Origin of the sequence: Planomonospora parontospora, assembly GCA_014647935.1 — a bacterium.
GTDB lineage: Bacteria > Actinomycetota > Actinomycetes > Streptosporangiales > Streptosporangiaceae > Planomonospora > Planomonospora parontospora.
The window spans coordinates 1-55692 of sequence record BMQD01000017.1; the positions used below are offsets into that span (position 1 = coordinate 1).

Here is a 55692-nt window from a genome sequence, read left to right on the forward strand (position 1 = left end):
AAGACAGTGATCTTCAACGAAAGATCACTCTCTTGGTGGACGTTTCGCAACAGTCACTGAGCCTTCTGGAGTTGCCTGTGTATCCCGGGCGAGGCTGGCGGATCGGTCTGGTTCCGGGTAGCCGAGCGTTGACGGCCGAATGCGGAAAGACTGTGGCGGCGATGGCTCGATTGGGTAAAGATCGGTACGTCTCGGTGTCGATCAACCCGGAGGGTCGCATGCGCGTCGCTCGGTTTCTGGCCGTCGGCCTGGCGGCGGTGATGGTGACGTCGGGATGCACCTCGGAATCCGAACCTGAGCTTTCGCTGGAGAAAGCGGTGGCGGAGCTGCAGAAGGACACGCAACGCCTGGAGACCGATGACCTATTCAAGAACCCGCTCATGAAGCTTCATGTATTGCAGCGCCCAGACAAGGATATTCCTTGTGGTAAGGAAAAGTTCAAGCGGGTACTGCAAGCGACAGCTGACAATGAGCGTGCAAAGGAAGAGGATCTGGACTCCCACCTGGACAAGTCCGAACAGGTTATGGAGAACACCCTTTCCCAGGTGTTGGATTATGAGGTGGAGGAGGACGGTACGCAGTCCGATGCCCTAGAGGGGCGATTCCTCCTTGGTAGGAAGAAGGTAGGAATCATGATGAATGTGCAGGTGATGCCGGAAGCCCCAACCTGGAGACTGCGCGCGGAGACCGATTGTCTGTCGCGCTGAGAGAATCGAGATGTCATTTCCCTGTCTTCAGCAGCTCCTTGGCTAGATCGCTGCTCTGAGCTCGTGCGGACAGTTCGATCTTTTTGTCGAGCTTGTCATTGCTGTCCGTCCATGCGTCGTGGACGGACAACTTCTCCTGTAGTGCCTGCTCCCATTTCTTGTCTCTGGTGGCCTCGTTCTTGGCCTCGGCCACGAGTTCGTCATATGTCTTGAGAGCACCGGTGGCCGGGTTGACGAGCTCCTTGGGTGGGTCGGTCGCCGGATAACCACCACTGTGAAGAAGGTGCGTCATGTCGTATTTCAGGCGCTTGGCGAGATCGGATCGTTCCTTCGTCGCTGTTTCGACCTGGGTTTCGAAGCTGTCAGCCCAGATGTCTCCGGCGGCGCTGACGACGTATGCCTGAAAGAGACTCCACCCGGCTTCGGCGACCTGGCCCGCGATGGGAACTCCGTCGAGGAGGAAGCCGGTGGTGTTCTTGGTGAAGTCTCGGGCCATGTCGGCGACGGCATCCTCTTCACCGAGTACGTCGACCGCCGCTTTGAACGCGAGGCTGCCGAAGTCACCGAACATCATCGAGCTGTCACCGAAATGATCAGAGCTGCGTTTCCCGTCCAGACGGGCGGCGGAGATCAGGGTGTCATGGCGGAACCGGGCCACCGCAGAGTCGAACTGGTCGGCGGTCCCGTCCTCGCCGACGAAGGTCTTCAGGAATCCGGAAGTGTCACCTGGGCTGAGATAGAAGGCGGGAGTCACTCCCGGGAGGGGTTTCCAGTGCTTGGGCGGCTCCATGCCGGAGGCGCGGCCCTCGGCCTTGTCGAAGCGGGCGCCCGAGACCAGTTCGTGGACGTAGGAAGCTGCGATCACGCCCATGGAGTCCTTGGCCGAGGCCGGCAGGTCGGCGCCGAAGGAGCCGGCGGCCTTGATCAGGTCCAGGGTGAAGGCGGCGGCTTCGGGGCTGTGCTTTCCGGGCTGCTCGGTCCCAGCCTCGGTGCCCGCCTCCATCGCCCGGCCGAAGGCGTCGGCCACGTCCTCTTCGTCGGCCGACCGCTCGGCGTGGTCGAGGAAGAGTTTCATCTTCTCGGTCCGGGTCAGCTTCACCTCGGATCCGCCCAGCTTCGAGAACGCGTCCCGTACCGCCGCGCCGTCCCCGGCGAGCACCTCCAGGCCCAGCGCGACCAAGTCGGACGGGAGGCCGTAGGCCTTGGATTCGGTGGATCCGGCGCGCCAGTCCTGGCGGGGCTTCTTCGTGAAGTCGTCCAGGACCAGGGTGCGGGCCGCGGCGCTGCGGATGTTCGACGGGGCGTTCGCGCCGGCGAGCAGGGCGAGCCGATTCCAGGCGGCGGCCTTGCTCCCGGCCGGTCGGGTCAGGTCGCTTCTGACCTTGGCGAACGCCGGGACGAGGGCGGGGGCGCGCAGAGCGGCGCCGAGGGCCTTGCTGAAAGCGGCCAGGTCCTGCTTGGCGGTCTTACTGCCAGTGCTGGCGATGAGGTTGGGCAGGGCGTCGCGGACCTTCGGGGAGAGCAGGGCGTAGAAGGCGGCGGCGGCCTGGGGGTCGTCGGCGAGTTCCGCGACTTCGTCGGCGTGGTCATGGACGAGTTTCGCCTGCCGTTCCGCGTCTTTTTCGGTGAAGACGCCGTCGCCGTACACCCGGGCGAGCTTCTGGGCGAGCTCAAAGTCCTCCAGTTCGCCGGGGAGGCGGATGAGTCCTTGGGCTCCACCGCCCGGGGACGCCAGGTCGCCGCCCTCGTTGAGCTTCCGGATCAGCTCCGCCCGCCCGCGGAGCTTGGAGACCTCGGTTCTGCCCCAGTCGGCAATGCGGATGATCTCCCGTGGCGCGATGGTGTCGATGCCGTACTTGCCGAGCTTCGCGCCGAACTCCTCGCCGAGCGCGGTCAACCGGTCCGCTCCGGTGCGCAGGGCGGCGGCGGCCTGGTCCAGCTGCTCGGGGTCGATCCCGTGGAACCCGCCGGACATCACGATCCCGCTCCGGTCACGGCCACGATCCTCGTCCTCTCTGGTAGAAGGGTGAGTGCTCGTCCACCCTGCTAGCGCTGATGGCGTGTGCCTCGGCCTCGGTTACCATCGCCGGGTGGCGATGCAGCTCCGCCTCGATCGCGCTCACCAGCTGCCGGGCCAGCGATGTCAGCCGGTGGTGCCGCTCCTCCAGCCCGTCGATCCACTTGTCGGCGGTCGGGCCCGTCCAGACCTTTCCCGTCCGCATCGTGCCCACCGGGCGCTCGTAGGCCCGCCGGATCTCCTGGCCGCGCTCCTCGGCGTCCGCGAGGAGCTCCCTTAACCTGATGTGCAACGGGTTCGGCACCATGCGGTCCGCCACACCGCCCCGTCCTCTCCTGAACCCCGAGCCGCAAGAAAAGATCAGTCTCAGCCTAGAGGCCGCTGATTCAGACCGACAAGACTTCGTTCCACCTGGAATGGAGCTGGTCACGTTGCGAGAGCATCCCCGGTTGTTGCGGGTTCTCGGGCGTCCCGACCAACGACCGAGGATGGACATCCCGCACGTTGAACCCCTGGGAATCGGTCGAAACCGGACGCGATGCAGTGGCGCCTCTTCCGGCCTCTTTTGTTGGGCCGGGGCGCCATGACTGACCGGGTGCCTCGGCGTTCACCCTGCTCCCGGCCGAGTCGAGCCAACCGGAGCGGCACTGAGCCCATCCTGCGCACGCTTCCCCATGGTCGCAATGTGCGGTATCTCCCTGTATCTCCCCTAGTCGGGCTAAGGTGCCGAGATGAGAATGTTTATCCCCAGTGTGAGCGAGGATCGCACGCTCGACATCGCCGAAGGCCGCGACAAGCTCGGGTTCGTCGTCTCGCGTGCCGTCCACTCCGGTAAACCGACCGTGATCACCCGTTCGGCGGAGGAACGCGCCGTCCTGATCTCCGAGTCTGACTTCGAAGACTTCGTGCGGCTGCTCAATGACGAACAGACGCGCTACATCAAAGATCAGATCGCCGCCCAGCAACGCGACGGCATCGAGATGCACCACTACGCCACCCCAGAAGAGCTGTACGCCGGTTTCGGGATGAACCCCGACGGCACCCCCCTCCCGCCGGACGCGCCACGGCCCGCGTCCCTCGTGGTCTCCCTCATGGTGATCCTCGACCCGGCCGACTCCGCCGACATCGACCAATGGCTAGGAGGAGTGCGCCAGGAGCTGGACGGAATCGAGATCGACAAGGCCGAAGCGGTGCGGGCACTACTCCGCCTGGCCCGCAGCCGAACCGATGTGCGGCAGGCACTGGTAGAGGAGCTGAAGCGCGTCAGCTGATCACAGCCGGCGCCCCTCTCGGCCCCTTTTTCGGGGCCGGGGGCGCCCGAAAATCGCAAGCTGCGCCCACCCCGGGCACGACCTCTGCAAGATCTCTTTTCTTCTCCTGCTCAGGATCCGCGTTTGCGCCCCCATGCCTCCGGCGGGGCTCCGTGCGCTCCGCACCGGATCGGGGGAACTGGTCAGCTTCAGGCTCGACCTCGACCGCGGGTACCCAATCGTCGAGCGCGCGTCCATCGGGCTCGGATCCCGCACCCAGTAACTCCCCGACGCGGTCCAGGCGCTCCGCGTGCCTCAGCGATGCGGCAAGCAGCTCGGCTCTGGAGTCGTCTCTCAGGATCACCCGGTCAGACAGCGCCGGAAGGCTCGAACAGACGTGGTTTGGGGAGCCTAACCAGGCATTTGGGGAGCCTAACGGGGAGCCGACCCCGCCGGACGCCCTCAGGCCCCATCAGACCTCTTCAGGGCGTTTCTCCAGGTCAGGGCGTTTCAGGAGAGCTTCCGGAGCCTGGTCACGGCCTCGTCGATGACCTCGTCGCGTTTGCAGAAGGCGAAGCGGACGAAGTGCCGGCCGCGTTCGGGGCGGGCGTAGAAGACCTGGGTGGGGACGGCGACCACCCCGGCCAGGGACGGGAGCTCGCGGGCCAGGGCCAGGCCGTCGGCGAAGCCCAGGGGGCGGATGTCGGCCTGGACGAAGTAGGTCCCGTCGGGGCGGTAGACCTCGAAACCGGCGGCTGAGAGTCCCTCGGCGAGGCGGTCCCGCTTGGCCTGCAGGTCGGTGCGGAGGTCGGCCACCCAGTCGAGCTCGTGGCGCAGCGCATAGGCCACGGCGAGCTGCCAGGGGGCGGAGGCGGTGAAGGTGAGGAACTGCTTGACCGTCTGCACGGCCCGGACGAACGGCGCCGGAGCGCAGATCCAGCCCGTCTTCCAGCCGGTCACCGAGAAGGTCTTGCCCGCCGAGGAGATCATCACGGTGCGCTCGCGCATGCCCGGGAGGGTGGCGAGCGGAATGTGCGGGACGCCGTCGAAGGTCAGGTGCTCGTAGACCTCGTCGGTGATCGCGACCAGGTCGCGTTCGGCGCAGAGCCCGGCGATGGCCTCCAGCTCCGCCCGGGTGAACACGGTCCCGGTCGGGTTGTGCGGGGAGTTGACCAGGATCGCCCGGGTCCGGGGCCCGGCGGCCGCCCGCAGCTCGGCCGGGTCGAAGGTGAAGCGGCCCCCGGCGGGACGGAGCGTGACCGGGCGCAGCACGGCCCCGGCCAGCGCGACGGAGGCGGCGTAGGAGTCGTAGTAGGGCTCGAAGACGATCACCTCGTCGCCGGCCTCGCAGAGCGCCAGGACCGCCGCCGCGATCGCCTCGGTCGCCCCGACCGTGACGAGGACCTCCCCGTCGGGGTCGTAGGCCAGGTCGTAGTGGTCCTCGCGGTGCTCGGAGACGGCCTGGCGCAGCTCCGGGACGCCGGGGCCGGGAGGGTACTGGTTGAGGCCGTCGCGGACCGCCTCGACCGCCCGTTCCAGCATCGCGGGCGGCCCGTCGGTGTCGGGGAAGCCCTGCCCCAGGTTGACCGAGCCCGTCCGCAGGGCGAGCGCCGTCATCTCGGCGAAGATCGTCGTACCGAACTCGCGCATCCGCGCCACCAGGGGATCACTCACGGACGCCAGCGTAACGGGCGCGGCGCGGGAGATCTCAGCCGAGCGGAGCCGAACTCGCCGTCCGCCGGCACGCCCCGCCGCCGGCCGGTGGCGGCGTCACGACGTCCCCGGAAACTGTACGGTTTCCGGGGACACGGGGAGGATTCGACGGTGTTGGTGATCCACGGGATCTGGGCCGGCGACCGGCTGGCGCTCTGGGCGGAGGATCCGTCCCGCCCCGCTCCAGGCGTCTCCCGGGCGAAGGTCCGCCCGCATCCGTTCGCGGCTCCGGCGGCGGACGTCTCCGCCTGCCTGCGGCACTGGGGGGAAGCCGCGGCGGCGGCCGCGGGCAGGGCCGTCGCGGACGAGCTCGTCCTGCTCCTGCCGGGCTCGGCCCGGGCTCCGCTGCCCTCCCCCGAGTCCGGGATGGAGGCCGTCGCCCGGCAGCCGAGGATCACCGCCTGGCGTGCGCCCGCCCTGCTCGTCGAACCCGGGGCGGCGCTGGACCTGCTCGGCCGCCTCGATGAGATGACACGGCACCCCGCAGAGGAGCGCGAGCCGGGCGAGTCCCCGGACGGGGCCGACGACCCGCCGGTGCCGGGAGCGTCCCTGCGCTATCTCTCCGTCGTCGCGGAGTACGCACGCGAGCTGGTCCGCCGCGGCCAGGTGCTGCCCCAGCTCGTCACCGAGGAGGAGGGCCACGCGGCGCGGTGGCGGCCGGTGCTGACCGGTCCCTACGCCGACCGCTTCCGTGAGCTCGCCGCCGCGATGCCTCCTGTCTGCCGGGCCGCCGGAGAGGAGCGGCCCTCGGCCCACGTACTGCTCGAGGCCCTGGCCGGCCTCAGTGACGCGGCGGTACGGCGGGCGCTCTCCGACCGGTTGCTCGGCGGCCACCGGCCGGGGCGCCGCAGCCCGGTCGCGGACCGCTGGACGGTGGCGCTCACCGGAGAGGACGCCACGCTCGGCGTGCTGACCCGGGTCGAGGCGGACAGCCTGGTCCGGCCGCTGCAGGAGTGGTTCAGGTCGGCGCACCGGCTCGACACGGCGGTCAGGGTCTGCTTCCGCCTGACCGAACCCGAACCCGAACCCGACTCCGGGCTCGAACCGGTGTCCGGACCGGGCCTCCGGGCCGATCTCGTCGCGGAGTACGGCGGGTCCGGCGGGTCCGGCGGGTCCGGCGGGTCCGGCGGGTCCGGCGGGTCCGGCGAACACCGTGAACGCGGACCGTCCGGCGGCCGGTCCGCGCAGCCGCCGGACGGTCCGTCCTGGCGGGTGGAGTTCGCCGTCCAGTCGTCGCAGGATCCGAGCCTCTACCTGCCGGCCCCGCTCGTCTGGGCGGGCGAGACCGCCCCCGGCCTCCCCTCCCGGCCCGACGAGGCGCTGCTGGCCGGGCTGGGCCGGGCGGCGCGGCTCTACCCCGCGCTGGAGGAGGTGCTGCGCACCCCCTCACCCTCGGAGCTCGTCCTGGACACCGCGGGCGCGTTCCTGTTCCTGCGCCGGACCGCCCCGCTCCTGGCGGCCGCCGGGTTCGGCGTGCAGTTGCCCGCCTGGGCGGGCCGGACGAAGCTGGGGCTCAAACTCACGGCCCGTTCCCAGGAGACCGGTCCCGGAGCGGCCTCCGGCCGGGGGCTGGGGCTGGACCGGCTGGTGGACTTCCGCATGGACCTGGCCATCGGTGACGAGGCGATCGACGAGGCGGAGCTGGCCGAGCTGGCCAGACTCAAGGTGCCGCTGGTCCGTGTGCGGGGCCGCTGGGTCGAGCTGGACGACCGGCAGCTCGACGCCGCACTGAAGGCCGTCGAGAACCGCAGGGCGGGCGTGATGACGGTCGCCGAGGTGGTCCGGGAGGTCGTCCGGGGCGGTGACGACGGGGTGCCGCTGGTCGGGGTGGACGCCGACGGTCTCCTGGGAGATCTGCTCTCCGGCGAGGCGGACCGCCGGCTGGAGCCGATCGCGACCCCGGCCGCGTTCCACGGCGTGCTCCGGCCGTACCAGGAGCGCGGGCTGTCTTGGCTCGGCTTCATGTCGGGCCTCGGGCTCGGCGGCGTCCTCGCCGACGACATGGGCCTGGGCAAGACCGCGCAGACCCTGGCCCTGCTCCTGGACGAGCGTGCCGGCGGCGCCCGGCCGGGTCCGACCCTGCTGGTGTGCCCGATGTCCCTGCTCGGCAACTGGCAGAAGGAAGCGGCCAGGTTCGCCCCCTCGCTCGACGTCTACCTGCACCACGGCACCGCCCGGCTGCGCGGCGACGAGCTGGCCGCACGGGTGGAGCGGGCCGATCTCGTGCTCACCACGTACGGCACCGCCCTGCGGGACCGGGAGGTCCTGGCGGCCTTCACCTGGGCGCGGGTCGTCTGCGACGAGGCCCAGGCCATCAAGAACAGCGCCGCCCGGCAGGCGCAGGCCGTACGGTCCCTCCCGGCGGGGAGCAGGCTCGCGCTGACCGGCACGCCGGTGGAGAACCACCTGGCGGAGCTCTGGTCGATCATGGAGTTCTGCAACCCCGGGCTGCTCGGCCCGGCCAAGGTGTTCCGGGAGCGCTACCAGGAGCCGATCGAGCGGCACGGCGACGAGCGGGCGGCGGCCGCGCTCCGGCGCGCCACCGGGCCGTTCGTGCTGCGGCGCCTCAAGACCGACAAGACGATCATCTCCGATTTGCCGGACAAGCTGGAGATGAAGGTCTGGTGCAACCTCACGCCCGAGCAGGCGACCCTGTACCAGGCCGTGGTCGAGGACATGATGTCGAAGATCGCCGACAGCGAGGGCATCGAGCGGCGCGGCAACGTGCTCGCCGCCATGACGAAGCTCAAGCAGGTCTGCAACCACCCGGCCCACCTGCTCAAGGACGGGTCGCGGCTGCCCGGCCGGTCGGGGAAGCTGGCCCGGCTGGAGGAGCTGGCCGAGGAGATCGTCAGCGAGGGGGACAAGGCCCTGGTGTTCACCCAGTACACCGAGTTCGGCGCGCTGCTCCAGCCGTACCTCGCGGCGCACCTGGACCGGCCGGTGCTCTGGCTGCACGGCGGGCTGCCGAAGAGTCGGCGGGAAGCGCTGGTCGAGCGGTTCCAGAACGACGACGAGCCGATGCTGTTCCTGCTCTCGCTCAAGGCGGCGGGCACCGGGCTCAACCTGACCGCCGCCGGCCACGTGGTCCACGTGGACCGGTGGTGGAACCCCGCCGTGGAGGACCAGGCGACCGACCGGGCCTTCCGGATCGGCCAGACCCGGAACGTCCAGGTCAGGAAGTTCATCTGCGTGGGCACCCTGGAGGAGCGGATCGACGAGATGATCGAACGGAAGAAGGCGCTCGCCGAGAGCGTCGTCGGCACCGGCGAGGACTGGATCACCGGTCTGTCCACCGACCGGCTGCGCGAGCTGTTCCGGCTCGGACCCGAGGCCGTCGCGTGAGGGGGCGCAAGCCGTCCGGACCGGCCCGGCCGGTCCGGATCGAGGGCGGCCTCCGGGCGCGTACCCGCCGAGGCTCGATCGGCGAGCAGTGGTGGTCGCGCCGGTTCGTCGACGTCCTCGAGCGGATCTGCGACTCCGGCAGGCTCAGCCGAGGCCGCTCGTACGCGCGATCCGGTCAGATCCTCGACCTGGAGCTCGCCCCCGGGCTGGTCACGGCCCGGGTGCAGGGCTCCAGGCGCACGCCCTACCGGGTCGGGATCGGGATCACGGCCTACCGCGCGGACGAGTGGCGGGATCTCACCGGGGCGCTCGCCGCGCAGGCGCTCTACCGGGCGAAGCTGCTCGCCGGGGAGATGCCGCCGGAGATCGAGGGCGTCTTCGACGAGCACGGCCTGCCGCTCTTCCCCGGCGAGCAGGGCCTGGAGATGAACTGCTCGTGCCCCGACTGGGGCTTCCCCTGCAAGCACGTGTCGGCCGTGCTGTACGTGCTGGCCGAGGCGTTCGACGACGACCCGTTCCTGGTGCTGGCCTGGCGCGGGATGGAGCGGGACGCCCTGCTCCGGTCCCTCCGCGAGGCGGGCGGCGGGGGCCCCGCGGCCCCGCCGGGGTTGTTCGACGTGGCCGACGCGCCGTTCGCCGAGCGGCTGGCGGACTTCTACCAGCCGGGTGTCTCCCCGGCCCGCCTGCGCGAGCACACGCAGCTGCCCGACACCCCGCCCGACCTGCTGCTGCGCATCCTCGACGCGCCGCCGGTCAAGGCCCGGCACATCCCGATCCTGGACCTCCTGCGGCCCGCCTACCGCAGGCTCGCAGGAGACGACGACTCCTGAGTCCCCTCACCCCCGCACCGGCTCCGGGCGGGGGCGAGGGGTTCACATCTGCTCGGCGATGGCCTCGCGGTACCAGTGGTAGCTGGCCTTGGGCGTGCGCACCTGGGTGGCGTAGTCGACGTGGACGAGGCCGAAGCGGGCGGCGTAGCCCCGGGCCCACTCGAAGTTGTCCAGCAGCGACCAGCAGAAGTAGCCGCGCACGTCCACCCCCGCGCCGATGGCCGCCGCGGTCGCGGCCAGGTGGTCGCGCAGGTAGGCGACACGGCCGGTGTCGTCGAGCTCGCCGGCGTCGCCGTAGCCGTTCTCGGTGATGAAGACCGGCGGCAGGCCGGGGTAGCGGGCGGCCAGGCCGGTGAGGGTGTCGTGCAGGCCGCGCGGCTCGATGCGCCAGCCGAGCCCGCTGACCGGCGGCCCGTCGGGCGCCACCGTGCGCACGCCGATGTCGAAGGCCGAGCGCAGCGCCGGGTCGGGCTGCTCGTACGGCGCGTCCGCGGCGTGGATCGGGTAGTAGTAGTTCACCCCGAGGAAGTCCAGCGGCGCCGAGATGAGCGCCAGGTCGCCGTCGCGGCGGAACGAGAAGTCGCTGATCTCCCCGTAGACCTTCGCCATGTCGCCGGGGTAGGCGGCGCCCAGCAGCGGCTCGGTGAACTGCCGGTTGACCATCAGGTCCATGCGGCGCGCGGCGGCGGCGTCCTCGGCCGCCGGGCTCGCGGGCACGGCCGGGGACATGTTGAGGGTCACGCCGATCTGCTCGCCGGCGCGGGCGTTCGCCCGCATCCGGGCGACCGCCAGGCCGTGCCCGACCAGCAGGTGGTGCGCGGCGGCCAGCGCGCCGTGCCCCTCCCGGGCGCCGGGCGCGTGGCGACCCTCGGCGTACCCGGTGATCGAGGAGCAGTAGGGCTCGTTCAGCGTGATCCAGTACGGCACGCCGTCGAGCGCCCCGTGCACGGTCTCCGCGTACTCGGCGAAGTGCTCGGCGGTCTCGCGGACCCGCCAGCCGCCGCGCTCCTCCAGCGCCTGCGGCAGGTCCCAGTGGTAGAGGGTGACGAACGGGGTGATGCCGCGCTCGTTCAGCCCGTCGACCAGGCGGCGGTAGAAGTCCAGTCCCCGCTGGTTGACCCGGCCGTCCCCGTCGGGGAAGACGCGCGGCCAGGCCACCGAGAGCCGGTAGGCGCCGACGCCGAGGCCGGCCATCAGCTCCACGTCCTCCGGCCAGCGGTGGTAGTGGTCGCAGGCGGGGTCGCCCGACTCCCCCGCCGCGACCGCGCCCGGCACCCGGGAGAAGGCGTCCCAGATCGACGGGCCGCGCCCGTCGGCGTCGACCGCCCCCTCGATCTGGTACGACGAGGTGGCGACCCCCCAGACGAACCCCGGGGGGAAGAGCCGGGTCTGCCGGGCTCGTTCTTCGATGGCCGTCATCCCTTGATCGCTCCAGACATGATTCCTCCGATGATCTGTCTGCCGAGCAGCGCGAACACGACCACCATGGGGACGGTCGCGATCACGGTGCCGGTCAGCACGAGTGCGAAGTCGGTCGTGTAGCCGCTGGCCAGGGTGGAGAGCGCGACCTGGACGGTCGGATTCTCCGGGGTGAGCACGACCAGCGGCCAGAAGAAGTCGTTCCAGGCCTGCATGAAGGTGAACAGGCCGAGCACGGCCGCGGCGGGCCGGGCCGCGGGCAGCACCACGTGCCAGAACAGCCGGATCGTGGTGCAGCCGTCCATCCGTCCTGCCTCCAGCAGCTCGTCGGGGACGGCGCTGGAGAGGTACTGCGTCATGAAGAAGACGCCGAACGCCGTCACCAGGCCGGGGACGATCACCGCTTCGATGCGCCCGGTCCAGCCCAGCTCCCCCATCATGATGTACAGCGGGATGATGCCGAGCTGGTGGGGGACGGTCGTGGTGGCGATCGCCGCCACCAGCAGGCCCTTGCGCCCCCGGAAGCGGAGCTTGGCGAAGGCGAACCCGGCCAGGGTCGAGAAGAGCACCACCGAGACGGTGACCGTGCTCGACACCAGGAACGAGTTGAACAGGGCCTGCCCGAAGGCGGTGGTGTCGAAGACGCGGGCGATGTTCTCGAACAGGTGGCCGCCGGGGGTCAGCACCGGCGGCACCTTGCCGATCGCGTCGTTGTCGTGCGAGGCGACGACGAGCGACCAGTAGACCGGGAACAGCGAGCCGAGCAGGAACGCGATGAGCGCCGCGTAGGTCCAGAAGCCCGCCGTACGCGGCGCCCGGACCTTGCGCCGCCTCGGCTCGCGCGGGGCGTCGGGCTTCTTCGCGGGTGCGGGGGTGAGTGTGGTCGCCATGGTTCAGCCGCTCTTGATCCGTCGGGTGATGGAGAAGTTGACCAGCGCCATGACCACGATGATCAGGCAGAGGGTCCAGGCGATCGCCGAGGCGTAGCCGAACTCGTACAGGCCGAAGCCCTGCTCGTACAGGTAGAGCCCGACCGTCTGGAACTGCCGGTCGGAACCGCCCGTCGGGTTGCCGGTGCCGGACTGGAAGAGCAGCGGCTCGGCGATGATCTGGAAGCCGCCGATGGTCGAGACGACGGCGGTGAAGATGATCGTCGGCCGGAGCATCGGGATGGTGATCTTCCAGAACTGGGTCCACTGGCCGGCCCCGTCGATGGTGGCGGCCTCGTACAGGTGGTCCGGTACGGCCTGCATGGCCGCCAGGTAGATCAGCGCGTTGTACCCGGTCCACCGCCAGATCACGATCATCGAGATGGCGATGTGGGAGCTGAGCGTGCCGGCCTGCCAGTCGATCGGGTCCAGGCCGACCAGCTGAATCGCCCAGTTGACCATGCCGAAGTCGCGGCCGAAGAGCTGGGCGAAGATGATCGTTACCGCGACGATCGAGGTGATGTTGGGCAGCAGCACGCCCATCCGGAAGAAGGTCCGGGCGCGCAGGCTCCGGTTGAGCATGTGCGCCACCACCAGGGCGACCAGCAGCTGCGGGATCGTCGACAGCAGCCAGATGCTGACCGTGTTGAACAGCGCGTTCCAGAAGTAGTCGTCGGTGAGCAGCTCGGCGTAGTTCTCGAACCCCACCCACTGGCGGGTCGTCTCCAGCAGGTTCCAGTCCGTCATGGAGACGTAGGCGGTGTAGAGCAGCGGGAACAGGCCGAGCGCGCCGAACAGCAGGAAGAAGGGGGCGATGTAGATGTACGGCGAGCCCTTCACGTCGAGCGTGTAGGCGAGGCGGCGGCGCGGCCGCGTGGTCACGGAGGTCATCGGTGTCTCATCCCTGGTACGGGTCCCCCGTACGGGCCGGCGGAGGCCTCGTGGAGGCGGCCGGGTCCCGTGGAGGCGGGCGGGTCCTCGCGGGAAGGGGAGCCGGCGGGCCCTGACCGCCCGCCGGCTCCCGGCTCTTCTCCCGGGTTCACTTGTCGATGCGGTCGATGTCCTTGAGGATCTGCGCCCACGCCTCGTCGGCGCTCTGCTTGCCCTCCTCGACCCGGTTCATCCCGTCGCGGATGGCGGTCTGGATGTCGCCGGCCCTCGGCCCCTGGTACTGCGGCTTGAGGTTGAGCGCCGCGGTGGTGAAGATCTCGCCGATGGGGGCGTCGTTGAAGAACTCGTGGGTCAGCTTCTTGACCTCGGGCTTGTCGTAGGTCGCCACGGTCGACGGCAGGATGCCGTGCTTGGTGAACACCTTGATCTGCTGCTCGGGGGCGGTCAGCCAGGAGATCAGCTCGACGGCCTCCTTGGGGTGCTTGCTCTGGGCGGGCACGGTCAGGTAGGCCCCGCCCCAGTTGCCGCCGCCGCCGGGGATGGCGGCCACGTCCCACTGCCCGGCGAACTCCTTGCCCTGGTCCTGGATCTTGGCGAGCATCCAGGCGGGGCAGGCGATGGTGGCGAACTGGCTCTTGGCGAAGCCGGTGTTCCACGCGGGCGAGCTGCCGACGAGCTTGGCGGACTGGCCGCCGGCGACGGCCTCCAGGACCTGGTCGTAGGCCTTGCGGAGCTCCGGGTTGGACGCGACGATGACCTGGTCGGAGGTGTCGTAGTAGCCGACGGGCATCTGGCCGACCATCGCATTGAAGACCTGCGGGGCCCCGTCGAAGAAGGCGGCGCCCTCGGGCTTGTTGGCGGTGTACTTCTTGCCGGCCTCGAAGTACGACGTCCAGTCGGGCCAGAGCTTGGAGACCTCGTCGCGGTCGGTCGGCAGGCCCGCCTTCTCGAACAGGTCGCGGCGGTAGCACATGGCCAGGCCGCCGACGTCGGTGCCGTAGCCGATCTGGGCGCCGGTCTTGGCCAGGGACGCCTCCCACTTCCACGGCAGCCAGCGGTCCTTCAGGGCCGCGGCCCCGTGCTGGTTGAGGTCGGTGAAGTGCTGGGGCTGGCCGCGGAACTGGGCGATGAAGCCGGTGTCGATCCCCTCGATGTCGGCGGCGCCCTGCTTGGTCGCCAGGTGGGCGGCGAGGTTGCGGTGGTGGTCGTTGTAGGCGGAGGTCCGCTCCACGATCTTGATGTTCGGGTGCGCGGCCTCGTACTCGGCGTAGAGCTCCTTGAAGCCCATGTTGCCGAAGAGGTTCAGGCTCAGGGTGATCTTCTCGCCGCCGGAGGCGCCGGCTCCGGCGTCGCCTCCCTGCGATCCGCAGCCGGCGGCGAGCACTCCCAGCACGGCCGTTCCGGCCAGCACGCGCAGCATTCTCGAGGACATGGGGACTCCTTTTTCACGGCAGGAGAGATGTGTCCCAGAGATGCGGAGGATGTGCGACCGCGGGCAACACGCGGTGGACGGAATTTCACCGAGAAAACGTCTTCCTGTCAAGCGGCGAATTCACAATGCGAGGTCCGGACCGTTCAGCGGCACGGAAATCCGGAGTTCTTCCCGCGGGGGCGGAAGGTTGGGCCTTGACGCGCCGGGGACGGAGGGCTACGGTCCCGTGTAACCGGTTACATGAAACCGGTTACACGCAGAGATGCGATAGTGTGCGGTCGTGGCAACGATCAGAGAGCTGGCACGTCAGTGCGGCGTGTCGGTGGCGACAGTCTCCCGAGTCTTCAACAACCCCGAGGTGGTGAACCCCGACACCCGCCAGAACGTCCTCCGCGTCGCGGCGCGCATCGGCTACCTGCCGAACGAGTCCGCCCGGACCCTTGCCACAAAGAAGTCCTACATGATCGGCCTCGTCTGGGACACGCACCACCGGCGGCCCGGATGGCGGCACCCTTTTCTCCAGGAAATCCTCATCGGCCTGAAAACAGCGCTGAGCGAACGGGGATATCACCTTCTCATGCTCGCCACGAGCGACGGTGAGGGAAGCCACGACCGTGCCGTGAGAAGACACAATCTCGACGGCGTGGTCTTCATCGACAACGGCACGCAGGACCCCGCCCTGCTCCGGCTCGCGGAGAGCGGCGTGCCCTGCGTCTCACTGGACCGCCCGATCACGGGGCCCCGGGCGACCCACGTCATCTCCGACAACGCCGGCGGCGCCCGCACCGCCGTGGAGCACCTGTACGAACGGGGCAGGCGGGCGATCGCCACGATCGCCGGGCCGGGCCGTACGGTGCCGGGCGCCGAGCGGCTGGCCGGCTATCGCGCCGCGCTCGCCGGCCTCGGCCTGCCCGCGCGCGACGGCCTCGTGGTCGAGGGCGACTTCTACCTGTCCGGGGGCTACGCCGCGATGCGGCGCCTGCTGGAGGCCGACGAGCGTCCCGACGCCGTCTTCGCGGCCGGCGACGAGATGGCGATCGGCGCGATGCGCGCGATCGCCGAGGCCGGCCTGAAGGTCCCCGAGGACATCGCGGTGGTCGGCTTCGACGACATCGAGCTCGCCGCGCTGGTGCAGCCGGGCCTGACCACCGTCGCCCAGGACAAGGCCGGCTTCGGCACGGCCGCCGCCGCCACCCTCGTCGCCATGATCGACGGCACCGCCGCCGTGCCGCCCCCGCCCAGCGTCCTGCCCACCGCACTGATCGTCCGCGGCACCGCGTAGCATCGGCGGACCCACCGCAGAAGCCCGAGGCCGATGGAGGCGATCGATGACCGCCGGGTCCGAGAACGAGCAGCAGAAGCCCTCACGCAGGGGCGGCGTCCGCGAAAGCCTGTTCCTGCTGGGCTGCGGCGTCGTGGCGGCGGCGCTGCTGCAGGTGTTCACCTTCCGGGTGTTCTAGATCCCGTCGGATTCCATGGAGAACACCCTGCATGTGGACGACGGCGTGGTCGTCAACAAGCTGCACGGCGCGGCCGAGCGCGGCGACGTGGTCGTCTTCAAGGGCTGGGACGGCGCGGACACCATCAAACGGGTCATAGCGGTCGGCGGCGACACCGTCAAATGCTGCGACGCCCAGAGGCGGATCACCGTGAACGGGGTCCCGCTCGACGAGAGGGACTACCTCCACCCCGACGACTTCCCCGCCAAGGACGAGTTCGAGAAGGTCGTCCCCCCGGGCCGCCTGTGGGTCATGGGCGACCACCGCTCGGCCTCCCAGGACTCCCGTGACCACGAGGAGCACGGAGGCGAGGGGACCATCGCGGAGGACGAGGTGACCGGCCGCGCCGTGGCGGTCTTCTGGCCCCTCTCCCGGATCGCCGTCCTCTCGACCCCGGACACGTTCACTCAGGCGTTCGCCGAAAACAGGTAGCCGAACCGCAGCCGGCCGAGAGCACCCGCTCGCGAGCCCCCGGGCGGTCCTCTCAGCGGTGATGCCCCGATCCCTGACGGCGGCGTTCTCCACCGGGACGGCCAAGGGCCGCCCCACCGGCGAGCAGCGTGGCCGTGGCCGGGCGAATAAGGTGATCCGGGTGACACGCAGGCTTCACGAGCTGGACGCGCTCCGCGGTTTCGCCATCTGCGGGATCATGGTGGTCAACACCTGGCAGCACACCCGCGGCCACCTGGAGGACCCGGGGCGGACCCCCGTCGACTGGGCGGTGGAGAACCTGCTCCAGGGCCGGTTCTACCCGATCTTCTCGTTCCTGTTCGGCCTGAGCTTCGTGCTGTTCCTTCGCTCCGCCGCCGGACGGACCCCGCGCCCCCGCCTGGCGCTGCTGCGCCGCCTGGCCGTACTGGCCTGCCTCGGCGCCGTGCACTGGGCGGTCAACCCCGGCGAGGTGCTGCTGCCGTACGCGCTCTTCGGGATGCTGGTGCTGCTGCCCGCCTCGTTCCTGCCACGCTGGGCGGTGCTGCTGGCGGGGGTCGCCGTGACGGCGTGGGCGACCTACCTCGGCGGCGGGTTCGTCGCCGGCGGGGTGTTCGTGGTCACCCTCATCCCGGGGCTGTTCCTGATCGGGGCGGCCCTGATGGAGTACCGCCCGCCCGAGCGCCTGCTGCTCCCCGTCTTCCTGGTGAGCGCGGCGGCGGGCGGGGGGCTCGTCCTGCTGTGGAACGGCACGTACCTGCCGGGCCTCTACACCGCCGCCGGGCTGGCCTGCGCGACGGCCTACTGCACCGGGCTGCTGCTGCTCCTGCGCACCCGGCTGCGCGGTCCCCTCACGGCCGTCCTCAACCCGCTCGGCCGGATGGCGCTGACGAACTACCTGATGAGCACCCCGGTCATCCTGCTGGCGCTGCCGCCGCTGACCGCCGACCCGACCCGGCTGTCGGGAGTGGCGCTGGCGGCGGCCGTGCTGGCCGCCCAGACCGCCTTCAGCCGCTGGTGGCTGGCCCGGTTCCGGTACGGCCCGCTGGAGTGGGGGTGGCGGTGCCTGACGTGGATGGAACGGGTCCCTAACCGCCGGATAGGGTCGGAGCCTTGACGTCCTCCCCCTCCTGAAGGGAGGGGGATTCCAACCCTTTCCCCTACGCAGAGCGGAGGAGTTCAGGTTGAGGTTCGCGGTTCGCAGGCCCCGGCAACCCGGAGCCTCCCCGCGCAGCCACCCCACGCCCTGGGGCGGTATCTCGGATGTTGCAGGCCGCGTTCACATCGGCGTTGGCCTGGTGCCCGCAGGCGACGCAGCGGAATCGAGATTGGCTCTCTCTCGATTCGGCGGCGCGGCGCCCGCAGGCGTTGCAGGTCTGCGACGTGTACGCGGGGTCGACCTTGACGACCCGGCCGGGAGCCTTGTGCTCCAGACGGGCCACGAGCCGTCCCCACCCGTTGGCGAGGATGCCCCGGTTCAGCCCGGCCTTGGCCCGGACGTTGACGCCGGGCGCGTCGATGGTGCCGGACGCCGACCGGGTCATGTCGCGGACCTTCAGGTCCTCGACGGCGATGACGTCGAAGCGGCGGGCCAGCTCGGTGGAGGTCTTCTCCACCCAGTCCTTGCGCCGGTCGGTCTGGCGGGCCTTCAGCCGGGCGAGGGCGGCCTTCACCTTCGCTCGCCGGTTGGAGCCGCGCCGGGCGCGGGCCAGCCTGCGCTGGAGCCGCACCAGCCGCTTCTCCTCAGACTCGCGCAGGCCGGGCACGTTCAGCAGCTCCCCGGTGGAGACGGCCGCCGAGACGGCCACGCCCCGGTCCACGCCGACGATCTCACCGGTGCCCGGTGCGGAGATCGGCGCGGGGATCGCAGCGAACGCGACATGCCAGCGGCCCGCGCGGTCGCACGTCACCCGGAACGACTTCACCCCGCCGGGGACGGCCCGCGACCAGCGGAACCGCACCCACCCGACCTTCGGGATCCTCACCTCGCCGACGTTGCGCGACAGGCGGCGTACGTCACCGGGTCCGACGGCGACGATGCGGAACCCTTCGGCGCGGCCCCGTTTGCGCCAGGCCGGGCGCCGGTGGGTGCCGCCGAAGAAGTTCGCCATGGCCTGGGCGAAGTCTTTGAGGGCCTGCTGCTGCACGATGATCGATCCGGCACGCAGCCAGTCGAAGGCGGCGCGGGCTTCGGTGAGCTGTCGGCACTGCTCGGCGAATCCCGGTGCGCTCTTGCGGCCCGGTTTCCAGTGCGCGTGCTGCTCGACGGCGAGGTTCCACACGAGCCTGGCGTGCGCGCAGTGCTCCGACAGTGCCGCCTCCTGGGCGGGTGTCGGGGAGAGCCGGTACCGGGACATGACGGCATCCTACCATTAGAATGCCGTCATGATTCGTTTTACGTTGCGCATTCCCGACGACCTGTACTCCCGCCTCACCGCAGCGGCGGAAGCCGACCACCGGTCCGCCAACGCGCAGATGCTGCATCTCATTGAGAAAGGACTGAACGATGACGGACGCTCCGCGCCCGAGGCTGTCCCGCCTCCGGCGGGCCACCCCTGACGGGGTCCGGATTCCTCCCGGCCCTAAAGGACCGGGCTTCCTCCGGAGGTTCCGGTGACCCGCATCGCCCTGTGCCAGATCCCGGTCTCCACCGACCCCTCCGCCAACCTCGACCAGGTCCGCCGCTCCATGGAGCGGGCCGCCGCCGACGGCGCGGAGCTGGCGATCCTCCCCGAGGCCACGCTCACCCGGTACGGCCGGCGCATCACGGAGCTGGCCGAGCCGCTGGACGGGCCGTTCGTCACCGGGCTGGCCGAGTCCGCCCGCGCCTGCGGCCTGTCCGTGATCGCCGGGGTGTTCGAGTCAGGCGCGGATCCGGGCGCGGATTCAGGCACAGAGCCGGGCACAGAGCCGGGTGCCGGGCCCATCGCCGGGGACGGGCGCGCGCGCCGGGTGCGCAACACCGCGGTGGCCGTCGGCCCCGACGGGGAGCTGAAGGCCGCCTACCGCAAGATCCACCTGTTCGACTCCTTCGGCGCGCGCGAGTCCGAGCTGGTCGAGCCGGGCGACGAGCCGGTGGTCGTGGAGCTGGCCGGGCTCCGGGTCGGCCTGGTCACCTGCTACGACCTTCGCTTCCCCGAGCTGACCCGGGCGCTGGCGGACCTCGGGGCCGACCTGTTCGCGGTGATCGCCGCGTGGGGGTCGGGGCCGATGAAGGAGGAGCACTGGACGACCCTGGTGCGGGCCCGCGCGATCGAGAACACCACCTGGACCGCGGCCGTGGGCCAGGCGCCGAACCCGGAGGCCGCCGACGGCTTTGGCATCGGCCGGAGCCTGCTGGTCGACCCGATGGGCGTGGTCCGCGCCGACCTGGGCCCGACCCCCGCCGTGCAGACGTGCGTTCTGGACCCTCAGGTCACGATTGTCACCCGCAATGCCCTCCCGTGCCTCGAACACCGGCGGCTCCCCGTCAAGAGATCGTAAAATGCCATCCGTGAGTGAGCCACCTGGACGCAGAACGCAGATGCAGAAGGTCATCCCGCCCCGGTTGCTCGTGCCCTACCTGGCCGGTCAGCGGACCGTGATCTCGGGGTACGTCTACCGGGTGCAGGACTGCGTCCGGCTGACCACCCCCGCGCAGCTCTTCATGGGCCTCGACCTGGGCTTCGACGGCTCGGAGCTGGCCGTCACCGTGCCCGAGCTGTACATCCTGCGGTGGTTCGCCCGGGACGTGGACACCTACGTCGTGCCGTACGGCCCGCACATGGGCGGTGACTGGAACGATTCACCGCCGTTCGCCGGGAACGGCTTCACCACCTCGCGCGAGCACGTCGTGCCGCAGTTCCACACCATGCCGATGCCGATCCCCCCGGGGGCAGAGATCATCCACGTGACCATCGACCGGGAGGAGCGGCCCTTCGCCCTCTACGACGGCCTCACCTGGCGGCCCGCCCCATGAGCGCGGAGATCGAGCCGGTGGCGTCGGGCTTCGTCGCCCGCTACCGGGAACGCACCTACGCGGCGGCCCTGGGCCCGGACGCGGGCGAGGTCGTGCTGTTCAGCGAGGAGGCCGCCGACGGCTTCGAGCCCGCCCGGGGCTACTGGCGGGCCGCGGTCGCCCGCGAGGACCTCGAGTGGCTGGTGCTGGTCCGCACGGTGGGCGCGTTCGGCGGCGAGCCGTGCCTGGTCCTGGACGCCACGGAGGAGAACGGCGAGGAGAGCCTGCACATCGCCTACACCGGGCACAGCGGGCTGAAGGCCGAGGCGCTGGGCTACTGGATGGTCGACCACGGCGCCTACGAGGTGGTGGTCCCCCGCGACGAGGTCGTCTCGGTCCGGATCGAACGCGTCCCGGTCCCGCTCACCCCGGCCAAGTCCGAACCGTAGTCCCCGCCCGACCGGCCCGCTACAGCCCGAGTCGGCGGCGGTGAGCACGCGGGCCGGGGCACGGAGAGGGGGCCGTCGGCCGGCGTCTCACCTCGCGACCCCGTGCCCTACTACAGCCCGAGCCGGCGGTAGCGGGCGAGCCGGGCGGTGAGCCGGTCGGCCGGGTCCCCGCCCAGCAGGCGGGCGATCTCGTACTCCAGCACGGCGCCCACCCGGCGGCAGAACTCCTCCGGCTCGTAGGCGGCGTCGGGCGACTCCGGGACGATCCGGTCCACGATGCCGTCCCGGCGCAGGTCGGTGGATCTCACGCCCTGGGCGGCGGCGATCTCCGGGGCGAAGTCCACGCTCCGGTAGAGGATCGCCGAGGCCCCCTCCGGAGGAAGCGGGGAGAGCCAGGCGTGCTGGGCGGCCAGCACGCGGTCCGCCGGCAGCAGCGCGAGGGCCGCGCCGCCCGCGCCCTCGCCGAGCAGCAGGCAGACCGTCGGGGCGTCGAGCATCACCAGGTCGGCCAGGCAGCGGGCGATCTCGGCGGCCAGACCGCCCTCCTCGGCCGCCTTCGACAGCGCGGCGCCGGCCGTGTCGATCACGGTGACCAGCGGCAGGCCCAGGTCCGAGGCCAGGCGCATGCCGCGCCGCGCCACCCGGAGCCCGGCCGGGCCGAGCGGCGCCACGGACCGCTGGCGGTACCGGTCCTGGCCGAGCACGACCGCGGGGGCCGCGCCGAACCGGGCCAGGGCCAGCAGCAGGCCGGGGTCGTTCTCGCCGGTGCCGGTGCCGTTGAGCGGGGTGACGTCGCGGGCGCCGGACCGCAGCAGTTCCCGCACGCCGGGCCGGTCGTCCCGCCGGGAGCGGGTGATGGCCTCCCACGCCCCGACCGCCGGGACGCTCCCGTCCGGTTCGGGCCCGGGGTCCAGGCCCTCGCGCGGGGCGCAGAGCACGGCCAGCGCCCGGATCGCGATCTGGCGGGCGTCCTCGGCGGAGACGACGGCGTCGACCAGTCCGTGCGCGAAGAGGTTCTCGGCGACCTGCACCCCCTCGGGGAAGGGGTAGCCGTGCAGCGACTCGAAGACCCTCGGCCCCAGGAAGCCGATCAGCGCGCCCGGCTCGGCCGCGGTGACGTGCCCGAGGGAGCCCCAGGAGGCGAACACCCCGCCGGTGGTGGGGTGGCGCAGGTAGACGACGTACGGCAGGCCCGCGGCGCGGTGCGCGGCCACCGCGGCGGTGATCTTCACCATCTGGGTGAAGGCCAGTGCGCCCTCCTGCATCCGGGTCCCCCCGGAGGCCGGTGCGGCCAGCAGCGGGAGCCGCTCGGCGGTGGCGCGCTCGACCGCGGCGGTGAGCCGCTCGGCCGCGGCCAGCCCGATCGACCCGGCCAGGAAGGAGAACTCGCACGCGACGACCGCGACCCTGCGCCCGTCGAGCAGGCCCTCCCCGGTGATGACGGACTCGTCGTACCCCGAGCGGGCCCGCGCCGCCGCCAGCTCCGCCGCGTAGTCGGACCCCGGCTCCGCGGGGTCGGCGGGCGGGGAGTCCCACGACCGCCACGTGCCGGGGTCGAGGACGGCCGCGATCAGGGCCCGCGCGTCCGGCCGGCCCGGTCTCACCGCGGCGCTCCGTTCTCGTACGCCGCGCCGCGGGCACCCGCTCCCCGCGCGTGCCCCACGCCGTGGACGCCCGCTCCCCGCGCGTGCCCCACGCCGTGGACGCCCGCTCCCCGCATCCGGCCGCGCGCCGTACGGCGGGCCCTCAACGCTCCCGCTCCTCGAGCCAGGCCAGCACCTCGTCACCGTGCTGGCCGAGGGCGGGCGGGGCGGTGTGCTCTCGGGGCGGCTCGCCGTCGAAGCGGAGCGGGGGGCCGGGCAGCTCGACGGGGCCGAGCACCGGGTGGTCCACCGTCACGACGAGCCCCTGCGAGCGCGTCTGCTCCCAGGCGTAGACCTCGTCGATGGAGCGGATCGCCCCGGCGGGCACGCCGAGCCCGCCGAGCGCGGCCAGCCAGTGGCCGCGGTCGCGGGCGGCGAGCGCCTTCTCCATGTCGGCGATGAGCTCGTCGCGGTGCGTGAACCGCTCCCGGTTCGCGGCGTACCGCGGGTCCTCCGGATCGATGCCCAGCAGGGCGGCGACCTTCCGCCACTGCCCCTCGTTGGCCACCGCGATCTGGATCATGCCGTCGGCGCAACGGAACGCGCCGTAGGGAGCGATCGAGGCGTGGTGGTTGCCGCCCGCTCCGGGCACCCGGCCGCCGACCGTCCAGGCGGTGCCGTGGTAGGAGTGCACGCCGGTCACCGCGGCCAGCAGCGAGGTCCGCACGACCTTCCCCCGGCCGGTGCGCGTCCGCTCGTACAGGGCGGCGGCCACGCCGTAGGCGCCGTGGATGCCCGCGAGCAGGTCGGCGATCGAGGCGCCCACCCGGTACGGCTCGGCGGACGACGGGCCGGTGAGGCTCATCAGCCCGGCCTCGCCCTGGGCGATCTGGTCGTAGCCGGGCCGGCCGCCCTCGGGGCCGTCGTGGCCGAACCCGGTGATCGACAGGACGACCAGGCGGGGGTTGAGCTCGTGCAGCCGCTCGACGGAGAAGCCCAGCCGGTCCAGGACACCGGTCCGGAAGTTCTCGACCAGCACGTCGCTCTGCCGTACCAGGCGCTCGACCAGGTCCCGGCCCTCGGCGGACTTGAGGTCGAGCGCGATCGAGAGCTTGTTGCGGTTGGCGGCCAGGAAGTAGGTGGAGATGTCACCCTCGGGGCCGACGAAGGGCGGGCCCCAGCCCCGTGACTCGTCGCCCCCGTCGGGGTGCTCCACCTTGATCACTCTGGCGCCGAGGTCGCCGAGCATCTGCGCGGCGTGCGGCCCGGCCAGCGCGCGGGACAGGTCCAGGACGACGATGTCGCCAAAGGCTCCCTGCAAGATCGACCTCCGGGTGAGAGTCGCCGATCCTAGCCGAACAGGGCCCGGAAAGGCACGGGGGCGCACGGCGGGCGCGCGAGGTCCCCGTGCGGAACGATACCCGCGGGTAACCTCCATGTCTCCTCCCCCGCCGCCCCGGCCCCGCCGTCCGCACCCGGCCCTGCGGCACGCTCCCCGCCGCTCCCCGCCCCGCCTTCCTCACCCGGCCGGGCCGCACTCTCCCCGCGGGTCCCGCGCGGCCGGGTGGCACCATGGGGGAATGGCGGTGACGATCTCCTTCCCGGACCTGGCCGCGGCGGTCAGGGTGCTGCCGCCGTCGTGCGGGCCGGTGCGGATCGTCGCGGTGGACGGGCCCGGCGGCTCGGGGAAGACCACCTTCGCCGGGCGGCTCGCCCGCGCGCTGGGCGCCCAGGTGGTGCACAGCGACGACTTCCCGGTGCCGTGGGACGAGCCGCCGGCCGCCTGGTTCGAGCACGTCGAGGAGCAGGTGCTCAGACCGCTGGCGGCGGGCCGGGCCGGCGGCTACCGGCGCTACGACTGGACGCGGGGCGCGTTCGCCGAGCGGGTGGACGTGCCGGTCGCGCCCGTCCTGGTGCTGGAGGGCGTGAGCACGGCCCGCCGCATGGCCCCGGTCGCCTACGCGGTGTGGGTGGAGGCACCGCGGGAGCTGCGGCTGGCCCGCGCCCTGGCCCGGGACGGCGCGCACCTGGAGCCGCAGTGGCGGACCTGGATGCGTGCCGAGGACGAGTGGTTCGCCGCCGACCGCACCCGCGAGCGCGCCGACCTGCTGGTCGACGGCGCGGCGGTCCCGGGGGAGTTCGCCGCGGTCACCGCACCCGCCGAAGCCCCGGTGGAGAGGCCCCGCCGGGGACCCGGATGACCCCGCGTCCGGTCGCGGCCCGCGAGGCGCGCAGCGGTGCCCGGAAGGCCGGGGACGTCGACGGACGCCCGGACGGCGGCCTCGCCCGTTCAGGTGAGGCGGTGGCCGCCGTCGACGTGCAGCACCGTCCCGGTGATGAACCCGTTGCGCATCACCGACACGAATGCCTGGGCGATGTCGTCGGGAGTGCCGATGCGCCGCGCGGGGAGCCGCCCGGCCAGCTCGGCGAACGCCGCCTGCTTGTCCATGCCGAGCTGGTCCCAGATGGGGGTGTCCACCCACCCGGGGGAGACCACGTTCACCCGCACGGGCGCCAGCTCGACCGCCAGCCCGTACGCCAGTGAGGCGAGCGCCCCGTTGACCGCGGCCACGATCGTGTTCGACCCGTTCGGCCGGTAGGCGTTGATGCCCGAGGTGTACGTGATCGACCCGGTGACCCGCCCGGCCCCGTGCTTGCCGACCAGCCAGGCACCGAGCAGCTTGGTGTCCACGATGGTCCTGGCGGCCGCCGTGGCCACACCGGTGGTCCGGCCGTACACCCCCGTCGCGTCCGCCGCCGTGACGGCCACGTGCTCCACCCGCTTCACCCGGGCGAACAGGCCGGCCACGTCCTCCTCCCGGCCGATGTCCGCCGGCACCGTGTCCACCCGCCCCCGCCCGGTCCGCTCCAGCTCCGTCCGGGCTACCGCGAGCCGGTCCGCGGACCGGCCGACGATCGTCACGTCCATCCCGTCGGCGAGCACGGTCCGGGCCAGGGCCAGGCCCATCCCGGAGCCGCCACCGATGATCATTACGTTGGTCATGCCCCGAGTCTCCGCCGCTCCCCGGGAGCCGGGAAGGCCGCGCGGTACCTGGGTGCGGCACGGCCACCCAGGAGCGGACCGCCCGGTGGCACACTCGGAGACATGAACGCGATGGCGGAGTTCCTCCGGATCCGGCGCGGGCGGATCGGCCCGGCCGACGTCGGGCTGCCCGCGGGGCCGCGCGCCCGCCGCACCCCCGGCCTGCGCCGGGAGGAACTGGCGGCGCTGGCCGGGGTGAGCGTGGACTACTACACCCGGATCGAGCAGGGCCGCGAGACCGCGCCCAGCGACTCGGTGCTGGACGCGCTGGCCAGGGTCCTGCGGCTCACCGACGATGAGCACGCCCACCTGCTCGCCCTCGCCGACCGCGCCGCCGGGCGGACGCCGCGCCGCCGCGCCGCCGACCCGCAGCCGGTCCGCCCCGGCCTGCGGCTGCTGCTGGAGTCGGTCCGGCCCAGCCCGGCGTACGTGCTCAGCGAGGTCAACGACGTGCTGGCCGCCAACCCGGAGGGCCTGGCGCTGATGTCCGGGCTCGGCGACTGGCCGCCCGGACGGCGCAACGCGATCCGGTACACCTTCCTGCACCCGGCCGCGAAGAGGGTTTTCGCCGACTGGGACCGGGTGGCCCGCAACGGCGTCGCGCATCTGCACACGGCCGAGCTGACCACCCCGGAGCCGGCCGCCGCGCTGGTCGCCGAGCTGTCCTCGGCCAGCGGCGAGTTCGCCGAGCTGTGGCGCCGGCACGAGGTCGCGGTCAAGCGCGGCGGCGAGACCGCGTTCCGGCACCCGGTGATCGGCTCGCTCACCTTGTCCAACGAGGTGCTGGCCGCCGCCGGCGGCGACCAGCGGATGCTGGTCTACCAGGCGGCACCCGGCACCGCCGAGCATGACGCACTGGTGCTGCTGGCCATGGCCGCCGGAGACACGGGCGCTCACAGGCACCGCTGACCGCCGGGACGACCGTCTGGTCGAAACTCTCCGCGAGTACGACGGCGACCGCTCGACGGACGCCCCCGGGTGAGCCGCTACGGGGCGTGCAGGACCGGCGCGTCCAGCGCCCGCACCGTCGGATCGTCCGCGCTCGCGTCGGTGACCACTCCGGCGACCTCGGCCAGGGGCAGCACCGCGAACCGGGAGGCCGCACCGATCTTCTCCGAGCTCGCCAGCACGTAGGTGTCGGCGGCCCGGCGCGCCAGGGCGCGTTTCATCGCGGCCTCGTCGGCGTCGCCGGTGGTCAGCCCCGCCTCGGGGTGGACGCCGGTCACGCCGAGCAGGAAGAGGTCGGCGTTCAGTCCCCGCGCGGCCTCCATCGCGGCGGCCCCGCAGGCGACCATCGAGTGCTTGAACAGCCGCCCGCCGATCAGGTAGACCTCCACGTCCCGGTGGTCGGCCAGCGCGCTCGCCACGGTCGGGCTGTGCGTCACGACGGTGGCCCGCAGGTCGGGGGGGAGCGCGTGCACGACGGCCAGGGCGGTCGTGCCGCCGTCGATGATCACTGTGCTGCCCGGCCCGACGAGCGCGGCCGCGGCGGCCGCCACCCGCTGCTTGCCGGACACCTGGACATCCCGGCGTGCGGCGTAGTCGGCCGTCGCAGGCGACGCGGGCAGTGCGCCGCCGTACACCCGCTGGCACAGACCCGCCGCGGCGAGGTCGCGCAGGTCACGGCGGATGCTGTCCTCGGACATGCCGAGTTCGGCGGCGAGGTCCTTGGCGACGATCCGGCCGTCCGTACGCAGGCGTTCGAGCAGCAGGTCACGGCGTTGAGCGGCAAGCATGCACGTTTCTCCTTGTTTTTTCCGATTATTGCACGATATGGTCGGCACCATGCTCATTCTGATCGCAGGCCCCTACCGCTCGGGCACCGACGACGACCCCGAACTGATGGCACGCAACCTGGCCCGGCTGGAGGAGGCGGCGTGGCCGATCTTCCGCAGCGGCCACGTCCCCATGATCGGCGAGTGGGTCGCGCTCCCCGTGCTGCGCGGCGCCGGCGGCACCGGACCGGCCGACCCGGTGGCCGAGCAGATCATGTACCCCACCGCGGAACGCCTGCTGCGGCACTGCGACGCGGTGCTGCGGCTGCCCGGCGAGTCCACCGGGGCCGACCAGGACGTCCGGATCGCCCGGGAACGCGGCCTGCCCGTCTACCACCGGCTCGAGGACGTCCCCGGCTACCGGTCCACCGAGGAGGGCGACTGACCGCTCTCCGGCCATTGACCCGGTGTGATGGATTCACCACTCGAGGTCCGCACCGGTGTGCGACAAGCGGGTGATCAGCGGATCTGCACCGAATCTCCACCTCGGCGGCCATCCGACCCCATTGCCATCCCTATCGATTATCGATAGATTTACATCGTTGATCGATCGAGGGAGAGACGATGGGAAAGCTGACAGTGCACGCGCTGCGCGCCGTGCTCGCGGCGCTGCTCGCGGGTTCGGTGTTCGTGCAGGCGGTGATGGTGCCGCTGCTCGCCTCCGACCTGGAAGGGCTGCGCCCGGAGTTCGCCTACCTGCGCCCCCCGCTGCTCGCGATCTTCTTCCTGGGCGTCGTGGCCGCCCAGGTCGTCCTGGTCTGCGTGTGGCGGCTGGTGACGATGGTGCGGCGCGGGACGGTGTTCTCGCATGCCGCCTTCCGCTACGTGGACATCGTGATCGGCGCGTTCACGGCGGCCTCCCTCCTGGTGTTCGCGCTCGGGGTCGTCCTGGCGCCGGGCGACCCCGTCCCCCCGGGCGTCGTCCTGCTGATCGGCGGGATCGGCCTGGCGGTCCTGGGGGTCGCGCTCGTCGTGCTCGTGCTGCGGATGCTGCTCGCCCAGGCCGTCGCGCGCGACGTCGAGGCGACGCGGATGCAGGCCGAGCTGGAAGAGGTGATCTGATGCCGATCACCGTCGACATCGACGTGATGCTGGCCAGGCGGAAGATGTCCGTGGGCGAGCTCGCGGACCGCGTCGGGATCACGCCCGCCAACCTGGCGGTGCTCAAGAACGGCCGCGCCAAGGCGGTGCGCTTCACGACGCTCGAGGCGCTCTGCGAGGCGCTGGACTGCCAGCCGGGAGACCTGCTGCGCTGGGAGGCCGGGGACGCGGGGAACGCAGGGGACGCCCTGCACGAGCAGGCGGCGGCCGGCGGTCCCGGGGCCGCGACCTCCGGCGACCGCCCCTGACGGCGCGACCACCGACCCCGAGGCCGCGGCCGCCGGAGGAGACTTCCTACGGCGGCCGCGTCCCGCTTCTGACCGTCAAGGGCTACCGTCTTTACGGTGTAGATCAACAGATTGCCCGGCGCGGTCCGCCGGGCGGGTCTCACAGGAGGTCCACCTCCGCGTACGGCAGGCCACCGGACAGCGTGGGGAAGCCCGGCCCCCGGTCGAAGAACGGCCCCTTCTCCGGGAGCAGGGCGCGCAGCCCGGCGCGGCGGATTTCGGTGGCCCCGGCGTCCACGCGCGGGTCGCCGGGCGGGCCGTGCAGCACCACGCCGTAGTCGTCGCGGGCGCCCTCGACCGAGACCTTGCCGTCGCGGACGTCGGCGGCCACCGCCTCGGCCGGGCGGTCCAGCGGGCAGCCCCAGCCCCCTCCCCCGGTGGTGCGGATCCGGATCACCTCGCCCGCGCGCACCGGTGCGTCGTCGACCAGGCCCTCCATCGGCCGCCCCTCGATCTCCACCGTGAACGGCCGGCCGGCCCGGCCGCCGTTCACCCCCCAGCAGGACAGGATCGAGCGGTCGGCGACGGACATGAACGAGGCGTCGCGGAGCATCCGGACGTGCTTGTCGTAGCCGAGACCGCCCCGGTGCAGCCCCGGGCCGCCGGAGTCGACGGCCAGGCCCAGGCGCTCGACCCGCAGCGGCCAGCGGGACTCGGCGAACTCGACCGGGATGTTGCGCGAGTCGGGCACGACGTGGATCGTGTCCTCCCCGTCGGCGTACCAGCGCCCGCCCGAGCCGCCGCCCAGGACCTCCCGCATCAGGTACGGCGCGCCGTCGGCGCCGGTGCCGTGCACGCCGGTGTAGCGGATCGTCTCCTGGTCGGCGGGCATGCGCCCGCCGGTGGCCTTGGCCAGCACCCCGGCCAGCACGCCCAGCAGCCGCAGGATCACGAACGTGCGGGCGTTGGTCGGCGCGGGGAAGACCGGGGTGAGCAGCGTGCCCTTGGCCGGGAAGCGCATCTCGATCAGCGGGACGACGCCCTCGTTGACGTCGAGCTCGGCCATCCGCTCGGGCGTCTCGGCGAGGTTGCGCAGGATCGGGGCGAGCCACTTCTTCAGGAACACCCCGTCGGCGTAGTCGCCCGCGTGGTTGATCGGCCCCCTGGCCTGCGGAGAGGTCCCGGTGAAGTCGAGGACGAGGGGGCGGTCGGCGGAGTGGTCGACGGTGAGGGTGATGCGCTGGGCGTGCAGCCGGGGCGCGTCCACCCCGTCGTGCTCGGCGTAGTCCTCCCACACGTGCACGCCCTCGGGGATCCTCGCCAGCAGCTCCCGCCGGAACGTCTCGGTGGTCTTGGCCAGGATCGCCTCGAAGCAGTCCTCGACGGCCTCGCGCCCGTAGCGGTCGAACAGCTCCTCCAGCCGCCGCGCGCCCATCAGGCAGGCGGAGCACTCGGCGTCCAGGTCGCCGGCGAGCGAGTCGGGCGTCCGGGAGTTGCGCGTCATGATGGTCAGGGCGGCCCGGTTGGGCACGCCCCGGTCCCAGAGCCTGATCGGCGGGACCATCAGCCCCTCCTCGAACACGCTCCGCGCCCCGGACGGCATCGACCCCGGGCAGGCGCCGCCGATGTCGTCGTGGTGCCCGAAGGCCTGCACGAACGCGACGACCTCGCCGCCGTGGAAGACCGGGACGGTGACGCACAGGTCCGGCAGGTGGCCGATGCCGCCCTCCGACAGGTAGACGTCGTTGTGGAAGAACACGTCGCCTGGGTTCATCTCCGCCACCGGGAAGTCGCGGACGACCGGCTGGACCAGCGCCGAGTAGGACCGGCCGGTCAGCTTGCGCAGCCGTACGTCGTGGATGCCCGCGCGGAAGTCGTGCGCGTCGCGGATCATCGGGGAGCGGGCGGTGCGCGCGATCGCGGTCTCGACCTCCCGCTCCACCGAGGCGAGCGTGCCCTCGACGATCTCCACCAGCACCGGGTCGGCGGCCGTCATGCCCCTGCCCTCTCGCTCGGCTCGCGGCGGACCACGAGGTTGCCGCGGCCGTCGGCCGTGGCGGTGAAACCCGGGTGCACCGGGAGCGTGGAACCGTACTCCTCGACCACCGCGGGGCCGCGGACCACGTCGCCGGGGCGCAGGTCGGCGCGGCGGAAGATCGGGGTGTCCCTGCCGCCGTGCTCCCCGGGGGCCCGGTCGTCGTCGAAGTGCACGGGGCGGGTGCCGGCCGGGGCGAGCGGCGGGTCGTGCGGGCCGCGCGGAGGGCGTTCGGCGATCACCGGGCGGGCGATGGGACCGATCCCGGAGACGCGGAGGTTGACCCATTCGACGCCGTGCCGGGGATCGTCGCGGTAGCCGTACCCGTAGAGCGCGCGGTGCGCCTCGTGGAAGCGGTCCAGCACCTCGGCGCGCCAGGCCTCGTCCGGCGGCCCGGCCGGGGCGGGCACGCGGACCTCGTAGGCCTGGCCGTAGTAGCGCAGGTCGGCGCTGCGCGCGAAGACGGGCTCGGTGAAGCCCTCGCGCGCCAGCGCCTCGGCCGCCCGGCCCTCCAGCTCCCCGAAGATCTCCGCGGCGGCCTCCAGGGGGAGGTCGCGGGTGACGAAGGTGCGCACGTAGTCGTTCTTGACGTCCACGGTGAGCAGGCCGAACGCCGAGACGTTGCCGGGGTCGGGCGGGACGATCACCGACGGCAGGCCGAGGATGTCGATCAGGCGGCAGACCAGCAGCGGTCCGGAGCCGCCGAAGGCCACCATCGGGAAGTCGCGCACGTCCAGGCCGCGTTCGACGGTCAGCCGCCGGATGGCGTTCGCCTGGTTGAAGGCGCTGATCTCCAGGACACCGGTCGCCGTGCGTTCCGGGGGCAGCCCGAGCTTCGCCGCCAGCGTCTCCACCGCCCGCCGGGCGGCCCCGGCGTCGAGCGGGACCTCCCCGCCGAGCAGGTGCGCGGGGACCCGGCCGAGGAAGACGTGCGCGTCGGTGACGGTGACCTCGGTGCCGCCCCGGCCGTAGCAGACGGGTCCCGGATCGGCGCCGGCGGAGGCCGGGCCAACCTTGAGCGCGCCCTCGGGGGAGGTCCGGGCGACCGACCCGCCGCCCGCGCCCACCGTCACGACGTCGATCATCGGGATCCGGCACGGGTAGCGGCCGACGCCGCCCTCGGTGGTGAGCGACGGCTCCCCGTCGAGCACGACGGCGACGTCGGTGGAGGTGCCGCCGCCGTCCAGCGTGATCACCGACGGGTGCCCGGCGGCGGAGGCGACCAGCGCGGCGCCGAGCGCGCCCGCGGCCGGTCCGGAGAGCACGGTGGTGATCGGCTGGTGCACGACCTCCGCGGCCGAGAGCACGCCGCCGTTGCTCTTCATCACCGAGAACGGCATGCCGAGGCGCTCGGACAGGCGGGCCAGGTAGCGGCGCATGGTCGGTTTGACCGCGGCGTCCACGAGCGTGGTGACCGACCGCTCGTACTCGCGGTACTCGCGCAGCACGTCGCTGGAGATCGAGACGACCGCCTCGGGGTGCTCGCGCTCCAGGACCTCGCGCATGCGCAGCTCGTGGACGGGGTCGGCGTAGGAGTGCAGGAAGCACACGCCGATCGCGGTGATCCCCCGCTCCCGGAACCAGCGGGCGGCGGCGACGGCGCCCTCGGTGTCGAACGGCCGGACCTCGGCGCCGGTGTGGTCCAGCCGCCCGCCGACGGTCCTGACCCGGTGCGCCGGGACGATCCGGGGCGGCTTGACCCAGAAGTAGGAGTTGCCGTAACCGTCGGGGACGCTCTGCCGGGCGATCTCCAGGACGGACTCGAAGCCCTCGGTGGTGACGAAGCCGAGGTCGGCGATGCGGTCCTCGAGGAGCTGGTTGGTGGCGACCGTGGTGCCGTGCACCACCGCCGAGACGGCCGCCCCCTCGGCCCGGCCGAGCACCTTGCGGATGCCCGCCATGAAGCCCTCCGCCGGATCGGCCGGGGTGGAGGGGGTCTTGGTGGTGGTGATCTCACCGGTCTGCTCGTCCACCATGACCACGTCGGTGAACGTGCCCCCGGTGTCGACGCCGATACGGACGCTGCGCATGCCCCCGTGTCTACCCAGTCGCGCCGAGCCCGCAAATCGGCGCACACTGCCGAAACCCGTCCCGGTCCTTGGGCAACTCGCCGCCGCGCCCGTACCGGGAACTCTCCGGCCGCCCCGATCGCTGAAAGGGTGACGATCCCCTACGAAACGGAAGAGGCTCCCTTCTTGCGCAGCTCGTTCTTCGGCAACCTGGACCAGGGCCAGGTCCCCGGCCACTTCACCCTGCAGAACCCCAAGATGCTGCGCGTGCAGCTGAACGGGGAGGACGTGCTGGCCCGGCAGGGCTCGATGGTCGCCTTCCAGGGGCAGATGGACTTCGACTACGAGGGCGGCGGCGTCGGGAAGTTCCTGAAGAAGATGGTCACCGGCGAGGGCGCGCCGCTGATGCGGGTGCGCGGGCAGGGTGTGCTCTTCCTCGCCGACGACGCCCAGGACGTGCACCTGTTCTACCTGGAGAACGAGGCGGTCACCGTCAACGGCAGGAACCTGCTGGCCTTCGACCCGCACCTGTCCTGGGACATCAACCGGGTGCAGGGCGCGGGCATCGCCGCCGGCGGCCTGTTCAACACCACGGTCTCGGGCACCGGCTGGGTGGCGGTCACCGCGCACGGCACGCCGGCGATGCTCGACGCCGCCTGGGGGCCGACCTACGCCGACGGCCAGTCGGCGGTCTGCTGGAGCACCTCGCTGCAGGTGGGGGTCAACCGCACCTTCAAGGCGGGGGCGCTCATCGGGCGCGGCAGCGGCGAGGCCGTGCAGCTCGCCTTCCAGGGGCAGGGCTTCGTCCTGGTCCAGGCCAGCGAGGGCCCGGTCGTCCCGCAGGCGCGGGGCTGACCTCGGCCCGCTCTCCCGGCGACGCCCCGGCGGCCGATCCGCGGACGCGGGCCGCCTGCCCTGGCCGCCCGCCGGGGCCGCGGGCTCCTTGGAACGGGGCCGCCGCCGACCGGATCCCGTCGGATGAGACCGGTCGGTGGCGGTCCGGCGGGGCGGGTCAGCGGCGGCGGCTGCCCATGATGGAGCCGATCACCGCGTCGGCGTCGTGCGCGTGCACCTTGGCGGCCAGCCGGATCGCCATCTCGTTCGTACGGCGCAGCTCGGCCTCGACCCGGTCCTTGCCGGACTGCCCGACCTGGACGCCGAAGTAGGCTCCGATGATCGCTCCGGAGACCCCGACGAGACCGGCGAACGGCGCGCCGCCGCCACCGTCGCGCATCGCGACGACGACGAACCCGACCAGGATGACGATCAGGCCCGTCAGGACCACGTAGAACCCGTACCTCCAGCGGGCCGCCTCGGCCTTGGCCGCGACGGCCTCGTCCTCGGTCATCATCGCCGCGAGCGCGGGCGGCATCTCGCCGCGGTCCGGCGCCGCGGAGATCTTGGCCAGCGGCGCCGTGGGCGCCGCCGCCGGGGGAAGGGGTGGGGTCTTGGCGGTCGTCACAGGTGTGCTCCCATGTTTCTGTCGGCCAAAAGAATCTCCCACGCTTTGTCGGAGGCAAGCCGAGTCGGGCTTGACCTACGCGGGACCTGGCATTCCTACCAGTTGTATCCCTGCTCAAACACCATGGGCAAACCCGCTAAGCTGGCCCGTCGTGACCGAATCGTCCGCGCTCTCCCCCGTCCCCGTCCCCGTCGCGAACCGGGACGGGGTCCTGCGCTTCTATTTCGGCCCCATGGACTGCGGCAAGTCCACGCTGGCCCTGCAGATGAACTACAACCACGGCCGCCAGGGCAGGCGCGGGATGGTCCTGACCAAGCACGACCGCTCCGGCGGGCCGCGGATCACCAGCCGGATCGGCCTGGGCAGCGAGGCCGTCGAGGTCGACGACGACCTGGACCTGGTCGCCCTGGTCACCGACCGCAAGCCGATCGACTACGTGATCTGCGACGAGGCCTGCTTCTACACCGTCGCCCAGATCGAGCAGCTCGCCGACCTGACCGACGACTTCGGCATCGACGTCTACGCCTTCGGCCTGGCCTCCGACTTCCGCTCGCGGATGTTCCCCGCCGCCCAGCGCCTGTTCGAGCTCGCCGACGAGATCAGCCGGCTGCAAGTCGAGGTGCTGTGCTGGTGCGGCCGTCCCGGCCTGCTGAACGCCCGCGTGGTCGACGGCGAGCTGGTCCGCACCGGCGAGCAGGTCGTCATCGGCGACACCGGCGTCGACCCGGTCCGCTACCAGGTGCTCTGCCGTCGCCACTACCGCTCCGGCGACCTCGGCGTGAGCTGAGCGGCCGATCCCGGGCCGGGCCGTACCGCCGCGCCCTCGCGGGCGGCCCACAGGCCCAGGGCGACCAGCGCCGCGACCTCGGTCACCGCCATCCCGCGCTCGACCAGGCCCGAGGGGTCAGCTCCTCAGTCTCCGGAACCGGCGTACGGAGAGCGGGAGGAAGACGGCGGTGAGCAGCACCGGCCACGCGACCGCCAGGAGCTCCGCGTGCTGCGCCGCCCAGGTCTCCCCCGCGAAACCCGGGTTGCCGAAGAGGTCCCGGACGGCCGCGGCCGTCGCCGAGAGCGGGTTCCACGCGGCGGCGGCGCCGAGCCAGGCGGGCATCGTGGCCGGATCGACGAAGACGGCGGACAGGAACCCCACGGGCCAGACCAGGATCTGGACGGCGGTCACCGCCTCCGGCCCGCTCGCGGCCAGGCCGATGAAGATCCCGACCCACAGCAGAGCGAAGCGGAGCAGGAGCAGCAGGCCGAGGGCGGTGAGAGCGGAACCGCGGCCCCCGTGCCAGCTCCATCCCAGCAGCAGCCCGGTGCCTGCCAGGACGACCAGGCCGACGACCGAGTTGAGCATGTCGGCGGCGCACCGGCCCAGCACGACGGCCGAGGAGCTCATCGGCAGCGAGCGGAACCGGTCGGTCACCCCCTTGGCGGCGTCCGTGGTCACCGCCATCATGGTGGTCTCCAGGCCGAAGAGCATGGCCAGGGCGAACATGCCGGGCATCAGGAACTCGAAGTAGCCGCCGGGGCCGGGAGTCGTGATCGCGCCGCCGAACAGGCCGCCGAACATCAGCACGGTCATCACGGGGAAGAGCCATCCGACGACGACCGCTCCCGGGCGCAGGGCCCAGTGGTTCAGATCGCGCAGAGTGATGGTCCAGGCGTCCGCCAGCGCCCGGCCGATCCGGGACGGCGCCGGAGGGGGAGCCGGGACGGGCGGGCGGGAGGCGTCCGCGGGGACGGTGTCCATCAGCGTTCCTTCTTCCTTCCGAGGGGTCGGCGGATCGTGCGTCATGCTCGTCCGGACGCTCCCGGCGGGGCGGCTCGCCGGGGCGCCGTGCTCATCCGCCGTGTTCACCCGGAGGCCTCCTGCGGCGCGGCCGCGGCCACGGCGTCCGCCGGGTCCGCGCGGCCGGCGGCCGTACCGGTGGCCGGAGTACCTCCCGTCAGGTGGAGGAAGACCTCGTCGAGCGTCGGGCGGCGGAGCGCGAGGTCCTCCGGTTCGATCCCCGCCTCGTTCAGCTCGGTGGCCAGCCGGATCAGCGCCCGGACGCGCCCGGCGACGGGGATGCCGATCCGGTGGGCGGTCCGGTCGACGTCCGGCTCCCCGGAGGCGATCCGGGCGGCGACGGCCCGGGCCGCCTCGGTGTCCTCCGGGCCGGAGAGCACCAGGTCGATCCGGTCGCCGCCGAGGGCGGACTTGAGCTCGTCGGGGGTGCCCTCCGCGACGACCCGGCCCGCCGCGAGCACGCAGACGCGGTCGGCCAGCCGGTCGGCCTCCTCCAGGTACTGCGTGGTCAGCAGCACGGTGGTCCCGGCGTCCACCAGCTCGCGGACCGCGGTCCAGACCTCCTGCCGGGCGGCGGGGTCGAGGCCCGTCGTCGGCTCGTCGACGAACAGCACCGGAGGCGACACGATGAGGCTCGCCGCGAGGTCGAGCCGGCGGCGCATGCCCCCGGAGTAACCGCTCGCCGGTCTTCGCGCGGCCCCGGCCAGGGAGAACCGCTCCAGCAGCTCGTCGGCCCGCCGCGCGGCCGCCGCGGCGGGCAGGCGGTTGAGCCTGCCGAACATCACGAGGTTCTGCCGTCCCGTCAGGACCTCGTCGACCGCGGCGTACTGGCCCACCAGCCCGATGCGCTCGCGGACCTGCCGGCCCTGCCTGCGGACGTCGAACCCGGCCACGCTCGCCCGGCCCGCGTCCATGTCCAGCAGCGTGGAAAGGATCCGGACCGCCGTCGTCTTCCCGGCTCCGTTGGGGCCCAGCAGCCCGCAGACGGACCCCTTCCCCACCTGCAGGTCGAACCCGTTCAGGCCCGCGCCGCCCGCCGGTCCCCCGTAGTTCTTGCGCACGTCGTGCGCGGTGATCGCGCTTCCGGCGTCCGTCACTTCCGCCCTCCTCGCTCCGCGGCCGCCGGACGGCTCTCCGCCGGTGGCCCGAATGGTTTGGTACGTCGTACCGTACAGCGTACGGAACAGTTAGGATAGGGCCGGTGACGAGGATTCGGAGTTCGTTCCCATGAGCGCGAAAAGGGCCCCCGACGCCGATCCGGCCCGCAGCCTGGCCCTGCTGTGGAGCTCGCACAGCAGACCGGGACGGTCGGGGCTGACCGTGCGCGCGATCATCGAGGCCGCCATCGGGATCGCCGACACCGAAGGGCTCGACGCCGTCTCCATGCGCCAGGTCGCCGAGCGCCTGGGGGTCGGCACCATGTCGCTCTACACGCACGTCCCCGGCAAGGCCGAGCTGACCGACCTGATGGTCGACACCGCCTACGGGCGGCTCTACGACGACGTGGACGCGCCGGCGGCGCAGCCCGGCGGCTGGCGCGGCGGGATGGAGTTCGTCGCCGCGCGCAACTGGGACCTCTACCGGCGCCACCCCTGGATGCTGCAGGCCCCCGGCGGCCGGCCCGTCCTGGGTCCGAACGCCGTGCTGAAGTACGAGGCCGAACTGCGCCCCCTGGACGGCGTCGGGCTGTCCGACGTCGAGATGGACTCCGTCCTCGCCCTGGTCCTGACCCACGTCGAGGGCACCGCCCGGCTCGGGGCGAGCATGGCCCGGGCCCAGCAGGACAGCGGGATGAACGAGACCGAGTGGTGGACGGTCAACGCTCCGCTGCTCGACAAGGTGATGGACGCCTCCCGGTTCCCGGTGGCCTCCCGGGTCGGCGAGGCCGCCGGCCGGGAGCACCAGGGAGCGGCCGACCCGGCGCACGCCCTCGCCTTCGGCCTGGCGCGCATCCTCGACGGGGTGGCGGCGCTGATCGCGGGCAGGTGACGGAGCGGGCCCGCGGTCCCCGCCGCGGCCCGCCCACTGGGGCCGGGACCTCCGCTACCCGGGACGGTCCCGCTCGGCGGACGCCCGCTCAGGAGCCCGCGGCGATCTCCGCCAGGCGCGCGTCCAGCTGCACGGGGTCGCCGTCGACGAGCGCGGACACCGCCCGCCACCAGGCGAACCACTCCCCGCTGCGCCACATCCAGTCGACGCGCTCGATCGCGGCGACGACGTCGCCCCTGACCCGCCACTCCGGGCCGGTCTGCGCCGCGCCGGCGCCGTGGCGCAGCGCCCAGGCGCGCAGCGTCCGGGCGGCCCCGGCGTCCACCGGCGTGCCGTACGGGCTCGGGTCCTCCCCGCCGAGGGGGTGCGGGCCGAGGCCGGCCGCCACGCCCCAGCTCCACTGGGCCTCGGCCGGGCGGGAGTAGCGCAGCGAGTCGAAGTCGAGGTTGGAGCCGAGGTCGCCGTCCGGGCGGCGGACCACCACGGCGTCCAGGCGCCCGCCCGCGTCGAAGGAGAGCACGACCCTGTCGCCGGGGGCGACGCCGCCGGGCAGCGCGACGCGGTCCTCCGCCTGCCAGGAGTTCAGGTCCACGGCCGCGGCGGGCTCCCCCCACCGGCGGTCGGCGGCGTCGTCGGCGATCCAGGCGGTGAGCATCTCCAGCACGGTCAGGTCGGTCCAGGGCTCCACGGCGGTCGCGGAGCGGAGCACCTCGTCGGGGACGAGCGGCTTGCCGCCCCGGGCCCGCTCCCACCACCGCGGTCCCAGCTCGCGCGTCCCGACCAGCAGCCCGGCCAGCGAGGCCAGCTCGGCGGACCTGCGGGTCAGCGGGGCGCCGCGGGCGAGCTCCACGCAGCGGGCGACGCGGTCGGCGCCCAGCGCGGCCTCCGCCTCGCGCACCAGGGCGGCCGCGGAGAGCCGCTCCTCTCCGAGGAGATCGCGGATCAGTCGTCTGGCCTCGGTCCGGGCGTCCTCCGCACGTGCCTCGCGCATACCGCCACGTTACGCCGGAAGATCTCCCGCCGCGAGGGGCCGGTCAGCCCCTGCGGCCGGTACGGCCGAGCAGCCAGCCGATCACGGCGCTGCCGAGCGCCACGCCGGCGCCCATGCCGAACGCGGTGACGACCGCCCACACGGGCACGCCCTGCTCCTGCGGCCTCTGCCCCTGCGGCACGGCGGGCCGTTGGAAGACCCGGACCGGCCGTCCGCCCTCCGGTACGGCGGGCTCGGAACCCACCGCACCGGGGAGGACCGGGGCGGCCGCGTCCGGGGGCCCGAGGACGGCGGGAGCCGTACCGGGGGCCGCCGCGCCGGACGGGACCGGTGCGGCCGCGTCCGGGGACCCGGTCACGGCGAGGGCCGTGTCGAGAGCCGTGTCGAGAGCCGTACCGGCGGCCGGGGCTGCGCCACCGGAGAGCAGGTGCCGCTCCACCGCGGCGAAGAACTCGGCCGCGGTCCGCCTGGCCACCGTGCCGAGCATGCGCTGGCCGACGCCGCCGATCATGCCGCCGACCACGGCCTCGGCGTCGTAGTCGATCCGGGTGCCGCCGTCGGCCTCGCTGAGCCGTACCTCCACGGTGGCCTCCACCGTGCCGGGGGCGCCCTGGCCCCGGGCGCGCAGCACGAACCGGCTGGGGGCGTCGGGGTCGCGCAGGGCGACCTCGCCCTGGTAGAGCCCCCTGATCGAGGCCACCCCGGCCGTGACCGTCATCCGGTAGGTGTCCGGTCCCGTCTCCTCCAGGCGCTCGCAACCCGGGATCGTGCGCACCAGCACGGCCGGGTCCTGGAGCGCGGACCACACGCGATCTCTGTCGGCGCCGAGCACGGCGCTGCCTGCGACCTTCACCTTCAGCACCCTAGACAGTCCCCGGCCGCGGGGTTAACAGCAACATCTGCCCGGCGGCGCGACCGCGGCTTGTCAGTCCGCCGGGGCGCCCCCGGGTCGTCACTCCACCGGGGCGCCCGCCCCGACCGCGGCCTCCGGCGGGGTGGCGCGGCGCCCCGCGCGCAGCGGCGCGCCCACCGCGTGCATGTGCCGCAGCGCCTGCGCGTACGAGCGCAGCAGCCCCGTCTCGAGGTACTCCACGCCCAGTTCCTCGCAGTAGGCCCGGACGATCGGCTGGGCCCGGCGCAGGTTCGGGGTCGGCATGCTGGGGAACAGGTGGTGCTCGATCTGGTAGTTGAGGCCGCCCAGGGCGTTGTCGACCAGCCAGCCGCCGCGCACGTTCCGGGAGGTGAGGACCTGGCGGCGGAGGAAGTCGAGCTCGTCCTCACCGGTCAGCATCGGCATGCCCTTGTGGTTGGGCGCGAACGTGCAGCCGAGGTAGACGCCGAAGACGGCCTGGTGCAGCGCGAGGAAGACCAGGGCCTTGCCCACCGGGAGCACCGCGAACACCGCGCCGAGGTAGGCGGCGACGTGCACCACCAGGAGCAGCCCCTCGACCGCGCGGTTCCGCAGGGACGGGCGGCGCAGCGCCCGGAAGCTCGACACGTGCAGGTTGAGCCCTTCCAGGGTCAGCAGCGGGAAGAACAGGAACGCCTCCCAGCGGCCGATGAACCTGGCGATCCCCCGGCTGGCCCTCGCCTGCCGCTCCGACCAGATCAGTATCTCGGGGGAGACGTCGGGGTCGTGGTCCTCGTGGTTGGGGTTGGCGTGGTGGCGGGTGTGCTTGTCCATCCACCAGCCGTAGCTCATGCCGATGACGAGGTTGCCCGCCACCAGGCCGGCGATCTCGCTGGAGCGCCTGGAGCGGAAGACCTGCCGGTGGGCCAGGTCGTGGGCGACGAGGGCGATCTGGGCGAACACCACGGCGAGGAAGACCGCCACCGGGATCTGGTACCAGGAGTCGCCGATCAGGAAGAAAGCGGTCCAGCCTCCGGCGAAGAGGGCTGCGACCAGGCCGAGCCGGACGGCGTAGTAACCGGGGCGCCGCTCCAGCAGGCCTGCCTGGACGATCCGGCGCGACAGGCCGGCGTAGTCGCTTCCTCTGGTCCGGTCTCCGGGGTCGGCGGTCGTGACATCGGTCATGGCTCTCCTTGGGCGTGGTGGGTGCCGGACGGGTTCACTCTCCAGGATTTCCGGACGACCGGGATCATGAACCCCTGCCCGCACCCCGAATCATGGTCGGGCAGGCCTCACCCCTGCCGTTCCGGAGCACCCGCGTCTCAGTCCCGGGGGACGAATCGGCGGGGCGGGGTGTGGATGTCGAAGTGGATCCGCCGCTGGGCCAGGATCGAGTGGGGTTCGGCGCCAGGCGCGGTCAGGCCCAGCCGCTCGAAGACGCCGAAGCGCGCGGACTCGGCGGACGCCACGGCGAGGTGGCGCGGGCGCATGGGCGGATGCCAGATGCCGTAGGTGCCGACGCGGCCGTCCCTGCGGCGGTACCAGCCGCGGGTGGGGTGGGTGAGCGTCTCCATCCAGTGCGCCTCGCCGGTGAAGCCGTCCAGCCGGGACGGCTGCCCGGGCGGCTCCGCCGCCTCGCACCGGGCGTCGTCGCCGCTCAGCCGCCAGCGCGCCGGGGCGGCCTCCCAATCGGCGGTGATCTCGATGCGGCTGCGGTGCCACGGCATGCCCCACAGCCACCGGGGCACGACGGCCAGCGGGTGGTCCAGGCTCGTGCCGAAGAACCAGACGCCCTGCTCGTCGCCCGCCGTCACGTAGGCGCGGTAGTTGATCTGGCCGCAGTCGATCGCCGCCGGCGGGCAGAAGCGGAAATGGAAGTCGCGGTCGCGGAAGGCCACCGCGGAGACCAGCGCCGCGCGCCCGCCGGCGAAGGCGAACTCCACCGGGGCGAAACCGCCGGGCAGCAGCCGGGCGAGCGCCTCGGCGGGCACCCGGTAGCTGACGATCGCGAAGTCGTCCAGCTCGGTCGCGGCGTGGTACCACCGTGGACGCGGTCGCGGGGTGCCGCTGAAGGCCACCTCAGCCCTCGCCCGGGTCCGTGTGCCGGACCTCCGGCGGGAGCGCGGGAGCGTGCCGGCCGGTGCGGGTCTGGTGCATACCGGAGAGGTCCTTAGCGGGGTGGTCGGGACGGGCCCCGCGGACGGGGCACGGCGGGAGATCACCACGTCGATGATCCACTACAGCGAAGCCTCACCTAAGATCCACGCACTCACTCCGGATGTCAACCGGCTCCGTCCGGGAGCCGAGACGCCTGCGGCGGAGCCGGCGGGCGGACGGGAGGCGGGGAACGGGCCGGACCGCATCCGGACGCGGAGCGGCCCGCTCCCCTGCGGGAACGGGCCGCCCCTGCCTGGAACCCGCGATCAGTTGGCGGGCCGCTCGGCGGCGTTCAGGGCGGGCACGTGGCTCTCGGCCTCACCGGGCACCCGGTCGAGGGAGTGCTCCGGCGCGTAGCCGTGGTCGCGGTCCGACGACCGGTCGAGGTTCTGCTCGGTGCCTTCCTCCAGCTCGATGTCGTTCGGCCGGTCGAGGCTGCTCGGCCGGTTGAGGCTGCTCGGCGTGTAGCCGGAGATGCTCGGCAGGTAGCCGGAGGAGGCGGGCCTGTCGCTGGAGCGGTCGTAGCCGGGCACGTCCTCGGAGCGGTCGTAGCGGTCGTAGCCGCCGTAGTCCGAGTCGCGGAAGTAGCGCCACGAGCTGCAGTAGGTCGGCCGGCCGCCGTACTGGCGGACCTGGCAGACCCTGATCCGGGCCTGGCTGGCGTAGTCGTTGTCGTAGTCGATCGTGCGGTAGTTGTTCGTGCCGCAGTGCCGGTAGGTCCGCCCCCGGTCCCAGCCGCTGGAGCCGCCGTAGCCGCCCGAACGGTATCCCTGGATCTGCGCGTAGGCGCACATGCCGCCCTGGCCGCCGGTGCGGTAGTCGCGGTCGTAGAGGTAACCCCTCACCCGGAGCCCGCCGCCCGACACGAGGTAGGCACCGCTGCCGCCCTCGTAGTCGACCGTGCCCCGGGCGTAGGCCCGGCGGTTGCTGGAGTAGTACGGACCCCACGAGTCGGCGCGGTCCGCCGCGGCCGCGGCGGGCGCCGCGGCGGGTGCGGCCGCCTGGGCGGCGGTCGGCACGGTGAACGCGAACGCTCCCGCGGTGGCGGCCACGGCCAGCAGACCGGTGGTAAGTCGCTTCATCATCATCTCCCCTTCGGCCCCCGTCCCTCGTGCCGGATCTCTTCTCCGGCTCCCCCGAGGACAGGGGTCGCTGGTAACGGAATGTAGTTGCAGCCCTCCCGTGTCCATACTTATAGCCATCCGGGTCGATATTTACACCGACCTCGCTGAACAGGAAAAACGCCCGCCTCCAGCAGGAGTGCGGGCGTTCCCCGGAGCCGGGCAGATCACTCGGACTCGGCGGTGTACAGATACTCCCAGTCACCACAGCGGGTCGGGTGGGAGCTGCGCAGGCCGATCTGGCAGACCTGCACGCGGACGGAGTCGACGTCGTCGGCGGCGAAGTGGAACCTCTTGTAGCCGCCCGCGCCGCAGTGCCGGTAGCTCTCCCGCTCGGCCCAGTGGCCGTGGTGGTCGTCGAACCGGTGCGCCTGGACCCTGACCAGGGCGCACTTGCCGCCCTGGCGGTAGGTGCGGTGGTCGAGGTCGTAGACCTTGCCGCGCAGGTGCACCTCGTTGGAGGTCTGGCGGCGGTTCCAGTCGACGCCGATCCATCCGCTGGCCTTGGCCTTGTGGTTGCCGGAGTAGTAGGAGCCCCAGTAGTCGTCGTAGTCGTAGCCCGACGAGCCGGCCGCGGCGGACGCGGCGGCGGGCGTGGCGGCCTGTGCGGCGGCCGGGACGGCGAGCGCGAAGGCGGCGGTGGCGGCGGCGGTGGCCAGCAGACCGGTGGTCAGTCGCTTCATCATGATCTCTCCCTGTCACCCTCTCGGCCCGGCTCCCTGCCGGTCCCCCCTGGGCTCTCGGGTCCATTGGTACGGCCAGGCGCTTGCAGGCCCCCGTACCGCCGCTTACAGCCCCCTTGCGGGCGCTTGCAGCACGCCCGGCCGCGACCGGGCCCTCCCCGCGCCGGGACGGTCCCGATCATGTCCGCCGCCCGGCGTACCCCCGGATCACTCCCGCGGCGGACGCGCGGGCCGCGCCCCGTGGCCCATGATCGAGTCAGGCGCCCGAGGGGGCCGGCGGGGCGGGAGGCCCGCCGGCGGAGAGGGGAGCGCGCCCGGCCGGCGGCCGGACGGGCTCCCGGCGCCGCAGGGGGAGCCGGCGTCGCGAGCCGGAGGGGGCGATCCGGCCCGGCGGGGAAGTGCGGTCCCGGCCGGGCCATGTGACGAGGATCGCAGCGGTTCGCGGCGCCTCCCCCTCCCATTGCTCTACAACACGTAGTACTACTAAAAGTAGAACTACAGCCTGTAGAGCTGAAGTCCCGCAGGGGGAGAGGCATGGAAGCACTGGACCTGGCCCGGTGGCAGTTCGGGATCACCACCGTCTACCACTTTCTGTTCGTACCGCTGACGATCGGGCTGGGCGTCTTCGTCGCCGGTCTGCAGACCGCCTGGCACCGCACCGGCAAGGAGCACTACCTGCGGCTGACGAAGTTCTTCGGGAAGCTCTTCCTGATCAACTTCGCCATGGGCGTGGTCACCGGCATCGTGCAGGAGTTCCAGTTCGGGATGAACTGGAGCGAGTACTCGGTCTTCGTCGGCGACGTCTTCGGCGCCCCGCTGGCCCTGGAGGCGCTGCTCGCCTTCTTCCTGGAGTCGACCTTCCTCGGGCTGTGGATCTTCGGCTGGGACCGGCTGCCCAGGCGGGTGCACCTGGCCACGATCTGGGCCGCGGTCATCGGGTCCAACCTGTCGGCCTACTTCATCCTGGCCGCCAACGCCTGGATGAAGCACCCCGTCGGCTACGAGGTGGTGGACGGCAGAGCGCGGATGACGGACCTGTGGGCCGTGCTCACCAACTCCACCGCGCTCGCGCAGGTCCCGCACGTGATGGCCGGGGCCTTCGTGGTCGCGGGCGGGTTCGTGCTGGCGGTCTGCGGCCACCGGATCCTGGTCGAGCGCAGGGCCGACCCGGACCGCACGGTCCCGATGCGCCGCGGCGCCGGGGGCGCGACCGCCATGTGGCGGACCCCGGTGCGGGCCGCGCTGGTCATGACGGCGCTGGCGGGCGCGGTCGTCGCCGGGACCGGCGACGCCTCCGGCAAGCTCCTGCACGAGCAGCAGCCCATGAAGCTGGCCGCGGCCGAAGGGCTGGAGCGCGACACCGCCGGAGCGGCCTTCTCCCCCGTGCCGGGCCTGGAGGTGCCGATGCTGCTCAGCCTCCTGGCCACGAACGACCCGGAGGCCGTCGTCCGGGGCACCGAGGACCTGCAGGCGGAGTTCGCCCGGCGGTTCGGCCCCGGCGACTACCGGCCGAACATCCCCGTGGTCTACCTGTCCTTCCGCGTGATGATCGTCTTCGGGCTGACCGTCGTCGCCCTGTCCGTCCTGGGCCTCTGGCTGACCCGCAGGCGCCGCCGCGTTCCGGGGCCGGAGCGCGAGCTCCCCTCCTGGCTCGCCCGGACCTTCGTGCTGGCGCTCCCGCTGCCGTTCCTCGCGATGATCGCCGGCTGGCTGCTGAGCGAGATCGGCCGCCAGCCCTGGACCGTCCAGGGCGAGCTGCTCACCGCGGCGAGCGTCTCCCCCGGGGTCGGCCTGACCGAGGTGGCCGTCTCCCTGGCGGTCTTCACCCTCCTGTACGGCCTGCTCGCCGTGGCCGAGGCCGTCCTGCTCGTCCGCCACGTCAAGGCGGGTCCCGAACCCGCGCTCCCGGCGCCGCCCGCCGGTCCGCCCGCCGGCGGCGCGGGCGGCCGCGACGCCGCCGCCCCGCTCCAGCCGACCCTGATGTACTGAGGGGAATCCATGGAACTCACGACCCTCTGGTTCGCGGTCATCGCCTTCCTCTGGACGGGCTTCTTCGTCCTGGAGGGCTTCGACTTCGGCGTCGGCATGCTGGCCCCGCTGGTCTCCCGGGGCGAGGACGAGCGCAAGCAGGCCCTCGCCACGATCGGCCCGGTCTGGGACGGCAACGAGGTCTGGCTGATCAGCGCGGTGGGCGCCATGTTCGCCGCGTTCCCCGCCTGGTACGCGGGGCTGCTCAGCGCGTTCTACCTGCCGATCGTGCTGGTCCTGGCCGGCCTGATCGTGCGCGGCGTCGGGCTGGAGTGGCGGGGCAAGGTCGCCCACTCCTCCGACCGGACCTGGTGCGACCTGGGCATCGGGATCGGCAGCGCGCTGCCCGCCTTCCTGTGGGGCGCGGTCTTCGCCGCCCTGCTGCACGACGGCGCGCTCGCCGCGCTGGCCGGCGGGGTGTTCTCGCTCTCGCTCTGCCTGCTGCACGGCGCGGTCTTCCTCACCCTCAAGACCTCCGGCCCGGTGCGCGCCCGCGCCCGCCGCGCCGCCCTGGCCGCCTCCGCGGTGGTGCTGCCCGCCGGGATCGCGGCGCTGTCCGGCATCCCCTCCACGACCGCCGCCGAGTGGAGCGCCGACCCGGGGCCGTGGGTCTGCGCGCTGGCCGCGATGGCGGCCCTGGCCGCCGGGACGGCGCTGACCTGGCGCGGCCGGGAGGGCTGGGCGTTCACCGCCACCGCCTCGTCCATCGCGCTGACCGGCGCCGCCCTCTTCACCGCCCTGTGGCCCTCCCCGCTGCCCGGCCTCACCGTCGCCGAGGCCGCCTCGGGACCGTACACGCTCGGCGTGCTCACCTGGATCGGCCTGATCGCGCTCCCGTTCGTGCTGGGCTACCAGGGCTGGACGTACTGGGTCTTCCGCCGCCGCCTGACCGCCGAGGCGTCCTGAGAGAGCGGCCGAGCCCGGCACCAGGCGCGACCAGGGGTTGACTCCTTACCAGGCGGAGGCCACCATGCCCCGGTGAGCTCCCCCAGCCTGTTCCGGCACCGGAACTTCATGCTCCTGTTCGGCGCCGACGTCATCAGCCAGGTCGGCGCCCAGATCAGCCTGCTCGCGCTCCCGCTCGTCGCGGTGGTCGCGCTCCACGCGAGCCCGTTCGAGACCGGCCTGCTGGTGGCGGCGGAGACGGCGGCGTTCCTGCTGGTGGGCCTGCCCGCGGGGGTCTGGGTGGACCGGATGCCGCGCCGCCGCGTCCTGGTCGCCGCCGACGTGGCGCGGGCCGTGCTGCTGGGATCGGTCCCGCTCGCCTGGTGGCTGGGCGTGCTGACCCTTCCCCACCTGTACGGCGTGGCGCTCGGCACCGGTCTGGCCACGGTCTTCTTCGACATCGCCTACCAGAGCTACCTGCCGAGCCTCGTCGAGCGCGACCGGCTGGTGGACGGCAACGCCAAGCTGGAGATCGTCCGATCGGCGGCGGGCGTGGCCGGTCCGGGCGCGGGCGGCTGGCTGATCCAGGTGCTCACCGCGCCGGTCGCGGTGCTGGCCGACGCGGTCAGCTTCCTGTTCTCGGCGCTGCTGCTGCGGCGGATCGACGCCGTCGAGCGGGTCCCGGAGCGTTCCGCGCGGCGAGGGCTGGCCAGGGAGATCGGCGAGGGGCTCCGGTACGTGGCCGGGCACCCGATCCTGCGGATGATCACCGCGGCCACCGCCACCGCGAACTTCGCCAGCGGCATCTTCAACGCCGTTTCGATGATCTTCCTGGTCCGGGTGATCGGCCTCTCCGAGGCGGGCATCGGCCTGCTGTTCTCGGTGACGGCCGCCGGCGGCCTGGTGGGCGCGGCGCTCGTGGGGCCGCTGACCCGCCGGGTCGGCTCGGCCCGGGTCATCTGGCTCTCGGCCGTGGTGTTCTACCCGTTCATGCTCCTGGTGCCGCTGACCGAGCCCGGCTGGAGGCTCGGGCTCTACGCGGTCGGCATGTTCATGAACTCGATCGGCATCATCGTCTACAACGTCGGTCAGGTCAGCTTCCGCCAGGCCGTCACCCCCGAGCACCTGCTCGGCAGGATGAATGCGACCATCCGGTTCGTCGTGTGGGGGGTGCTCCCGCTGGGCGGCCTCGCCGGAGGCGTGCTGGGCGAGATCGCCGGCGTCCGGGCCGCGCTCTGGACCAGCGTGCTGCTCGGCCTGCTGTCCGCGGTGCCGCTGCTGCTCTCCCCGCTGCGCCGGATGCGCGACCTGCCCCCCGCCGAGCCGGCCGCCGAGCCCGTCGGCGACCCGGCGGACCGGCCGGCGTAGCCGTACCCGTCCCGCAGATCCCGCACGTCAAGACACCTGGAGACCGGCCGGCGTAGCCGTACCCGTCCCGGAGACCCCCGCGCGTCAGGACGCCCGGGGGTCTCCGGCCGCCCGGCGCAGGTCGAACAGCTCCGACGGGGAGATCGGCATCTTCGTGATCGGGATGCCCTCGGCGTCCTCGACCGCCGAGGCGATCACCGCGGAGACCGGGATGACGCCCGCCTCGCCCGCGCCCTTGATGCCGAGCGGGTTGAGCGGCGACGGGGTCTGCAGGTGCGCGGTCTCCACGTGCGGGACCTCGGTGGCGTACGGCATCAGGAAGTCCATGAACGAGGCGTTGAGCAGCTGGCCGTGCTCGTCGTAGACCATCCGCTCGTACAGCGCGCCGCCGACGCCCTGGGCGACGCCGCCGTGGATCTGCCCCTCGACGATCATCGGGTTGACGAGGTTGCCGCAGTCGTGGACCACGGCGTAGCGCAGGATGCGGATCTCGGCGGTCAGCGGGTCGGTCTCCACGATCGCCGCGTGCATGCCGGAGGCGAAGGTCGAGCGGATCGGCGAGTAGTAGCCGCGCCCCTCCAGGCCGGGCTCCTCGCCCTCGGCGACCGGCGGCCGGTCCGGCGGCGAGGCGCCCGCGAACTGCGTGGCGCGGGCCGCCTCGTCGTCGAAGGCGTAGCGCAGCGGGTTGGCCAGCACCGCCACGGTGGCCAGCGGGACCGAGGCGCCCGGCACCCCGGCGACGTGCACCAGCCCGTCGGTGATCTCCAGGTCGCCCGGGTCGGCCTCCAGCGCGTCGGCGGCGATCCGCAGCGCCTTCTCGCGGACCTTGCGGCAGGCCAGCGCGATGGCGTTGCCGCTCATGACCGCGGCCCGGGAGGCGAAGGTGCCGACCGCGTAGCCGAACCTGCGGGTGTCGCCGGTGACCACCGAGACCCGCTCCAGCGGCACGCCCAGCTCGGTCGCGGCGATCTGCGCGAAGGCGGTCTCGTGGCCTTGGCCCTGCGAGGTCAGCCCGGTGGAGACGTGCACCCGGCCGTCGGAGGTGATCTGCACGTGGCCGCCCTCGTACGGCCCGACGCCGGTGCCCTCCACGTAGCAGCCGATGCCGATCCCCAGCCGCCGGCCCCCGGCCGCGGCCCGCTCCTGCTCCGCGGCGAAGGAGTCCCAGCCGATCAGCTCCTTGAGCAGGCGCAGCGACTCGGGGTAGTCGCCGCTGTCGTAGATCAGCGGCCGGCCGTCCTGGAAGGTCAGGCCCTGGTCGTAGGGGAACTCGTCGGGCTGGATGAGGTTGGCCGCGCGCACCGCCGTACGGTCGAGGCCGAGGTGGGCGGCGATGCGGTCCATCGTCCGCTCCATGCAGAAGACCGCCTGCGGGCGGCCCGCCCCCCGGTACGGCGTGACCTGCACGGTGTTGGTGTAGACCGAGGAGAACTCGACCCGGTAGGCCCCCAGCCTGTACGGCCCCGGCAGCTGGGTCGAGGTGATGATCGGCACGATGATCCCGTACGGCGTGTAGGCGCCGTGGTCGTGCAGGATCGTCACGTCCAGGCCGAGGACGCGGCCGTCGTCGTCGAAGCCGACCCGGACGGAGTGCACCTGGGCGCGCTCGTGCGCGGAGGCGGTGAAGTGCTCGCGGCGGTCCTCGGTCCACTTGACCTCATGCCCGAGCAGCATCGCCGCCCAGGGGACGAGGACCTCCTCCGGCCACGGGTGCATGATCTTGACGCCGAATCCGCCGCCCACGTCGGGCGCTATCACCTCGACCTTGGGCAGCGGCAGGCCGAGCTTGGCGGCCAGGGCCATGCGCACGCTGGTGGAGGTCTGGGTGCTGGAGTAGACGCGCAGGGACGCGTCGTCGGCGTCCCAGCGGGCGTAGACCCCCCTGCCCTCCAGCGGCATGGACGCGCTGCGCTCGATGTCGAGGCGGAACTCCAGCCGGTGCGGCGCGGCCGCGATCTCCTCCGCCGCCCCGCGCCCGCCTGCGGAGGGCACCGACTGCACCAGGTGCGCGCCGACGTTGCCGGGCACGTCGTCGTGGACGAGCCGCTCCCCCCGGACGGCCTCCTCCGCCCCGACCACCGCGGGCAGCGGCTCGTAGTCGACGCGGATCAGCGCGCAGGCGTCCTCGGCGAGGTAGCGGTCGCGGGCGACGACCATGACGACGGGTTCGCCGACGTGCCGGACCCGGTCGCGGGCCAGCGGGCGGGCGGTGCGGCCGTGGGTGAGCGCCGGGTGCGGGATGAGCAGCGGGAGCGGCTGGGCCAGCCGCTCCGGCAGGTCCTCCCAGGTGTAGATCGCCACCAGCCCGTCCACGTCGAGCGCGTCCGAGACGTCGACGTCCCGGACGGCGGCGTGCGCGTGCGGGGAGCGGACGAACGCCGCGGCCAGCGCGCCCGCGCCCAGGTCGTCCAGGTAGCGGCCCTGCCCGGTGAGCAGCCGCGGGTCCTCGCGCCGCTGGACGGCCTCGCCGAAGAGCCTCGTGGTCATCGGGCCGCGCTCCTCACCGAGGAGATCATCGCCCGGATCCCCACCCGGACCGCTTCACGGGCCGTACGGGCCCTCATGCCTCCTCCACCCGCTCCTCCGCCATGATCTCGGCCGCGCGGTGCACGGCCTTGACGATGTTCTGGTAGCCCGTGCACCGGCACAGGTTGCCGGAGACGCCCTCCAGCACCTCCTCGGCGGTCGGCGCGGGGTTCTCCCGCAGCAGCGCGGTCACCGTGCACAGGAACCCGGGGGTGCAGAACCCGCACTGCAGGCCGTGGCACTCGGCGAACGCCCGCTGCACCGGCGACATCCGCGCCCCGTCGGCGAGCCCCTCGACGGTGGTGATCTCGTGCCCGTCGGCGGTGACCGCGAACATCAGGCAGGAGCGGACCGGCTCGCCGTCCATCAGGACCGTGCAGCACCCGCACACCCCGTGCTCGCAGCCGACGTGCGTGCCGGTCAGCCCCAGGTCGTGCCGGAGGCAGTCGGACAGCAGCCGCCGCCCCGGCACCCGGGTCCGCCGGACCACGCCGTTGACGGTCAGCGCGATCTCGTGCGCCGTCTCACCCATGCGCCCCCTCCTGCCCCGCGGTCCCTCCGTCGCGTCCCACGACGTCCCCCGCCCCGCGCCCCATCGCGCGTCCCGCGGTGTTCTCCGCGGCGTCCCCCGCCCCGTGCCCCATCGCGCGTCCCGCCGTGTTCCCCGCGTTCCCCGCGTTCCCCGCGTTCCCCGCGTTCCCCGCCGCGTCCTCCACCGCCGCCCGGGCGGCCTCCCGGAGCGCCTGCGCGGCCAGCACCCCGGTCAGGTGCCGCCGGTAGTGCGCGGTCGCGTGGATGTCGTCCTCCGGCTCGATCCGCTCCCGCACGGCCCGCGCCGCCGCCTCCCAGTCGGCCGCGCCGGCCGGCGCGGCCCCGCACGCGGCGGTGACGTCGACGACCACCGGGACGGGCCCGGCGCTCACGCAGGCCGCCCGCGCCTCGGCGACCCGCAGGTCTCCGTCCAGCCGGACCAGGGCCGCGACCCCGGCCAGGGCGTAGTCGCCGTGCCTGCGCGACACCTCCCGGAAGGCGGTGCCCGAGCGCGCGGGCAGCGCGGGGAAGAACGCGGAGACGGCCAGTTCGCCCGGGCGGAGCGCCGACTCCAGCGGACCGGTGAAGAACTCCCCCGCCGCCACGTCCCGCGTGCCCCCGCGCCGCGCGAGCCGTACCGAGCCGCCGAGCAGCGCCAGTACGGCCGGCAGTTCGGCGGCCGGATCGGCGTGCACCAGACTGCCGACCGCGGTGCCGCGGTTGCGGATCACCGGGTGGGCGACCAGCCGGAGCGCCTGACGCAGCAGCGGCTGGACGGCGGCGGCCCCGGCGGAGCGCTCCACCTGCGCATGCCGGGCCAGCGCCCCGACCCGGACCCCGTCCGGGCCGGTCTCGACCGCGGCCAGCCCGCCGAGCCGGTTGATGTCGACCAGGTGCGCGGGGGCGGCCAGCCGCATGTTCATCAGCGGGATGAGGCTCTGGCCGCCGGCGAGCACCTTGCCGTGCTCCCCGGTCCCGGCGAGGACGTCGAGCGCCTCGCCGAGGGTGCGGGGGGCGTGGTAGCCGAAGGGGGGTGGCTTCACCCGGCGGCTCCGCCCTCGGGCCCCGCCTCCGCCGCGACCGGCCTCCTCCCCCGGCGGCCTTCGATGGCCCGCAGCAGGTGGTAGCCGGCGAGCACCACGATGGTGCCGAGCGCGATGCCCTCCAGCACGAAGTCGGAGCTGATCATCTGCTTGACCGGGCCGATGGCCAGAATGATGCCCGCCCCGACCGGGACCATGTTGACCGGGTCGGAGAAGTCGACCCGGTTCTCGATCCAGATCTTCGCGCCGAGCAGGCCGATCATGCCGTAGAGGATGACGGTGATGCCGCCGAGCACGCCGCCGGGGGTGGCGGCGACCAGCGCGCCGAACTTCGGGCAGAGGCCGAACAGGATCGCGATCACCGCCGCGATGTAGTAGGCGGCCGTGGAGTAGACCCTCGTCGCGGCCATGACGCCGATGTTCTCGGCGTAGGTGGTGGTCGGGGAGCCGCCGAAGGCGCTGGTGACCACGGTGCCGACGCCGTCGCCGATGATCGCCCGGCCCATGTAGGGGTTGACGTCGGTGCCGGTCATCTCACCGACGGCCTTGACGTGGCCGACGTTCTCGGCGACCAGGGCGATCACCGCGGGGAGTACCAGGATGACGGCGGAGACCTTGAAGTCGGGCCAGTGCATGCCGGGCAGGCCGATCCAGTCGGCGCTCGCGACCGCGTCGAAGCTCACCCGCGGGTGCGTGTCGACCTTCCCGGTGCCCGCGTTGTAGGCGGTGATGTCCCCGAAGAGCCGGTCGGCCCCCCAGGACAGGACGAAGCCGATGACCAGGCCGAGCAGGATGCCGATCCGGCCGATGAACCCCCGGAAGAGTACGATGATCACGAAGGTGACCGTCATGGTGATGAGCGCGATCCACTGGTCCTGCGGCCAGTAGACGTCAGCGACCACGTAGGCCAGGCCGAAGCCGATCAGCATGACGACGGCGCCGGTGACGACCGGCGGGAAGATCCGGTTGATGACCTGCACGCCGAGCACGTGCATCGCCACGCCGATCAGGGCGAGCACCAGGCCCGCGACGAGGATCGCCCCGGTGACGATCGCGTCCACCGCGGGGGTGTCGCCGCCGAAGAGCGACCTGATCGCCAGCACGCCGCCCACGAACGAGGCGCTGGTGCCGAGGTAGCTGGGCACCTTGCCCTGCACGATGAGCAGGAACAGGATCGTCGCGATCCCGGAGAACATGATGGCGACGTTCGGGTCCAGCCCCATGACCAGGGGGAAGACGAACGTCGCACCGAACATCGCGATGACGTGCTGGGCCCCGAACCCGACCATGCGCGGCCAGGACAGCCGCTCGTCCGGCCTGACGACCTCACCGGGCGCGAGCGTCTTTCCGTCTCCGTGTTTCGTCCAACCTGCAACCATCAAGCCCACCTCTCCCGGGCCGTCGGTCGGTGGCCGCCCCGCAGGCGCTCCCTCCGGCGGATCTCCTTGCTGCCGTTGCGGGCACATTAGGCCCGTCGACACGGCCGTACATCAGCATGATCTGCCAAATCCGACCCGCTGACCAGGGGAGCCCTCGCGCGCCGCCGGCGCGGGACCGCCGCCGGCGGGCCGCGGGCCCCGCGGGCACGGGCCTCCGCCGTACGGCCGGGCCCGGCCCGGTGGGCGCGGGACGGCCCGGGGCGGGCCCGCTCAGGCGGATCCGGGGGCGACGACGTGGATCTCGAAGCCGTCGCCGGTGACGACCTGGCCCGCACGGATCTTGCAGGTCTTGCGGGTCTCGACCTCGCCGTCGACCATCACGTCCCCGAGGGAGATGAGGTACTTGGCCTGACCGCCGGTGTCGGTCACGGCGCAGTACTTCAGCAGGTCGCACAGGGGGATGTAGTCGGTCTCCAGCTCAAAGGTCTCGTTCACGGCCACAGCATAGGGCCGAGCGGCGGAAGGGGGCCGCAGAGGACGCGGCGGCCGCCCTCGGAGCCGGCGCCCGGACACCGCCCGGAGCGGACACCGGACGAGCACGGGACGGGCACGGTCCTGCGCCCCGCCCGGGCACCGGTCAGATGCCGCGCATGCGCAGCACGTGCAGCGCCAGGGTCAGGTTGAGCCGCAGGTGGGCGTCCTCGGTGAAGTTGCCGAGCAGCCGCTCCAGCTTGCCGATCCGGTAGCGCAGCGTGTTGTAGTGGAAGTGCAGCCGCCGCGCCGTCTCGGCGACGTTGAGATTGGTCTCCAGCAGCACCTGGAGCGTCCGGCGCAGGTCGGCGTTCTCGGGGTCGTCGTCGGAGGCCAGCGGGCCGAGGGTCTCGCGGACGAAGGCGTGCAGCTCGGCGGTGTCGCTGACCAGCGAGAGCAGCCGGTAGACCCCGAGCTGGTCGAAGTGGGCGACCGCGCCGGGACCGTGCAGCTGGCGGCCGACCCTGGTGGCCTTCAGCGCCTGGCCGTACGCCTCGGGCAGCGCCTCCGCGCCGGAGGCCGTACGGCTGGCGCCGGTGGAGAAGGTGGCGGACGGCCCGTCGGCGAAGGCGGCCGCGGCGTCCCTGGCCAGGCGGACGGGGTCCACGGCGGCGTCCACGACCGCGACGACCTCGTGGGAGAACCCGGCCACCGCCCCGCGCGGGTCGTGGCGGCGCAGCGCGGCGACCCAGCAGGCGACCAGGCGGTCCTGGACGAGCCGCTCGTCCCCCTCGGGGTCGAGCTCGGCCACCAGCACCGTGACCGGGCGCCGCAGGTCCCAGCCGAAGGCCCTGGCCCGCGAGGCGACCCGGTCGGAACCGCCCGCCCGGCCGGTCAGCACGTCGCGCAGGAAGTCGGCGCGGTACTTGCTCTCGACGGCGTTGACCGCCTCCTGGCGGGTGATGACGAGGGCGGCGACGGTGGCGGCGCGCTCCAGGATGCCGACGTCGCTCTCGCCCACCTGCCCGGCGGGGCCGCACGCGACGATCCGGCCGTGGTGGTGCCCGCCCGCCACAACGGGCACGACCGTGCGGCGGCCCTCGGGCGCGGTGCGCAGCGCGGCCAGGCAGTCGGCCGGCCCCGCCGACGCCAGCACCTGCCCGGCTCCGTCGAGCACGGCCACCGCCACGTCGAGCAGCCCGGCCACCTCGGCGGCCACCTCGCGCAGCCCGCCCCCGGCCAGCACGACCGCGACCAGCGCCCGGTGCGCCTCCTCGGCACGGGCCAGCACGGCGGCCTGCCGGTTGAGGATGTCGGTGAGGACCTGGTTGAGGATGTCGTCGAAGCCGACGTCGTCGGGGAGCAGGATCAGCGGGAAGCCCAGCCGGTCGGCCTGCTCGGCCATCTCGCCGGGCAGCTCGTCCAGGTAGCGGCCGAGCTTGATGGCGAGCGCGGCCAGGCCCCGCTCGTCCAGGTCGGCCACGAGCCGGTCGAGCGACTGCGGGGTGTTGCGCAGCGGGTAGCCGGTGGTGAGCAGCAGTTCGTGGGGCTTGACCCAGGCGAGGATGTCCGGGACCTCCATCACGTTGAGCCGCTGCACGACCCGGTCCAGCCCTCCGGCGCCCGCGATCAGGCGGGCGCCGGCCAGCGTCGAGACGCCCAGGACCTCCCCCACCGAGACGCCGTGGATGATCGTGCCGGTGCTGGCCAGGCGTACAGGGGGCTCCATGTGGTGATTGTGGCCGATAGGGCCGTCTGTCAGGAAGAGCCAACCTTTCCGCGGACTGTTGGCAGCT

53 protein-coding genes are annotated in these 55692 nt (G+C 72.8%); 23 read left to right on the plus strand and 30 right to left on the minus strand.

Annotation, left to right across the window (positions count from 1 at the left end):
* On the plus strand, nucleotides 1–707 hold a 707-nt coding region (locus IEZ07_RS24495), incomplete at its 5' end, for a hypothetical protein (protein ID WP_301549345.1).
* A 13-nt stretch (nucleotides 708–720) separates the two neighbouring features.
* Here the strand turns inward: IEZ07_RS24495 and IEZ07_RS24500 are convergent.
* Together IEZ07_RS24500 and IEZ07_RS24505 are read right to left on the minus strand one after the other, a co-directional pair.
* Nucleotides 721–2682 carry a hypothetical protein gene (locus tag IEZ07_RS24500; protein WP_191896906.1) on the minus strand — a complete coding sequence of 654 codons (1962 nt, stop codon included), beginning with the start codon at nucleotides 2680–2682 and terminating at the stop codon, nucleotides 721–723.
* A 16-nt stretch (nucleotides 2683–2698) separates the two neighbouring features.
* Complete coding sequence (locus tag IEZ07_RS24505) at nucleotides 2699–3043, minus strand: hypothetical protein (protein ID WP_191896907.1); 345 nt, start codon at nucleotides 3041–3043, stop codon at nucleotides 2699–2701.
* Nucleotides 3044–3476: 433 nt separating this feature from the next.
* On the opposite strand from IEZ07_RS24505, the gene IEZ07_RS24510 reads away from it, so the two are divergent.
* Nucleotides 3477–3995 (plus strand): type II toxin-antitoxin system prevent-host-death family antitoxin, encoded by a 519-nt coding sequence (locus IEZ07_RS24510; protein WP_191896908.1) that lies wholly within the window; start codon nucleotides 3477–3479, stop codon nucleotides 3993–3995.
* Nucleotides 3996–4484: 489 nt separating this feature from the next.
* Here the strand turns inward: IEZ07_RS24510 and IEZ07_RS24515 are convergent, their stop codons facing one another.
* Nucleotides 4485–5648: a pyridoxal phosphate-dependent aminotransferase gene (locus tag IEZ07_RS24515; protein WP_191896909.1), complete on the minus strand. Its 1164-nt coding sequence runs from the start codon at nucleotides 5646–5648 to the stop codon at nucleotides 4485–4487.
* A 150-nt stretch (nucleotides 5649–5798) separates the two neighbouring features.
* Here IEZ07_RS24515 and IEZ07_RS24520 point away from each other — a divergent pair, with 150 nt between their 5' ends.
* Both IEZ07_RS24520 and IEZ07_RS24525 read left to right on the plus strand, forming a co-directional pair.
* Complete coding sequence (locus IEZ07_RS24520) at nucleotides 5799–9032, plus strand: DEAD/DEAH box helicase (protein ID WP_239320391.1); 3234 nt, start codon at nucleotides 5799–5801, stop codon at nucleotides 9030–9032.
* Nucleotides 9029–9862: an SWIM zinc finger family protein gene (locus IEZ07_RS24525; RefSeq protein WP_191896910.1), complete on the plus strand. Its 834-nt coding sequence runs from the start codon at nucleotides 9029–9031 to the stop codon at nucleotides 9860–9862. Before IEZ07_RS24520 ends, IEZ07_RS24525 begins: the two co-directional genes overlap by 4 nt.
* A gap of 42 nt (nucleotides 9863–9904) precedes the next feature.
* Here IEZ07_RS24525 and IEZ07_RS24530 read toward each other — a convergent pair whose 3' ends face one another.
* The 4 genes from IEZ07_RS24530 to IEZ07_RS24545 form a co-directional block, all read right to left on the minus strand.
* Nucleotides 9905–11281 carry a GH1 family beta-glucosidase gene (locus IEZ07_RS24530; protein ID WP_191896911.1) on the minus strand — a complete coding sequence of 459 codons (1377 nt, stop codon included), beginning with the start codon at nucleotides 11279–11281 and terminating at the stop codon, nucleotides 9905–9907.
* Nucleotides 11278–12171 carry a carbohydrate ABC transporter permease gene (locus IEZ07_RS24535; RefSeq protein ID WP_191896912.1) on the minus strand — a complete coding sequence of 298 codons (894 nt, stop codon included), beginning with the start codon at nucleotides 12169–12171 and terminating at the stop codon, nucleotides 11278–11280. Before IEZ07_RS24535 ends, IEZ07_RS24530 begins: the two co-directional genes overlap by 4 nt.
* Nucleotides 12172–12174: 3 nt before the next feature.
* Nucleotides 12175–13101, minus strand: a complete 927-nt coding sequence (locus IEZ07_RS24540; protein ID WP_068895829.1) for a carbohydrate ABC transporter permease — start codon at nucleotides 13099–13101, stop codon at nucleotides 12175–12177.
* Between the two features lie 148 nt (nucleotides 13102–13249).
* Nucleotides 13250–14533 (minus strand): ABC transporter substrate-binding protein, encoded by a 1284-nt coding sequence (locus tag IEZ07_RS24545; protein ID WP_191896913.1) that lies wholly within the window; start codon nucleotides 14531–14533, stop codon nucleotides 13250–13252.
* Between the two features lie 280 nt (nucleotides 14534–14813).
* Between IEZ07_RS24545 and IEZ07_RS24550 the strand changes: the two genes are divergently transcribed.
* The 4 genes from IEZ07_RS24550 (at nucleotide 14814) to IEZ07_RS24560 (ending at nucleotide 17578) form a co-directional block, all read left to right on the plus strand.
* Nucleotides 14814–15815, plus strand: coding sequence for a LacI family DNA-binding transcriptional regulator (locus IEZ07_RS24550; RefSeq protein ID WP_191896914.1), 1002 nt, complete (start codon nucleotides 14814–14816; stop codon nucleotides 15813–15815).
* Between the two features lie 46 nt (nucleotides 15816–15861).
* Nucleotides 15862–15993, plus strand: a complete 132-nt coding sequence (locus IEZ07_RS35925; protein WP_275413852.1) for a hypothetical protein — start codon at nucleotides 15862–15864, stop codon at nucleotides 15991–15993.
* A 15-nt stretch (nucleotides 15994–16008) separates the two neighbouring features.
* Complete coding sequence (lepB, locus tag IEZ07_RS24555; protein ID WP_204054531.1) at nucleotides 16009–16464, plus strand: signal peptidase I; 456 nt, start codon at nucleotides 16009–16011, stop codon at nucleotides 16462–16464.
* Nucleotides 16465–16624: 160 nt separating this feature from the next.
* Nucleotides 16625–17578 carry a DUF418 domain-containing protein gene (locus tag IEZ07_RS24560; protein ID WP_239320394.1) on the plus strand — a complete coding sequence of 318 codons (954 nt, stop codon included), beginning with the start codon at nucleotides 16625–16627 and terminating at the stop codon, nucleotides 17576–17578.
* 43 nt (nucleotides 17579–17621) lie between these two features.
* On the opposite strand, the gene IEZ07_RS24565 is transcribed toward IEZ07_RS24560, so the two are convergent.
* Complete coding sequence (locus IEZ07_RS24565) at nucleotides 17622–18818, minus strand: RNA-guided endonuclease InsQ/TnpB family protein (RefSeq protein WP_191896916.1); 1197 nt, start codon at nucleotides 18816–18818, stop codon at nucleotides 17622–17624.
* A gap of 28 nt (nucleotides 18819–18846) precedes the next feature.
* Between IEZ07_RS24565 and IEZ07_RS24570 the strand changes: the two genes are divergently transcribed.
* From IEZ07_RS24570 to IEZ07_RS24585, 4 genes are read left to right on the plus strand one after another with little or no spacing between them, the layout of a single operon-like run.
* Entirely contained in the window at nucleotides 18847–19020 is a 174-nt protein-coding gene (locus IEZ07_RS24570; RefSeq protein WP_191896917.1) for an Arc family DNA-binding protein, read from the plus strand.
* 54 nt (nucleotides 19021–19074) lie between these two features.
* Entirely contained in the window at nucleotides 19075–19944 is an 870-nt protein-coding gene (locus IEZ07_RS24575) for a carbon-nitrogen hydrolase family protein (protein WP_191896918.1), read from the plus strand.
* 10 nt (nucleotides 19945–19954) lie between these two features.
* Nucleotides 19955–20419 carry a hypothetical protein gene (locus IEZ07_RS24580; RefSeq protein WP_231647246.1) on the plus strand — a complete coding sequence of 155 codons (465 nt, stop codon included), beginning with the start codon at nucleotides 19955–19957 and terminating at the stop codon, nucleotides 20417–20419.
* Nucleotides 20416–20847 (plus strand): UCP033725 family protein, encoded by a 432-nt coding sequence (locus IEZ07_RS24585; RefSeq protein ID WP_191896919.1) that lies wholly within the window; start codon nucleotides 20416–20418, stop codon nucleotides 20845–20847. The genes IEZ07_RS24580 and IEZ07_RS24585 overlap by 4 nt, the downstream gene beginning before the upstream one ends.
* A gap of 110 nt (nucleotides 20848–20957) precedes the next feature.
* Here the strand turns inward: IEZ07_RS24585 and IEZ07_RS24590 are convergent, their stop codons facing one another.
* Nucleotides 20958–22451 carry a carboxyl transferase domain-containing protein gene (locus IEZ07_RS24590; RefSeq protein WP_191896920.1) on the minus strand — a complete coding sequence of 498 codons (1494 nt, stop codon included), beginning with the start codon at nucleotides 22449–22451 and terminating at the stop codon, nucleotides 20958–20960.
* A 142-nt stretch (nucleotides 22452–22593) separates the two neighbouring features.
* Nucleotides 22594–23751, minus strand: coding sequence for a CaiB/BaiF CoA transferase family protein (locus tag IEZ07_RS24595; RefSeq protein WP_239320396.1), 1158 nt, complete (start codon nucleotides 23749–23751; stop codon nucleotides 22594–22596).
* Nucleotides 23752–24010: 259 nt separating this feature from the next.
* On the opposite strand from IEZ07_RS24595, the gene IEZ07_RS24600 reads away from it, so the two are divergent.
* Entirely contained in the window at nucleotides 24011–24631 is a 621-nt protein-coding gene (locus tag IEZ07_RS24600) for a uridine kinase family protein (RefSeq protein WP_191896922.1), read from the plus strand.
* An 89-nt stretch (nucleotides 24632–24720) separates the two neighbouring features.
* Here the strand turns inward: IEZ07_RS24600 and IEZ07_RS24605 are convergent, their stop codons facing one another.
* On the minus strand, nucleotides 24721–25434 hold the full coding sequence (locus IEZ07_RS24605; protein WP_204054532.1) for an SDR family oxidoreductase: 714 nt from the start codon (nucleotides 25432–25434) through the stop codon (nucleotides 24721–24723).
* A gap of 102 nt (nucleotides 25435–25536) precedes the next feature.
* Here IEZ07_RS24605 and IEZ07_RS24610 point away from each other — a divergent pair, with 102 nt between their 5' ends.
* Complete coding sequence (locus IEZ07_RS24610; protein WP_204054533.1) at nucleotides 25537–26382, plus strand: helix-turn-helix domain-containing protein; 846 nt, start codon at nucleotides 25537–25539, stop codon at nucleotides 26380–26382.
* Nucleotides 26383–26459: 77 nt separating this feature from the next.
* On the opposite strand, the gene IEZ07_RS24615 is transcribed toward IEZ07_RS24610, so the two are convergent.
* The gene (locus IEZ07_RS24615) at nucleotides 26460–27209 is read right to left on the minus strand and encodes a DeoR/GlpR family DNA-binding transcription regulator (RefSeq protein WP_191896923.1); all 750 of its coding nucleotides are present in this window, start codon (nucleotides 27207–27209) and stop codon (nucleotides 26460–26462) included.
* Between the two features lie 49 nt (nucleotides 27210–27258).
* Between IEZ07_RS24615 and IEZ07_RS24620 the strand changes: the two genes are divergently transcribed.
* The 3 genes from IEZ07_RS24620 (at nucleotide 27259) to IEZ07_RS24630 (ending at nucleotide 28597) form a co-directional block, all read left to right on the plus strand.
* Complete coding sequence (locus IEZ07_RS24620) at nucleotides 27259–27633, plus strand: DUF4406 domain-containing protein (protein ID WP_191896924.1); 375 nt, start codon at nucleotides 27259–27261, stop codon at nucleotides 27631–27633.
* A 179-nt stretch (nucleotides 27634–27812) separates the two neighbouring features.
* The gene (locus IEZ07_RS24625; RefSeq protein WP_191896925.1) at nucleotides 27813–28310 is read left to right on the plus strand and encodes a DUF2975 domain-containing protein; all 498 of its coding nucleotides are present in this window, start codon (nucleotides 27813–27815) and stop codon (nucleotides 28308–28310) included.
* On the plus strand, nucleotides 28310–28597 hold the full coding sequence (locus IEZ07_RS24630; RefSeq protein WP_191896926.1) for a helix-turn-helix domain-containing protein: 288 nt from the start codon (nucleotides 28310–28312) through the stop codon (nucleotides 28595–28597). Before IEZ07_RS24625 ends, IEZ07_RS24630 begins: the two co-directional genes overlap by 1 nt.
* A gap of 139 nt (nucleotides 28598–28736) precedes the next feature.
* Here the strand turns inward: IEZ07_RS24630 and IEZ07_RS24635 are convergent, their stop codons facing one another.
* A complete protein-coding gene (locus tag IEZ07_RS24635; RefSeq protein WP_191896927.1) occupies nucleotides 28737–30572 on the minus strand; it encodes a hydantoinase B/oxoprolinase family protein in 1836 nt (611 codons plus the stop codon).
* Nucleotides 30569–32641 carry a hydantoinase/oxoprolinase family protein gene (locus tag IEZ07_RS24640; RefSeq protein WP_191896928.1) on the minus strand — a complete coding sequence of 691 codons (2073 nt, stop codon included), beginning with the start codon at nucleotides 32639–32641 and terminating at the stop codon, nucleotides 30569–30571. The genes IEZ07_RS24635 and IEZ07_RS24640 overlap by 4 nt, the downstream gene beginning before the upstream one ends.
* Nucleotides 32642–32806: 165 nt before the next feature.
* On the opposite strand from IEZ07_RS24640, the gene IEZ07_RS24645 reads away from it, so the two are divergent.
* The gene (locus tag IEZ07_RS24645; protein WP_191896929.1) at nucleotides 32807–33475 is read left to right on the plus strand and encodes an AIM24 family protein; all 669 of its coding nucleotides are present in this window, start codon (nucleotides 32807–32809) and stop codon (nucleotides 33473–33475) included.
* A gap of 157 nt (nucleotides 33476–33632) precedes the next feature.
* Here IEZ07_RS24645 and IEZ07_RS24650 read toward each other — a convergent pair whose 3' ends face one another.
* Nucleotides 33633–34082: a hypothetical protein gene (locus IEZ07_RS24650; RefSeq protein WP_191896930.1), complete on the minus strand. Its 450-nt coding sequence runs from the start codon at nucleotides 34080–34082 to the stop codon at nucleotides 33633–33635.
* A gap of 151 nt (nucleotides 34083–34233) precedes the next feature.
* Between IEZ07_RS24650 and IEZ07_RS24655 the strand changes: the two genes are divergently transcribed.
* Entirely contained in the window at nucleotides 34234–34869 is a 636-nt protein-coding gene (locus tag IEZ07_RS24655; RefSeq protein WP_068895870.1) for a thymidine kinase, read from the plus strand.
* On the opposite strand, the gene IEZ07_RS35930 is transcribed toward IEZ07_RS24655, so the two are convergent.
* The 3 genes from IEZ07_RS35930 to IEZ07_RS24665 all read right to left on the minus strand — a co-directional run bounded on the left by IEZ07_RS35930 (nucleotide 34839) and on the right by IEZ07_RS24665 (nucleotide 36971).
* Nucleotides 34839–34961, minus strand: coding sequence for a hypothetical protein (locus IEZ07_RS35930; RefSeq protein ID WP_301549346.1), 123 nt, complete (start codon nucleotides 34959–34961; stop codon nucleotides 34839–34841). The genes IEZ07_RS24655 and IEZ07_RS35930 overlap by 31 nt on opposite strands.
* Before the next feature lie 25 nt (nucleotides 34962–34986).
* Nucleotides 34987–35835, minus strand: a complete 849-nt coding sequence (locus tag IEZ07_RS24660) for an ABC transporter permease (RefSeq protein WP_191896931.1) — start codon at nucleotides 35833–35835, stop codon at nucleotides 34987–34989.
* A 104-nt stretch (nucleotides 35836–35939) separates the two neighbouring features.
* Nucleotides 35940–36971 carry an ATP-binding cassette domain-containing protein gene (locus IEZ07_RS24665; RefSeq protein WP_191896932.1) on the minus strand — a complete coding sequence of 344 codons (1032 nt, stop codon included), beginning with the start codon at nucleotides 36969–36971 and terminating at the stop codon, nucleotides 35940–35942.
* Between the two features lie 130 nt (nucleotides 36972–37101).
* Between IEZ07_RS24665 and IEZ07_RS24670 the strand changes: the two genes are divergently transcribed.
* Nucleotides 37102–37863 carry a TetR/AcrR family transcriptional regulator gene (locus IEZ07_RS24670; protein WP_191896933.1) on the plus strand — a complete coding sequence of 254 codons (762 nt, stop codon included), beginning with the start codon at nucleotides 37102–37104 and terminating at the stop codon, nucleotides 37861–37863.
* A gap of 88 nt (nucleotides 37864–37951) precedes the next feature.
* Here the strand turns inward: IEZ07_RS24670 and IEZ07_RS24675 are convergent, their stop codons facing one another.
* The 6 genes from IEZ07_RS24675 to IEZ07_RS24700 all read right to left on the minus strand — a co-directional run bounded on the left by IEZ07_RS24675 (nucleotide 37952) and on the right by IEZ07_RS24700 (nucleotide 43668).
* Complete coding sequence (locus tag IEZ07_RS24675) at nucleotides 37952–38854, minus strand: hypothetical protein (protein WP_191896934.1); 903 nt, start codon at nucleotides 38852–38854, stop codon at nucleotides 37952–37954.
* Nucleotides 38855–38897: 43 nt separating this feature from the next.
* The gene (locus IEZ07_RS24680) at nucleotides 38898–39707 is read right to left on the minus strand and encodes an SRPBCC family protein (protein ID WP_191896935.1); all 810 of its coding nucleotides are present in this window, start codon (nucleotides 39705–39707) and stop codon (nucleotides 38898–38900) included.
* A gap of 99 nt (nucleotides 39708–39806) precedes the next feature.
* On the minus strand, nucleotides 39807–40889 hold the full coding sequence (locus IEZ07_RS24685; RefSeq protein WP_191896936.1) for a fatty acid desaturase family protein: 1083 nt from the start codon (nucleotides 40887–40889) through the stop codon (nucleotides 39807–39809).
* 137 nt (nucleotides 40890–41026) lie between these two features.
* On the minus strand, nucleotides 41027–41782 hold the full coding sequence (locus tag IEZ07_RS24690; protein ID WP_191896937.1) for a DUF2071 domain-containing protein: 756 nt from the start codon (nucleotides 41780–41782) through the stop codon (nucleotides 41027–41029).
* Between the two features lie 345 nt (nucleotides 41783–42127).
* Nucleotides 42128–42943, minus strand: a complete 816-nt coding sequence (locus IEZ07_RS24695; RefSeq protein ID WP_191896938.1) for a hypothetical protein — start codon at nucleotides 42941–42943, stop codon at nucleotides 42128–42130.
* A gap of 206 nt (nucleotides 42944–43149) precedes the next feature.
* Nucleotides 43150–43668: a hypothetical protein gene (locus IEZ07_RS24700; RefSeq protein ID WP_191896939.1), complete on the minus strand. Its 519-nt coding sequence runs from the start codon at nucleotides 43666–43668 to the stop codon at nucleotides 43150–43152.
* Between the two features lie 531 nt (nucleotides 43669–44199).
* On the opposite strand from IEZ07_RS24700, the gene IEZ07_RS24705 reads away from it, so the two are divergent.
* The 3 genes from IEZ07_RS24705 to IEZ07_RS24715 all read left to right on the plus strand — a co-directional run bounded on the left by IEZ07_RS24705 (nucleotide 44200) and on the right by IEZ07_RS24715 (nucleotide 47946).
* Nucleotides 44200–45654, plus strand: a complete 1455-nt coding sequence (locus IEZ07_RS24705) for a cytochrome ubiquinol oxidase subunit I (protein WP_191896940.1) — start codon at nucleotides 44200–44202, stop codon at nucleotides 45652–45654.
* Between the two features lie 9 nt (nucleotides 45655–45663).
* Nucleotides 45664–46599 (plus strand): cytochrome d ubiquinol oxidase subunit II, encoded by a 936-nt coding sequence (gene cydB, locus IEZ07_RS24710; protein WP_191896941.1) that lies wholly within the window; start codon nucleotides 45664–45666, stop codon nucleotides 46597–46599.
* 72 nt (nucleotides 46600–46671) lie between these two features.
* Complete coding sequence (locus IEZ07_RS24715; RefSeq protein ID WP_191896942.1) at nucleotides 46672–47946, plus strand: MFS transporter; 1275 nt, start codon at nucleotides 46672–46674, stop codon at nucleotides 47944–47946.
* An 84-nt stretch (nucleotides 47947–48030) separates the two neighbouring features.
* Here the strand turns inward: IEZ07_RS24715 and cutA are convergent, their stop codons facing one another.
* The 6 genes from cutA to IEZ07_RS24745 form a co-directional block, all read right to left on the minus strand.
* The gene (cutA, locus tag IEZ07_RS24720; RefSeq protein WP_191896943.1) at nucleotides 48031–50433 is read right to left on the minus strand and encodes an aerobic carbon-monoxide dehydrogenase large subunit; all 2403 of its coding nucleotides are present in this window, start codon (nucleotides 50431–50433) and stop codon (nucleotides 48031–48033) included.
* Between the two features lie 73 nt (nucleotides 50434–50506).
* Nucleotides 50507–51004, minus strand: a complete 498-nt coding sequence (locus IEZ07_RS24725; RefSeq protein WP_191896944.1) for a (2Fe-2S)-binding protein — start codon at nucleotides 51002–51004, stop codon at nucleotides 50507–50509.
* A complete protein-coding gene (locus IEZ07_RS24730) occupies nucleotides 50997–52046 on the minus strand; it encodes an FAD binding domain-containing protein (protein ID WP_191896945.1) in 1050 nt (349 codons plus the stop codon). The genes IEZ07_RS24725 and IEZ07_RS24730 overlap by 8 nt, the downstream gene beginning before the upstream one ends.
* The gene (locus IEZ07_RS24735; RefSeq protein ID WP_191896946.1) at nucleotides 52043–53425 is read right to left on the minus strand and encodes a uracil-xanthine permease family protein; all 1383 of its coding nucleotides are present in this window, start codon (nucleotides 53423–53425) and stop codon (nucleotides 52043–52045) included. The genes IEZ07_RS24730 and IEZ07_RS24735 overlap by 4 nt, the downstream gene beginning before the upstream one ends.
* Before the next feature lie 270 nt (nucleotides 53426–53695).
* The gene (locus tag IEZ07_RS24740; RefSeq protein ID WP_068895901.1) at nucleotides 53696–53920 is read right to left on the minus strand and encodes an RNA-binding S4 domain-containing protein; all 225 of its coding nucleotides are present in this window, start codon (nucleotides 53918–53920) and stop codon (nucleotides 53696–53698) included.
* 142 nt (nucleotides 53921–54062) lie between these two features.
* Nucleotides 54063–55625 (minus strand): PucR family transcriptional regulator, encoded by a 1563-nt coding sequence (locus IEZ07_RS24745; protein WP_068895902.1) that lies wholly within the window; start codon nucleotides 55623–55625, stop codon nucleotides 54063–54065.
* Nucleotides 55626–55692: the final 67 nt, after the last annotated feature.

Excerpts from the sequence above, each read along its gene's own strand:
- IEZ07_RS24685 (WP_191896936.1), bottom strand. The coding sequence starts at position 40,889 with ATGACCGATGTCACGACCGCCGACCCCGGAGACCGGACCAGAGGAAGC.
- IEZ07_RS24605 (WP_204054532.1), bottom strand. The coding sequence starts at position 25,434 with ATGACCAACGTAATGATCATCGGTGGCGGCTCCGGGATGGGCCTGGCC.
- IEZ07_RS24565 (WP_191896916.1), bottom strand. The coding sequence starts at position 18,818 with ATGTCCCGGTACCGGCTCTCCCCGACACCCGCCCAGGAGGCGGCACTG.
- IEZ07_RS24745 (WP_068895902.1), bottom strand. The coding sequence starts at position 55,625 with ATGGAGCCCCCTGTACGCCTGGCCAGCACCGGCACGATCATCCACGGC.
- IEZ07_RS24535 (WP_191896912.1), bottom strand. The coding sequence starts at position 12,171 with ATGGCGACCACACTCACCCCCGCACCCGCGAAGAAGCCCGACGCCCCG.
- IEZ07_RS24620 (WP_191896924.1), top strand. The coding sequence starts at position 27,259 with ATGCTCATTCTGATCGCAGGCCCCTACCGCTCGGGCACCGACGACGAC.
- IEZ07_RS24705 (WP_191896940.1), top strand. The coding sequence starts at position 44,200 with ATGGAAGCACTGGACCTGGCCCGGTGGCAGTTCGGGATCACCACCGTC.
- IEZ07_RS24630 (WP_191896926.1), top strand. The coding sequence starts at position 28,310 with ATGCCGATCACCGTCGACATCGACGTGATGCTGGCCAGGCGGAAGATG.
- IEZ07_RS24735 (WP_191896946.1), bottom strand. The coding sequence starts at position 53,425 with ATGGTTGCAGGTTGGACGAAACACGGAGACGGAAAGACGCTCGCGCCC.
- IEZ07_RS24695 (WP_191896938.1), bottom strand. The coding sequence starts at position 42,943 with ATGAAGCGACTTACCACCGGTCTGCTGGCCGTGGCCGCCACCGCGGGA.
- cydB (WP_191896941.1), top strand. The coding sequence starts at position 45,664 with ATGGAACTCACGACCCTCTGGTTCGCGGTCATCGCCTTCCTCTGGACG.
- IEZ07_RS24540 (WP_068895829.1), bottom strand. The coding sequence starts at position 13,101 with ATGACCTCCGTGACCACGCGGCCGCGCCGCCGCCTCGCCTACACGCTC.
- lepB (WP_204054531.1), top strand. The coding sequence starts at position 16,009 with ATGGAGAACACCCTGCATGTGGACGACGGCGTGGTCGTCAACAAGCTG.
- IEZ07_RS24600 (WP_191896922.1), top strand. The coding sequence starts at position 24,011 with ATGGCGGTGACGATCTCCTTCCCGGACCTGGCCGCGGCGGTCAGGGTG.
- IEZ07_RS24700 (WP_191896939.1), bottom strand. The coding sequence starts at position 43,668 with ATGATGAAGCGACTGACCACCGGTCTGCTGGCCACCGCCGCCGCCACC.
- IEZ07_RS24610 (WP_204054533.1), top strand. The coding sequence starts at position 25,537 with ATGAACGCGATGGCGGAGTTCCTCCGGATCCGGCGCGGGCGGATCGGC.
- cutA (WP_191896943.1), bottom strand. The coding sequence starts at position 50,433 with ATGACCACGAGGCTCTTCGGCGAGGCCGTCCAGCGGCGCGAGGACCCG.
- IEZ07_RS24635 (WP_191896927.1), bottom strand. The coding sequence starts at position 30,572 with ATGACGGCCGCCGACCCGGTGCTGGTGGAGATCGTCGAGGGCACGCTC.
- IEZ07_RS24530 (WP_191896911.1), bottom strand. The coding sequence starts at position 11,281 with ATGACGGCCATCGAAGAACGAGCCCGGCAGACCCGGCTCTTCCCCCCG.
- IEZ07_RS24725 (WP_191896944.1), bottom strand. The coding sequence starts at position 51,004 with ATGGGTGAGACGGCGCACGAGATCGCGCTGACCGTCAACGGCGTGGTC.
- IEZ07_RS24545 (WP_191896913.1), bottom strand. The coding sequence starts at position 14,533 with ATGTCCTCGAGAATGCTGCGCGTGCTGGCCGGAACGGCCGTGCTGGGA.
- IEZ07_RS24615 (WP_191896923.1), bottom strand. The coding sequence starts at position 27,209 with ATGCTTGCCGCTCAACGCCGTGACCTGCTGCTCGAACGCCTGCGTACG.
- IEZ07_RS24500 (WP_191896906.1), bottom strand. The coding sequence starts at position 2,682 with ATGTCCGGCGGGTTCCACGGGATCGACCCCGAGCAGCTGGACCAGGCC.
- IEZ07_RS24625 (WP_191896925.1), top strand. The coding sequence starts at position 27,813 with ATGGGAAAGCTGACAGTGCACGCGCTGCGCGCCGTGCTCGCGGCGCTG.
- IEZ07_RS24660 (WP_191896931.1), bottom strand. The coding sequence starts at position 35,835 with ATGGACACCGTCCCCGCGGACGCCTCCCGCCCGCCCGTCCCGGCTCCC.
- IEZ07_RS24640 (WP_191896928.1), bottom strand. The coding sequence starts at position 32,641 with ATGCGCAGCGTCCGTATCGGCGTCGACACCGGGGGCACGTTCACCGAC.
- IEZ07_RS24670 (WP_191896933.1), top strand. The coding sequence starts at position 37,102 with ATGAGCGCGAAAAGGGCCCCCGACGCCGATCCGGCCCGCAGCCTGGCC.
- IEZ07_RS35925 (WP_275413852.1), top strand. The coding sequence starts at position 15,862 with ATGACCGCCGGGTCCGAGAACGAGCAGCAGAAGCCCTCACGCAGGGGC.
- IEZ07_RS24570 (WP_191896917.1), top strand. The coding sequence starts at position 18,847 with ATGATTCGTTTTACGTTGCGCATTCCCGACGACCTGTACTCCCGCCTC.
- IEZ07_RS24675 (WP_191896934.1), bottom strand. The coding sequence starts at position 38,854 with ATGCGCGAGGCACGTGCGGAGGACGCCCGGACCGAGGCCAGACGACTG.
- IEZ07_RS35930 (WP_301549346.1), bottom strand. The coding sequence starts at position 34,961 with ATGGCGGTGACCGAGGTCGCGGCGCTGGTCGCCCTGGGCCTGTGGGCC.
- IEZ07_RS24585 (WP_191896919.1), top strand. The coding sequence starts at position 20,416 with ATGAGCGCGGAGATCGAGCCGGTGGCGTCGGGCTTCGTCGCCCGCTAC.